General features: G+C 59.4%; 60 protein-coding genes and 4 pseudogenes (2 of these 64 only partly in view). 27 read left to right on the top strand and 37 right to left on the bottom strand.

Annotated features, from left to right (window positions below; translation table 11 throughout):
- Nucleotides 1-70, bottom strand: partial view of a hypothetical protein gene (locus tag QF043_RS08375; protein WP_307418134.1) — the beginning only. The gene continues 1265 nt to the left of window position 1, outside the view; 70 of the gene's 1335 nt are visible here — the first part of the coding sequence; its start codon is at nucleotides 68-70; its stop codon lies beyond the left edge, outside the window.
- A gap of 93 nt (nucleotides 71-163) precedes the next feature.
- Complete coding sequence (locus QF043_RS08370) at nucleotides 164-658, bottom strand: hypothetical protein (protein ID WP_236372107.1); 495 nt, start codon at nucleotides 656-658, stop codon at nucleotides 164-166.
- Nucleotides 659-913: 255 nt separating this feature from the next.
- Between QF043_RS08370 and QF043_RS08365 the strand changes: the two genes are divergently transcribed.
- On the top strand, nucleotides 914-1975 hold the full coding sequence (locus QF043_RS08365; protein WP_307418133.1) for an alpha/beta fold hydrolase: 1062 nt from the start codon (nucleotides 914-916) through the stop codon (nucleotides 1973-1975).
- Here the strand turns inward: QF043_RS08365 and QF043_RS08360 are convergent.
- From QF043_RS08360 to QF043_RS08350, 3 genes are all read right to left on the bottom strand, one after another.
- Nucleotides 1954-2115, bottom strand: coding sequence for a hypothetical protein (locus tag QF043_RS08360; protein ID WP_307418132.1), 162 nt, complete (start codon nucleotides 2113-2115; stop codon nucleotides 1954-1956). The genes QF043_RS08365 and QF043_RS08360 overlap by 22 nt on opposite strands.
- Nucleotides 2116-2182: 67 nt before the next feature.
- Complete coding sequence (gene cynS, locus QF043_RS08355; protein WP_307418131.1) at nucleotides 2183-2653, bottom strand: cyanase; 471 nt, start codon at nucleotides 2651-2653, stop codon at nucleotides 2183-2185.
- Between the two features lie 31 nt (nucleotides 2654-2684).
- Nucleotides 2685-3326 carry a carbonic anhydrase gene (locus QF043_RS08350; protein ID WP_017136973.1) on the bottom strand — a complete coding sequence of 214 codons (642 nt, stop codon included), beginning with the start codon at nucleotides 3324-3326 and terminating at the stop codon, nucleotides 2685-2687.
- A gap of 111 nt (nucleotides 3327-3437) precedes the next feature.
- Between QF043_RS08350 and cynR the strand changes: the two genes are divergently transcribed.
- Entirely contained in the window at nucleotides 3438-4334 is an 897-nt protein-coding gene (gene cynR / locus QF043_RS08345) for a transcriptional regulator CynR (protein WP_307421332.1), read from the top strand.
- Nucleotides 4335-4512: 178 nt separating this feature from the next.
- Here cynR and QF043_RS08340 read toward each other — a convergent pair whose 3' ends face one another.
- A complete protein-coding gene (locus QF043_RS08340; protein WP_307418130.1) occupies nucleotides 4513-5136 on the bottom strand; it encodes a metalloregulator ArsR/SmtB family transcription factor in 624 nt (207 codons plus the stop codon).
- Nucleotides 5137-5231: 95 nt separating this feature from the next.
- Between QF043_RS08340 and QF043_RS08335 the strand changes: the two genes are divergently transcribed.
- Nucleotides 5232-6659 (top strand): MFS transporter, encoded by a 1428-nt coding sequence (locus QF043_RS08335; protein WP_307418129.1) that lies wholly within the window; start codon nucleotides 5232-5234, stop codon nucleotides 6657-6659.
- Between the two features lie 7 nt (nucleotides 6660-6666).
- Here QF043_RS08335 and QF043_RS08330 read toward each other — a convergent pair.
- The 3 genes and pseudogenes from QF043_RS08330 to QF043_RS08320 all read right to left on the bottom strand — a co-directional run.
- Nucleotides 6667-6813: pseudogene (locus QF043_RS08330) on the bottom strand (2,4-dienoyl-CoA reductase); the annotation flags it as partial.
- Between the two features lie 82 nt (nucleotides 6814-6895).
- A complete protein-coding gene (locus tag QF043_RS08325) occupies nucleotides 6896-7930 on the bottom strand; it encodes a methionine synthase (protein WP_307418128.1) in 1035 nt (344 codons plus the stop codon).
- Nucleotides 7931-7957: 27 nt separating this feature from the next.
- Nucleotides 7958-8941, bottom strand: a complete 984-nt coding sequence (locus tag QF043_RS08320) for a DUF1852 domain-containing protein (protein WP_307418127.1) — start codon at nucleotides 8939-8941, stop codon at nucleotides 7958-7960.
- Nucleotides 8942-9384: 443 nt separating this feature from the next.
- On the opposite strand from QF043_RS08320, the gene QF043_RS08315 reads away from it, so the two are divergent.
- The 6 genes from QF043_RS08315 to QF043_RS08290 all read left to right on the top strand — a co-directional run bounded on the left by QF043_RS08315 (nucleotide 9385) and on the right by QF043_RS08290 (nucleotide 14875).
- Nucleotides 9385-9567, top strand: a complete 183-nt coding sequence (locus QF043_RS08315; protein ID WP_099487348.1) for a hypothetical protein — start codon at nucleotides 9385-9387, stop codon at nucleotides 9565-9567.
- Nucleotides 9568-9639: 72 nt separating this feature from the next.
- A complete protein-coding gene (locus QF043_RS08310; protein WP_307418126.1) occupies nucleotides 9640-10530 on the top strand; it encodes a hypothetical protein in 891 nt (296 codons plus the stop codon).
- Nucleotides 10531-10557: 27 nt separating this feature from the next.
- Nucleotides 10558-11262: a JmjC domain-containing protein gene (locus tag QF043_RS08305; protein WP_307418125.1), complete on the top strand. Its 705-nt coding sequence runs from the start codon at nucleotides 10558-10560 to the stop codon at nucleotides 11260-11262.
- Entirely contained in the window at nucleotides 11259-12614 is a 1356-nt protein-coding gene (locus tag QF043_RS08300) for an MATE family efflux transporter (RefSeq protein WP_307418124.1), read from the top strand. Before QF043_RS08305 ends, QF043_RS08300 begins: the two co-directional genes overlap by 4 nt.
- Entirely contained in the window at nucleotides 12611-13387 is a 777-nt protein-coding gene (locus tag QF043_RS08295) for a sulfotransferase (protein ID WP_307418123.1), read from the top strand. Before QF043_RS08300 ends, QF043_RS08295 begins: the two co-directional genes overlap by 4 nt.
- Nucleotides 13388-13495: 108 nt before the next feature.
- A complete protein-coding gene (locus tag QF043_RS08290; RefSeq protein WP_307418122.1) occupies nucleotides 13496-14875 on the top strand; it encodes a PLP-dependent aminotransferase family protein in 1380 nt (459 codons plus the stop codon).
- Here QF043_RS08290 and panB read toward each other — a convergent pair.
- Nucleotides 14863-15678, bottom strand: coding sequence for a 3-methyl-2-oxobutanoate hydroxymethyltransferase (gene panB, locus QF043_RS08285; protein ID WP_307418121.1), 816 nt, complete (start codon nucleotides 15676-15678; stop codon nucleotides 14863-14865). The two genes, QF043_RS08290 and panB, sit on opposite strands and share 13 nt — an antisense overlap.
- A gap of 140 nt (nucleotides 15679-15818) precedes the next feature.
- On the opposite strand from panB, the gene QF043_RS08280 reads away from it, so the two are divergent.
- Nucleotides 15819-15986, top strand: coding sequence for a DUF2986 domain-containing protein (locus tag QF043_RS08280; protein WP_065931392.1), 168 nt, complete (start codon nucleotides 15819-15821; stop codon nucleotides 15984-15986).
- Here the strand turns inward: QF043_RS08280 and QF043_RS08275 are convergent.
- The 8 genes from QF043_RS08275 to QF043_RS08240 all read right to left on the bottom strand — a co-directional run bounded on the left by QF043_RS08275 (nucleotide 15957) and on the right by QF043_RS08240 (nucleotide 23567).
- Nucleotides 15957-16940, bottom strand: a complete 984-nt coding sequence (locus tag QF043_RS08275) for a GlxA family transcriptional regulator (RefSeq protein ID WP_307418120.1) — start codon at nucleotides 16938-16940, stop codon at nucleotides 15957-15959. The genes QF043_RS08280 and QF043_RS08275 overlap by 30 nt on opposite strands.
- A gap of 4 nt (nucleotides 16941-16944) precedes the next feature.
- The gene (locus QF043_RS08270) at nucleotides 16945-17487 is read right to left on the bottom strand and encodes a cysteine hydrolase family protein (RefSeq protein ID WP_307418119.1); all 543 of its coding nucleotides are present in this window, start codon (nucleotides 17485-17487) and stop codon (nucleotides 16945-16947) included.
- Between the two features lie 114 nt (nucleotides 17488-17601).
- Complete coding sequence (locus QF043_RS08265) at nucleotides 17602-18942, bottom strand: MFS transporter (RefSeq protein ID WP_307418118.1); 1341 nt, start codon at nucleotides 18940-18942, stop codon at nucleotides 17602-17604.
- Between the two features lie 169 nt (nucleotides 18943-19111).
- Nucleotides 19112-20053: a biotin-dependent carboxyltransferase family protein gene (locus QF043_RS08260; RefSeq protein ID WP_307418117.1), complete on the bottom strand. Its 942-nt coding sequence runs from the start codon at nucleotides 20051-20053 to the stop codon at nucleotides 19112-19114.
- A complete protein-coding gene (pxpB, locus tag QF043_RS08255; RefSeq protein WP_307418116.1) occupies nucleotides 20050-20784 on the bottom strand; it encodes a 5-oxoprolinase subunit PxpB in 735 nt (244 codons plus the stop codon). The genes QF043_RS08260 and pxpB overlap by 4 nt, the downstream gene beginning before the upstream one ends.
- A 132-nt stretch (nucleotides 20785-20916) precedes the next feature.
- Nucleotides 20917-21342 (bottom strand): VOC family protein, encoded by a 426-nt coding sequence (locus tag QF043_RS08250; RefSeq protein ID WP_056861174.1) that lies wholly within the window; start codon nucleotides 21340-21342, stop codon nucleotides 20917-20919.
- A gap of 111 nt (nucleotides 21343-21453) precedes the next feature.
- Entirely contained in the window at nucleotides 21454-22329 is an 876-nt protein-coding gene (locus tag QF043_RS08245; RefSeq protein WP_307418115.1) for a LysR family transcriptional regulator, read from the bottom strand.
- A gap of 26 nt (nucleotides 22330-22355) precedes the next feature.
- Nucleotides 22356-23567, bottom strand: coding sequence for a YeeE/YedE family protein (locus QF043_RS08240; RefSeq protein ID WP_307418114.1), 1212 nt, complete (start codon nucleotides 23565-23567; stop codon nucleotides 22356-22358).
- A 237-nt stretch (nucleotides 23568-23804) separates the two neighbouring features.
- Here QF043_RS08240 and QF043_RS08235 point away from each other — a divergent pair, with 237 nt between their 5' ends.
- The 5 genes and pseudogenes from QF043_RS08235 to QF043_RS08215 all read left to right on the top strand — a co-directional run bounded on the left by QF043_RS08235 (nucleotide 23805) and on the right by QF043_RS08215 (nucleotide 28791).
- Nucleotides 23805-24353, top strand: a complete 549-nt coding sequence (locus QF043_RS08235; RefSeq protein ID WP_307418112.1) for a hypothetical protein — start codon at nucleotides 23805-23807, stop codon at nucleotides 24351-24353.
- Complete coding sequence (locus QF043_RS08230) at nucleotides 24340-25545, top strand: DUF6421 family protein (RefSeq protein WP_307418111.1); 1206 nt, start codon at nucleotides 24340-24342, stop codon at nucleotides 25543-25545. The genes QF043_RS08235 and QF043_RS08230 overlap by 14 nt, the downstream gene beginning before the upstream one ends.
- Nucleotides 25542-26489, top strand: coding sequence for a DMT family transporter (locus QF043_RS08225; protein WP_307418110.1), 948 nt, complete (start codon nucleotides 25542-25544; stop codon nucleotides 26487-26489). Before QF043_RS08230 ends, QF043_RS08225 begins: the two co-directional genes overlap by 4 nt.
- On the top strand, nucleotides 26486-27736 hold the full coding sequence (locus QF043_RS08220; protein ID WP_307418109.1) for an ATP-grasp domain-containing protein: 1251 nt from the start codon (nucleotides 26486-26488) through the stop codon (nucleotides 27734-27736). Before QF043_RS08225 ends, QF043_RS08220 begins: the two co-directional genes overlap by 4 nt.
- Before the next feature lie 33 nt (nucleotides 27737-27769).
- A pseudogene (locus tag QF043_RS08215) lies at nucleotides 27770-28791 on the top strand (branched-chain amino acid aminotransferase).
- Nucleotides 28792-28874: 83 nt separating this feature from the next.
- Here QF043_RS08215 and QF043_RS08210 read toward each other — a convergent pair.
- Both QF043_RS08210 and QF043_RS08205 read right to left on the bottom strand, forming a co-directional pair.
- Complete coding sequence (locus QF043_RS08210; protein WP_307418108.1) at nucleotides 28875-29741, bottom strand: DNA/RNA non-specific endonuclease; 867 nt, start codon at nucleotides 29739-29741, stop codon at nucleotides 28875-28877.
- Nucleotides 29742-29788: 47 nt separating this feature from the next.
- Nucleotides 29789-30412 (bottom strand): TetR/AcrR family transcriptional regulator, encoded by a 624-nt coding sequence (locus tag QF043_RS08205; RefSeq protein ID WP_307418107.1) that lies wholly within the window; start codon nucleotides 30410-30412, stop codon nucleotides 29789-29791.
- A 133-nt stretch (nucleotides 30413-30545) separates the two neighbouring features.
- On the opposite strand from QF043_RS08205, the gene QF043_RS08200 reads away from it, so the two are divergent.
- Nucleotides 30546-30986 carry a hotdog fold domain-containing protein gene (locus tag QF043_RS08200; RefSeq protein WP_305454424.1) on the top strand — a complete coding sequence of 147 codons (441 nt, stop codon included), beginning with the start codon at nucleotides 30546-30548 and terminating at the stop codon, nucleotides 30984-30986.
- Between the two features lie 3 nt (nucleotides 30987-30989).
- On the opposite strand, the gene QF043_RS08195 is transcribed toward QF043_RS08200, so the two are convergent.
- Entirely contained in the window at nucleotides 30990-32207 is a 1218-nt protein-coding gene (locus QF043_RS08195) for an MFS transporter (protein ID WP_307418106.1), read from the bottom strand.
- 121 nt (nucleotides 32208-32328) lie between these two features.
- Between QF043_RS08195 and QF043_RS08190 the strand changes: the two are divergent.
- Nucleotides 32329-32988, top strand: a pseudogene (locus QF043_RS08190) (TetR/AcrR family transcriptional regulator); the annotation flags it as partial.
- Here QF043_RS08190 and QF043_RS08185 read toward each other — a convergent pair.
- The 3 genes and pseudogenes from QF043_RS08185 to QF043_RS08175 form a co-directional block, all read right to left on the bottom strand.
- Nucleotides 32936-33861 (bottom strand): annotated as a pseudogene (locus tag QF043_RS08185) (LysR substrate-binding domain-containing protein). The pseudogenes QF043_RS08190 and QF043_RS08185 sit on opposite strands and share 53 nt — an antisense overlap.
- A gap of 108 nt (nucleotides 33862-33969) precedes the next feature.
- Nucleotides 33970-35025, bottom strand: coding sequence for a D-isomer specific 2-hydroxyacid dehydrogenase family protein (locus tag QF043_RS08180; RefSeq protein WP_307418105.1), 1056 nt, complete (start codon nucleotides 35023-35025; stop codon nucleotides 33970-33972).
- Between the two features lie 86 nt (nucleotides 35026-35111).
- Nucleotides 35112-36008, bottom strand: coding sequence for a LysR family transcriptional regulator (locus QF043_RS08175; protein WP_307418104.1), 897 nt, complete (start codon nucleotides 36006-36008; stop codon nucleotides 35112-35114).
- 122 nt (nucleotides 36009-36130) lie between these two features.
- Between QF043_RS08175 and QF043_RS08170 the strand changes: the two genes are divergently transcribed.
- From QF043_RS08170 to QF043_RS08130, 9 genes are all read left to right on the top strand, one after another.
- Nucleotides 36131-36796, top strand: a complete 666-nt coding sequence (locus tag QF043_RS08170) for an RraA family protein (protein ID WP_307418103.1) — start codon at nucleotides 36131-36133, stop codon at nucleotides 36794-36796.
- A gap of 2 nt (nucleotides 36797-36798) precedes the next feature.
- On the top strand, nucleotides 36799-38007 hold the full coding sequence (locus QF043_RS08165; RefSeq protein WP_307418102.1) for a pyridoxal phosphate-dependent aminotransferase: 1209 nt from the start codon (nucleotides 36799-36801) through the stop codon (nucleotides 38005-38007).
- Between the two features lie 94 nt (nucleotides 38008-38101).
- Entirely contained in the window at nucleotides 38102-39367 is a 1266-nt protein-coding gene (locus tag QF043_RS08160) for a cation:dicarboxylate symporter family transporter (protein WP_307418101.1), read from the top strand.
- 142 nt (nucleotides 39368-39509) lie between these two features.
- Complete coding sequence (locus tag QF043_RS08155; protein WP_307418100.1) at nucleotides 39510-39644, top strand: hypothetical protein; 135 nt, start codon at nucleotides 39510-39512, stop codon at nucleotides 39642-39644.
- A gap of 129 nt (nucleotides 39645-39773) precedes the next feature.
- The gene (locus QF043_RS08150) at nucleotides 39774-40811 is read left to right on the top strand and encodes a YafY family protein (protein ID WP_307421331.1); all 1038 of its coding nucleotides are present in this window, start codon (nucleotides 39774-39776) and stop codon (nucleotides 40809-40811) included.
- Nucleotides 40808-42340, top strand: a complete 1533-nt coding sequence (locus tag QF043_RS08145) for a hypothetical protein (RefSeq protein WP_307418099.1) — start codon at nucleotides 40808-40810, stop codon at nucleotides 42338-42340. The genes QF043_RS08150 and QF043_RS08145 overlap by 4 nt, the downstream gene beginning before the upstream one ends.
- A 34-nt stretch (nucleotides 42341-42374) precedes the next feature.
- Nucleotides 42375-42953, top strand: coding sequence for a hypothetical protein (locus QF043_RS08140; RefSeq protein ID WP_307418098.1), 579 nt, complete (start codon nucleotides 42375-42377; stop codon nucleotides 42951-42953).
- 11 nt (nucleotides 42954-42964) lie between these two features.
- The gene (locus QF043_RS08135; protein WP_307418097.1) at nucleotides 42965-43993 is read left to right on the top strand and encodes a hypothetical protein; all 1029 of its coding nucleotides are present in this window, start codon (nucleotides 42965-42967) and stop codon (nucleotides 43991-43993) included.
- Nucleotides 43994-44053: 60 nt separating this feature from the next.
- Nucleotides 44054-44341: a YkgJ family cysteine cluster protein gene (locus QF043_RS08130; RefSeq protein ID WP_307418096.1), complete on the top strand. Its 288-nt coding sequence runs from the start codon at nucleotides 44054-44056 to the stop codon at nucleotides 44339-44341.
- Between the two features lie 22 nt (nucleotides 44342-44363).
- On the opposite strand, the gene QF043_RS08125 is transcribed toward QF043_RS08130, so the two are convergent.
- The 10 genes from QF043_RS08125 to QF043_RS08080 all read right to left on the bottom strand — a co-directional run bounded on the left by QF043_RS08125 (nucleotide 44364) and on the right by QF043_RS08080 (nucleotide 54260).
- Nucleotides 44364-47198, bottom strand: coding sequence for a TonB-dependent receptor (locus QF043_RS08125; protein WP_307418095.1), 2835 nt, complete (start codon nucleotides 47196-47198; stop codon nucleotides 44364-44366).
- Nucleotides 47199-47294: 96 nt separating this feature from the next.
- A complete protein-coding gene (locus tag QF043_RS08120) occupies nucleotides 47295-48260 on the bottom strand; it encodes a FecR domain-containing protein (RefSeq protein ID WP_307418094.1) in 966 nt (321 codons plus the stop codon).
- Nucleotides 48257-48763, bottom strand: a complete 507-nt coding sequence (locus tag QF043_RS08115) for a sigma-70 family RNA polymerase sigma factor (RefSeq protein ID WP_307418093.1) — start codon at nucleotides 48761-48763, stop codon at nucleotides 48257-48259. Before QF043_RS08115 ends, QF043_RS08120 begins: the two co-directional genes overlap by 4 nt.
- Nucleotides 48764-48841: 78 nt before the next feature.
- A complete protein-coding gene (locus QF043_RS08110) occupies nucleotides 48842-50059 on the bottom strand; it encodes a hypothetical protein (protein WP_307418092.1) in 1218 nt (405 codons plus the stop codon).
- 28 nt (nucleotides 50060-50087) lie between these two features.
- Nucleotides 50088-51494 carry an ATP-grasp domain-containing protein gene (locus tag QF043_RS08105; RefSeq protein ID WP_307418091.1) on the bottom strand — a complete coding sequence of 469 codons (1407 nt, stop codon included), beginning with the start codon at nucleotides 51492-51494 and terminating at the stop codon, nucleotides 50088-50090.
- Nucleotides 51400-52257: an arylamine N-acetyltransferase gene (locus QF043_RS08100; protein ID WP_307418090.1), complete on the bottom strand. Its 858-nt coding sequence runs from the start codon at nucleotides 52255-52257 to the stop codon at nucleotides 51400-51402. The genes QF043_RS08105 and QF043_RS08100 overlap by 95 nt, the downstream gene beginning before the upstream one ends.
- The gene (locus QF043_RS08095; protein ID WP_307418089.1) at nucleotides 52247-52969 is read right to left on the bottom strand and encodes an SDR family NAD(P)-dependent oxidoreductase; all 723 of its coding nucleotides are present in this window, start codon (nucleotides 52967-52969) and stop codon (nucleotides 52247-52249) included. Before QF043_RS08095 ends, QF043_RS08100 begins: the two co-directional genes overlap by 11 nt.
- Entirely contained in the window at nucleotides 52962-53303 is a 342-nt protein-coding gene (locus QF043_RS08090) for a hypothetical protein (RefSeq protein WP_307418088.1), read from the bottom strand. Before QF043_RS08090 ends, QF043_RS08095 begins: the two co-directional genes overlap by 8 nt.
- On the bottom strand, nucleotides 53293-53841 hold the full coding sequence (locus QF043_RS08085) for a hypothetical protein (protein WP_307418087.1): 549 nt from the start codon (nucleotides 53839-53841) through the stop codon (nucleotides 53293-53295). The genes QF043_RS08090 and QF043_RS08085 overlap by 11 nt, the downstream gene beginning before the upstream one ends.
- 53 nt (nucleotides 53842-53894) lie before the next feature.
- Nucleotides 53895-54260, bottom strand: coding sequence for a hypothetical protein (locus tag QF043_RS08080; protein WP_307418086.1), 366 nt, complete (start codon nucleotides 54258-54260; stop codon nucleotides 53895-53897).
- Nucleotides 54261-54346: 86 nt separating this feature from the next.
- Here QF043_RS08080 and QF043_RS08075 point away from each other — a divergent pair, with 86 nt between their 5' ends.
- Nucleotides 54347-54493: a hypothetical protein gene (locus QF043_RS08075; RefSeq protein WP_307418085.1), complete on the top strand. Its 147-nt coding sequence runs from the start codon at nucleotides 54347-54349 to the stop codon at nucleotides 54491-54493.
- 12 nt (nucleotides 54494-54505) lie between these two features.
- Here the strand turns inward: QF043_RS08075 and QF043_RS08070 are convergent, their stop codons facing one another.
- The 3 genes in view from QF043_RS08070 to QF043_RS08060 are tightly spaced (at most 18 nt apart) and all read right to left on the bottom strand, a layout consistent with a single transcriptional unit that may run on beyond the window.
- Nucleotides 54506-54844, bottom strand: a complete 339-nt coding sequence (locus QF043_RS08070) for a hypothetical protein (RefSeq protein WP_307418084.1) — start codon at nucleotides 54842-54844, stop codon at nucleotides 54506-54508.
- 9 nt (nucleotides 54845-54853) lie between these two features.
- Nucleotides 54854-55615 carry a class I SAM-dependent methyltransferase gene (locus QF043_RS08065; protein WP_307418083.1) on the bottom strand — a complete coding sequence of 254 codons (762 nt, stop codon included), beginning with the start codon at nucleotides 55613-55615 and terminating at the stop codon, nucleotides 54854-54856.
- Between the two features lie 18 nt (nucleotides 55616-55633).
- Nucleotides 55634-56086: the 3' portion of a hypothetical protein gene (locus QF043_RS08060; RefSeq protein ID WP_307418082.1), read on the bottom strand. Its footprint extends 789 nt past the window's final position; the window shows 453 of its 1242 coding nt (coding positions 790-1242); its start codon lies beyond the right edge, outside the window — the gene reads right to left on this strand; it ends in the stop codon at nucleotides 55634-55636.

The following is a 56086-nucleotide window of genomic DNA, read 5'->3' as shown; positions in this document are numbered from 1 at the left end:
TATGAGCAGTGACGGGGTTGTCAGCCAACCGGTGGTTAAGCAACGATGTGTAAGGCGCGATATTGATCATGACTTGACCCCACATTAGACAAGCAGCGCTTGCTTTCATAGATGCAGAAGGGCGCCCGACGACAGGATGATCGCAAGGCAACCCAAACTCTCGTTAGTAGCTATAACGGTAAGTGACTGAATCGTTGCCAGCAGCATTAGCAATGCGGACTCCCGCCCCCTTAATATCATGCCTTATGACGACCTGAGCACCATTACCGAATGGCAAATCATTGAAGTCAAACATGACACCCGATGAATTCTTACTAATCTCTCGGCAATTTTCTCTAACGCTGTTATAGGGACGAAAGTAGCACAACTCAATCGACTCACCGATTGCATCTGGGTAGTAAGTAGTCGTCCATTCGATCCCCAGCAACTTTTTGGGCAATGTTGTAGTACCGGGAGGAAAGTCGACATTGAGAAGTTGGAAAAAGGCGAGTCCAAAGCCACCATCCGACAACACGACAATGACGGCGGGCTTGCTGATCTTATTGATTACTCTTTCTTGCGCGTAAGCAATACCCATCGTGGGCACCACAACAACCAATACGCCAAGCAACGCCTTACGCACACCAACACCATACGAAACCGCAAGTAACCTTTTCATCGTTATCACCCTAGAGTTAATAATCAAGTACTCAGCCTGCCGTCGGTACACTCTTTTCCCGCAGTAGGATTCACGCTTCCAACACTGCACGAATAATCAACCGACGTAAGCCAGCCACTTCCTAAAAACACTAAGGACCGCTCTGTCATACTTAAAAGTAGGAGCGCGTCAGTTACTTCCTAGTCCCGCCTGCCCTCTACTCAAACGGGGCTTTTCCCGTCATGATGCGCCACCTCATCAAGGACGATAAATACAATGAAAACCGCTCTACGCGCGCTGTTCCTGCTCTGCCTGGCCGCCCCCGCCTTCGCCGACGAAAGCTCGGTCGGCTTCAAAACCGCCACCCTGCCCGATGCGCACAACAACCGCCCACTGGAGCTGGTGGTGTGGTACCCCGCTACCACCACGGCCAAACCCGAGCTGATCGCCGACAACGCGGTCTTTATCGGCGCCCTTGCCGTGCCCGACGCAGCACCGGCTGCGGGCGAGCATCCGCTGGTGGTGCTGTCCCACGGTTACGGTGGCAACTGGGGCAAGCAGGTGTGGCTGGCCAGTGCATTGGCGCACAAAGGTTACATCGTCGCGGCGGTCAACCACCCCGGCACCACCACCAAGGACCGCAAACCGCAAGCCGCCGCGCAGCTATGGCAGCGCCCGGCCGACCTGAGCCGCGCCATCGACGCGGTGCTGGCTCAACCCAAGCAATTTGGCGCAGTGGCGAACCAACAGATTGCCGCCGTCGGCCATTCCCTCGGTGGCTGGACCGTGCTGGAAATCGCCGGCGCGCGCTTCGACCCTGACCTGTTCAGCCGCGACTGCGCCGCACACCCGAAGCTGGGCGGTTGCATCGGCTACCACGAGATGAACCCCGCCGCGACGCCCGAAGGCAAAGCCCGGCTGGCCGCGGACTTGAGCGACAAGCGCGTCACCGCCATCGTGTCTTTGGACCTGGGCCTGTCACGCGGCATGACCGACGCCAGCCTGGCGGCATTCAAGGTGCCTGCGCTGGTTATCGCAGGTGGCGTGCCAACCGAGGATATGGACCCCAACCTGGAATCCGCCAACCTGGTCAAGCGCCTGCCAAAAGCCACGACGCAGTACGTGGAAATTAGCGACGCCACGCACTTCAGCTTTATGTCGATCTGCAAACCGGGCGCAATCACGTTGATTGAGGAAAGCTCGCCGGGCGATGGCATGATTTGCCGCGATGGCGAGGGTGGTCGACCACGGGCGGTGATTCAGCAGCAGGTGGTGGGGTTGATTACGGGGTTTCTGGGCAGGCTGAGTACGCAGGATCAGAAAACTACCGACCGCTGACACGCCGACGTCGCCACAATCTTCCCGCGCTTGGGCACCATCAACCGCGCGGGCAGATCAAGAATCACATCCACCACCGATCGCGTGTCCAACAACACTAGATCCGCCTCGATGCGTACATAACGAAAGATCAAATCCATAACTGCGACCCTCAATATTGCTGCCGTGGCCCGAGCGCCTTGCAGCGCCGGGCCGTAAATCAGCTGGTCAGAACGGTTTGGTCGGCAGGTATTTGCCATCCAGGGTGATCACGGCGCGGGAGCCACCGTCCGGGTCTTCAACCTTTTTGACGTCGAGCTTGAAGTTGATCGCGCTGATGATGCCGTCGCCAAACTTCTCGTGGACCAGCGCCTTGAGCGTGGTGCCGTAGACCTGAATCATTTCGTAAAAGCGGTAGATGGTCGGGTCGGTCGGCACGCCGTTGCCGATGCTGCCGCGCACCGGGATGGTTTGCAGCAGGAGCACGGCATCCGCATCCAGGCCCAGGGTGTCGGCAACGACTTGAGCGGCGCTGGCGGGCAGTGGGTGCTGGCCGAGCAAGGCGGCGGTGACGAAGGCTTCGTGCAGGCCAGTGCCTTCGGCGATCTGGGCGAACGACAGGTCTTTGCGGGCTTTGGCCAAGAGGATGACGTCGGTCAGGGCAAGGCGAGTGGTCTGGCTGATTTGCGACTGGATCATGGGGTTATCTCCGTGGGTAAAAAGTTGGGTGTTAGTAGGAAACGGCGCGCGCGGTCGGGTTGTCGGCAAGGGCTACGAACTGGCCGGTACGGCCATCGAAGGCTTGGATGCAGCCACTTTCGATGTCGTAGACCCAACCATGCAGGGTTACGCGTTTTTCTTCGAGGGCCAGGCGCACTGAAGGGTGCGTCTGGATATTGGCCAATTGCGCGATCACGTTTTCGCGCACCATGGAGGCGACTTTGGCGTGCTGGTCGACATGCTGGCGGGCCTCGTTGACCACCCGGCCGGAGTCGGCGTAGCGCAACCAGCCGGCCACGGCGGGCATGTGGTCCAGGCATTTGCAGGTGGCAATGGCGGTCATGGCGCCGCAATCGGAATGCCCGCAGATCACGATATCGCTGACTTGCAGGGCGGCGACGGCGTATTCCACCGAGGCCGACACACCGCCCGGCTCGGGGCCATAGGACGGCACGATATTGCCGGCGTTACGGATCACGAACAGGTCGCCCGGCTCGCGCTGCGTGACCAGTTCCGGCACCAGGCGGCTGTCGGAGCAGGAGATGAACAGCGCCCGTGGGCTCTGCTGGTTGGCCAGGTCTTTGAACAGGCCGGCACGCTCGGGGAAGGCGTTACGTTGAAACTTCAGGAAACCGTCGATGATGTCTTGCATGGGTAACTCCTTTGGTTCGCGATGCGATGAAGCAAAGGTTACGCAGCCCCTTAAATAAGGTAAAAGTCTCATATATGATCAAGCACATCAGATAATCTTATGAGTACAAGCATGCTGGCGCGCCATATCCATTACTTCCTTGCTGTCGCAGAGCATCAGGGCTTTACCAAGGCGGCGACGGCCCTGCATGTCTCGCAGCCGGCGCTGTCGCAGCAAGTACGCCAGTTGGAGGAAAGCCTCGGCGCGCAGTTGTTTGACCGCTCAGGGCGCAAGACGCGTCTGACCGACGCGGGTGAGGTTTACTTGCGCTATGCGTTACGGGCGGCGCAGGAACTGCAGGAAGGCCAGCGTGCGATCCATGACGTGGGTGATTTGAGCCGTGGGACATTGAGGATTGCCGTCACGCCCACCTTCACCACCTACCTGGTGGGGCCGCTGGTGGAAGCCTTTTACCGCCGCTACCCAAACATCACCTTGAACGTGCGCGAAGTCGCCCAGGAGCAGATGGAGAACCAGTTGCTGGCCGACGAACTGGATGTGGGCATCGCCTTTGATCACGTGCACGCGCCCGACATCGACAGCTATCCCCTGCTGGTGGAAACCCTGGCGTTGGTGGTCGGCAACCAACACCCGCTGGCAGGCGAGGCAACCATCGGGTTGCAGGCGCTGAATGGCGAATCGCTGATCTTGCTCAGCAAGGCGTTCGCCACCCGCGAGCAGATCGACCGCTACTGCAACCAACACGGCATCCGCCCGCGCGTGGTGATGGAGGCCAATGTGATCGGCGCACTGATCGAGGTGGTGCGCCGGACCACACTGTCGACGCTATTACCGGCCGCGATTGCACGGGCGCATCCCGAGTTGGCCGCGATTGAACTGGGGCCGCAACGGTTGCAGCGCACGGCGGTGTTGATGCAGCGTAAAGGGGTGTACCAGAGTGCGGCGGCGCGGGCGTTTATCGAGATGGCCAAGCAAGTAGCGTCAGCACTAGGAGAAGGCGAGCGTTAGAACGCCACCGATTAAAGGTGGGAGCTGGCTTGTCGAATCGTCGCCCCGCTGCGACAGGCTGAACGGGCTGTTGTGGCGAGCGGGCTTGCCACAGGGGAAGGTGGATACCCTCAATAGGTGTGTAAACACCGATGGCTATCGCTGGCAAGCCAGCTCCCACATTTAATCGGCGGCGCGTTCAGTGAATCCGATAAGCACACCGCCGCGCGCCCAGCTGGATATGTTCCACGCGCTCGACCTTGGCACGTAACACCTGCTCGAACACCTGCAATTCTGCGCGGCAAAACCCTTGGCACGCGGTCGCCGCTGCGCAGATCGGGCAATGGTTCTCCACCAGGATCAGGGCGCCGTCCGGCTGCTCGCTGCACTGGGCCATATACCCTTCACGCGTGCGCAGTGCCGCGAGCTTTTCGACCCGCGCTTTGAGGCCACTGACGCCTTGCATCTCACGTTCATACAACGCCTGGGTCTGGCGCTCGCGCACGTCGATCAAACGCTCGATAGCCTCCTCACCAAAGGTCTCGCGCACGGTCTGCAACAGTTGCACGGTGAGTTCGGAATGAGTGTCGGGGAAGCGCGCGTGCCCCGCCGCCGTGAGCTGCCAGACCTGGGTCGGGCGCCCTACCCCACGCACTTCGGAGCGGGCCTCGACCAACCCACTGGCCGCCAGTTTCACCAACTGCTGGCGTGCCGCTTCACCGGTGGTGCCGAGGAACTCACCGGCGTCACTGGCCAATTGTGGCCCGCGGGTCTTGAGCAGGTGCAGCAAACGATCCGCCGGCGACACCGGCGAATATTCCAAGTCGTTTCTTGACAAAATAAACAGCCTCGTCGCAATATTCAAAGCAATTACTTGGCAAATTAACCCAAGCCTGCCAGCGGCACAAGGAATCGTCGATGCACACCCAAGACAGCAGCTGGAGCGAGTTGCTCCGGGGCAAGAATGCCCCCCGTTCCATCGCCCTCTCCGGCGGCATTGCGCTGTATGCCACCAACACCTATATCGCCACGACTATTCTGCCGTCGGTGGTCGCTGAAATCGGCGGTCTGGCCCTGTATGCGTGGAGCACCACCCTGTACGTGGTGGCCTCGATCCTCGGCTCAGCCCTCACCTCCAAGCTGCTGCAACGTACCGGACCACGACTGGCATACACCCTCGCCACGCTGATCTTTATGGTTGGCGTGCTGATCTGCGCCTTGGCGCCAAACATGCCGGTGATGCTGGTCGGGCGCTTGATTCAGGGATTGGGCGGCGGCATGTTGCTGGCCCTGTGTTACTCGATGATCCAACTGGTGTTCGAAGAGCGCTTATGGCCGCGGGCGATGGCGCTGGTATCGGGCATGTGGGGCGTGGCTACCTTGGTCGGCCCGGCGGTCGGTGGCGTGTTCGCCGAGATGGATGCCTGGCGTTTCGCCTTCGGCGCCATGGTACCGATAAGCCTTGCCTATATGGTGCTCACCCACCGCGCACTACCGCCACGCGACGCCACGGCGAGCACGCCGACCCGCTTGCCGGTGCCGCAACTGGTGCTGTTGGCCGCCGCCGTGCTGGCCGTGTGCGCAGGCAGCGTTTCGGCGCTGCCGAGCTGGAACCTGCTGGGCATCGCGGTGTGCGCCGTGCTGGTGTATGCGCTGATCCGCCACGAATCCAACGCGACCATACGGCTGCTGCCCAGGGACGCACTGAAGTTCAACGCCCCGCTGTGCGCGCTGTATGCAACCACTTGCCTGCTGGTGATCGGCATGAGCAGCGAGATTTTCATGCCGTATTTCCTGCAACACCTGCATGGCCAATCACCGCTGGTTGCCGGTTACATGGCGGCGCTGATGGCGGCCGGCTGGACCGTGTCGGAAATCCTCAGCTCCGGCTGGAGCGGCCGCAGCGCACAGCGCGCGATCCTCGCGGGGCCGCTGTTTATCGTTGCCGGGCTGGTGCTGTTGGCCATCACCACGCCGGTGGCCAGCCTGGGTGAATGGACGCGGCTGGCGCCGATCTGCCTGGGGCTGTTCCTGGTCGGCTTCGGCATCGGCCTGGGGTGGCCGCACCTGCTGACGCGCATCCTGCAAGTGGCATCGGAGCAGGACAAGGACACGGCCGCCGCGTCGATCACCACCTTGCAATTGTTCGCCATGGCCCTGGGCGCGGCATTGGCCGGGGTAATTTCCAACGTGGCGGGTATCAACGACGCAACCGGCAATGCCGGCATCGCCAACGCGGCACTCTGGTTGTTTGCCCTGTTTACCCTGGCGCCGGTGCTGGCCTGGGTAATGGCGTGGCGGGCGACACGGGTAAAGGTTGCGGCGGCGCAATTGACCCCGTCCTGACCACCGCCTACGCACTACGCTTGGCGATCCAGCGCCGATACTGCCGCGTGCGCAAAGCGTTGCCCAGTTGTTGCTCGATCAAGGCGCGTAACGGTGATAGGCCCCGAGCAGGCTGCTTGCGCTGGCTGAGTTTGCGCAGCTGGAGCTTGACCAGTTGCTCGACCGTCGTAGTGGGGGAGTGCCAGAGTAAATCCTGAACAGGGAGTGCAACTGGGTACACCCCTTCCAATGTTGGCTCAGCGCGCGTAGAGGAGTTCTCTTCGAACGATCTCTGCGCCTGCACTCAGCGCATTCAACTTGCCCCTTGCCACGTGGCGAGGCAAGGGCGCCATGCCACAGTTGGTGCATGGATAAAGCTTGTCGGCATCGACAAACTGAAGGGCCTTGCGCAGGGTATTGGCCACTTCCTCCGGCGTTTCAATGCTGTGGTTTGCCACATCAATGGCCCCGACCATCACTTTTTTACCGCGAATCAACTCAATCAGTTCCATGGGGACATGGGAGTTGTGACATTCCAGTGAAATGATATCGATACTGGACTTCTGTAGCTTGGGGAAGGCTTCTTCATACTGCCGCCACTCCGACCCCAGGGTCTTTTTCCAATCGGTGTTGGCCTTGATGCCATAGCCATAACAGATATGCACCGCCGTTTCGCATTTGAGGCCTTCAATGGCTCGCTCCAGGGTGGCGACGCCCCAGTCATTTACCTCATCAAAGAACACGTTAAAGGCCGGCTCATCAAACTGGATAATGTCGACGCCCGCCGCTTCCAGTTCCCGCGCTTCTTCATTGAGGATCTTGGCGAATTCCCATGCGAGTTTTTCGCGGCTTTTATAGTGGTTGTCATACAGCGTATCGATCATGGTCATGGGGCCTGGCAGCGCCCATTTGATCGGCTGGTTGGTTTGCTGGCGCAAGAACCTGGCATCTTCGACAAACACCGGCTTTTGGCGCGCAACGGCGCCCACGACCGTCGGCACGCTCGCGTCATAGCGATCACGAATCCTGACGGTTTCACGTTTCTCGAAATCCACGCCACTGAGGTGTTCAATAAACGTGGTCACGAAGTGTTGGCGAGTCTGCTCACCATCACTGACGATATCAATCCCGGTGTGTTGCTGTTCCTGCAATGCCAGGCGCAAGGCATCTTGCTTGCCCTCAACCAACTCGTCACCTTGCAACTTCCAGGGTGACCACAGCGTCTCCGGCTCGGCAAGCCAGGCGGGTTTGGGCAAGCTGCCAGCGGTTGAAGTGGGCAGTAATTTTTTCATGGTAAACAACCTTGTGCTTTAAATGAGTCAAACTGCGTAGTGGGCGGACCACTGTTCAAGAACAGCGTGATACGGCTTGATGAAATTCTCCTCAACAAACCGGCCCTGCTCTATCGCCAGCTGATTGCGCTCTTCTCGATCATAGACAATCAGGGTTAATGAATAATCCTGATGCTTCAAACTGGGTTGATAAGCTTTACCGGCAACCGAGTTCGCATTGTAAATCTCAGGCCGGTAAATTTTTTGAAAGGTGTCCATCGTGCTGATGGTGCTGATAAGTTCCAGGTTGGTGTAATCGCTGAGTAAGTCGCCAAAGAAATAAAACGCCAACGGCGCAGCACTGTTTGCCGGCATGAAATAGCGAACGCTCAAGCCCATCTTCTTAAAGTATTCATCGGTTAACGAATGCTCATCCTGCTGGTATTCAACACCCAACACAGGGTGCAGGTTCTCAGTGCGATGATAGGTCTTGGTATTCGAAACACTCAGGCAGATAACCGGTAGTTTCTTGAAATTTTGCGTGTACGCACTCGAGTTCACGAAACATTTGAACAGCTTGCCATGCAAGTCGCCAAAATTATCGGGCGTGCTGAATTCGGCTTGGCCCTTATTATGGCCGAGCAATACCACGCTAAAGTCATAGTCGCGTACATACGAAGAAAAATTATTGCCGACGATGCCGTCAAGGCGCTCATGGGTTTTACGGTCCACAATCGTCGTTTTCAACACTTCAATCAGCGGAATGGCCTGCCCATTGCCTTCAACACCGATCTGCATTTCAGCCGAAACGATCTCGAGTTCGAGCGCATACCGATCACCCTTGGCATTGTCCCAATGCGCCAAGGCATTGAAGCGGTTATTGATCATCTTCAAGGTATTGCGCAAGTTTTCCTGGCGGCGCTCGCCCCTCGCCAAATTAGCGAAATTGGTGGTGATGCGCGTGTTTTCAGAAGGGCGATAGTGCTCATCAAAACAAGTACTTTTAATCGTAAACTCAAACGCGTTGTTCATGAGAACCTGACACCTCAAAAAGTTGAGACAGACTTGAATTCACGGGTTGCCTTATAGCGCTGACGCTCAGCCCAAGTCTTTACTGTATCTACAATGAGGTGCAGTTTATGCTGACCATAGAGGGAGAGATAATGAATTGATTTCACCAACCCTTTAGCCCTGCTCATGATGAGTGCAAGGCCTCAAACACCGCACGATCGCGCGCAAAGCCATCCGGGATATGCTCCTCGCACCTTTCGACCTGCGTTTGGCCATCGAACCCGGCATTGCTGTGGTGCATCTGCTGAGTTTCGGGCCGGTACGCCCGCACAAAGATTAAGTTTTAAAGTCAATCCGGTTAAGCCTTAATTATAAAAACATGAAGTTTGTAATGCCGTATTGATTTTCGATCGTTAGCCACCTACGTTATCAATCCCGGTTTGCAGACTAATTAAGGAATGATTATGACCGCTCAATCGAAAACCGTTTCCCGCGCTAAGTTCTCTGCACTCGCTGCTAAAATCAACCGCGCTCAACCCGCTGACGCTGCTGACAGCGTCAAAGAAGTAAAAGCACTGCTGGCCACTAAAGAACTGTTCAAATCGGGCATGGTCGCCACGATGGACGGTGAACCCCGCTACATGTAAAGCCCTACGCGAAAAAACCGTTACACACGACGCACAGTCTATTTGATACTTGCAAGCCGGGCCTTTCATCGCATGTTAAAAATCCACGGTGACACATTGAATATACAGCGCAGAGGCAAATATCGCTGCGCACTGCCGTTTTCGCTCTATGCATTAGAGGCACAAACTCTTTTGCCCGCCGCCAGCCACCCTATGACCGACAGCGGGTTACTTGAAGAGCGTCGACAACATGTACAGGCCTTTCTTGCCTGTCAGGGCGCAAGTGAATTTATTTCAAGGCTGCACGCGGTGTTCATTGGCGGCTCACTGGCAAAAGGCATGGCCGATACACTCTCCGATACCGATGTATGCCTGATCGTTTCCGAGCGCCACCTGATCGGCTGCCTGGAACACCTTGGTTTACCCTATGAACATAGGCAATACGAATATCGAATCGACACCGAGTTTCCACCTGACAACAAACTGGATGTTCGCCTGATCAGCCTGGAAAGCCTTGAGAACATGATAGAAAGCTTTCAGTCGATGACTGACCTTTCAGCCAGCCATCAGGACTGTCTTGCCAACCTGCAAGAGGGTATCTATCTTCATTCAACCCCTGAAGTAGACGAGTTGATACGGCGCATAGACCTCTCTTACGAACACGCGAGCCTCATTATTTCAGACAAACTCCGGTACCTGAAAAACTACAACCTCAGCAAATACCTTATCCGCAAAGACTTCTTCACTTACTATGAAATGCTCGGGATTTTATATGCGGCTTTTTGTCATATTTTCTTTGCTGTAAACGGGCAATTATTCAGAGGCTACCGTCACCTGCAACGTTTTTCCGTGCGCTATGAGATTTATCCAAGCGCCGTTATCTCAGCATTTTCCGAATGCTTCGAGTGCGCAACACCTGCTGCCACTGACAACCTGCTTATTCAGCTTTCAGGGTTTACCCAAGCGCTTGAAGAACACCTTTAAATGCCCTCACCGAGCCGAGACATAACCGTGTTTGAAGAACTGTTTGGCATCAGCAAGCAGGTGTTGTTTCCCCACCGCTGGGAAACATCCCTCATCACCTCGAAAACCGCAGCCAAGCCCTTGGTCGGCAATCAAAGCGCTGACTACATTCTCTCCCTGCTGAGCAACCCTGTTGAGCATGAAGATTTGCTGATCATAAAGAATGGAACCTATTGCCGGCGTGACGCCTACACCTCAGGCGGCAGGTGCATCAAAGAAAATATCCGGGAGTTGATCACACAGGAAGGGTGCGCCGTTTACCTGCGCTGGCTGGAAAAATATGACAGTAACTTCACCACACTGGCCAATCGCTTGAATGCAGAATTGTCACCGTTCACCTTCAGTTTCTGCTTATTTTATGCCCCCACCGCCAGCACTCTTTTTGACGAACATTTTGACGCCCATGATGCCTTCATCATCCAGTTGGAGGGGAGCAAGAAATGGCAGCTGTGGCCGGCAATTGTTGCAGACGTCGAAGCTGTTTCATCCCCGCACTTTTATACGCCTATGGTCAGAGCGCACGTGGCGGAACATGCACCGAGCTACGAAATAACCCTGCAGGCCGGTGACGTGATGTACCTGCCTCGCTGCACGATTCATCGTGCGCTGCCCACTGACGAGCACTCAAGCCACCTCAATGTGTGGATGACGCCGCGACCGCTGCACAAATTCATATGGGGTGACGTGAAGTGAAACATGCCTTACCCGAATGGCGGCCCGTACTGAAAACCGCTCTACCGTTGGTGCTGAGCAACTGCGTGAATGCCGCGCAGAACATGTTGAGTATTTTCCTGGCCGCTACTATCAGCTTGAGTGCAGCGGCGTCTGCCGGGTACATCAATAGAATCTATTTTATTTATGGCGCCATGATCATCGCCATGAACGGCGCCGGCAGCATACGGCTCAACCGATTGAATGGCGACCATCAGCGCGCGGCGTTCGACGCCATGCTCAAACGCATGGTGCGTTTTTCGGTGCTGGGCGCGGTGGCCTGCTTTGTCATATTTTTCCTCGGGGCCCACGCCATTACCCGACTGGTAGAGCCGAATGGCGACGTCGATGCGGTACCGACCTATTTGCGTTGGATGGCGATTTCTTATATTGCCGTCACCTTGGCAAGCCCCTATTACATGGCGTTGATTGCCAAGAAGCAGGGCCACGATATTTTCCGCGCCTTGCTTGTTTCACTGAGCCTTGGCGGCGCCTTTTCAGCCGTCAGTGTCCTGTATTTCAAACTTGACCTGGCGTATGTGGGCGCCGGCTGTGCACTGGCGCAGCTCTTCTATCTGGCGCTGATGATCCGCGCTTACAAACGCCTGGTTGCATGCGCCCCCGTGACAGCGCATCACGCGCCGGGCATCCAGCCCACCTTTCAAAACAGCTTTAGCGCAGATGCGTTCAACTTGTTCATGGCAATGAGTGTTTCAACGCTGGTGGACTTCCTGATTCTGTACGTGCTGGTTGAGGATGTTCAATTCGTGGCGTTAATGAGTTTTTACTTTTCAACGACGGCGATGCTTCAAGGTGTTTCGCTGGGTTTTGCAACCGCCGCCTCGGTGTTTATCGCGCAAGCCATTAATGAAAGCAGACGCACCTATAGCGTCACGGTGACGGGTTATCTGCTCTACAGCCTGCCGCTGGCACTGTTTTGCGCGGCCGTCTGTTATGTCTACCTCTACCACACATTACAGCCAACCAGCCCGCCCTCCGGTGTCATTTTTCTAATTAGCCTGATCACACTGATCAGTTGCATCACCCTCTTCGCGCAACGGGCAGTCTTGCGTGCCAAAGGCGATACGACCTTTATCAAAAAACTGACATTTGTACTGTCCGCGCTGATCAAGCTCCCTTTAGTCTTTTACATTGCCTACGCCCAGCCGGCATCCGCTGAGCGAACCAGCCTTCTGTTCTCTGTCTTCCTGTTGTGCAGCGTGATTGGCCTTGTCGCTATCGGCTTGCGTATTTCAAAATCATTTAAAAGTGACGAGTCCCTGCCCGCTGGCCCACCCGTGGGAAGCGCTTCCTGCGAGGGCAGCCTGAAATGATCGAGATGATTTTTGTCTGTGGTTGCCCGCGTTCGGGCAATACATTGATGGGGGAGTTGCTGGGGTCACTGGCTAACGTGAATTACTGCGGGGAGTTGGGCGTATCGTATTTCTCAACCCAAGTCAGCCAGGAGGCTTTCAGGAGAACGCCGGGGCCGTATGCCGAGGCTTATCGCGCCAACCTGATGGGCAATGCGCTGGACTTCCTTGACGACATCAGGGCAGCCAACCCGCAAAAACCGATCCTGTGCGACTCCACACCGTGGAATGCACGAATACTCACGCAACTGCAGGCGTTGCACCCCACTGCACTGTTTATTTATATGTTTCGCCACTATTCAGGGGTTATCCAGAGCCTGAGGCGCTCCTGGGATCAAGGTTACGAGTGGGCGGGGCCAAACGACGACAACCGCGCGCAGCTCTGGAGCGACCTGAATAACCGCATCCTGCAATGCCAACACCCCGCTTCGATCGGCATCAGTTATGACGCGCTGTGTGCCGACCCCTTGGCGACACTGGACCACTTGAACACCCAGCTTAACCACTACGGTGTGTCCGGCTCGTTTGACAGGGCAGTTCTATCCAAAAGCCATGCTAGCAGCGTCGCGCGCCCCACACTGGCTACCGTCAATGCGCAGGCGGAACTGGTCATCAACCCCTTGCGAACACGCTGTGACGCGCCCCGCCCGGACGCGCAAGCCACGCCACTGGACCGCGCCCTTAACGCCACCTACCAACAATTATTGCGCAAGTTCCCGGCGCGAACCGGATAGCGGGCGTCTGCCCTATGGCTCGAAGGCCCCCGGCAGTTTCCGTATTCAACGGCCTTGCGTAATACTGGACCGGCCCCACCACAGGGGATTCGAACGGTTCGAGTGAGCATGAATAGCACCCAACACAGCGCTTTCGCCTATCAGACGGTCTACCGCTACCTCGTCGAGTTGATCGACGCCAGCCCGTCGCCAGGCGAACGCAAACTGCCGTCCCTGCGCCAATTGGCCGAGCGCCTTGGCGTGTCGGTGTCGACCACCAAATATGCCTACGCCTTGCTTGAGGATGAAGGGCGGATCTACGCTCGGCCCAAACAGGGCTATTTCATAAGAGCCATGATTTGCACCGCAACCTCCCCTGACACCAACCTGCTCGACCAGGTGTTTGCCTATGCCCGTCAGCCGGGAATGCTGGCCTTGAGCAGCGATGCACCGGCCATGCTGTTGTCGCTGGAAAACCCGCTGCTGATGCTCGAACGTGAACTGACTCGCCAGCACCCACGCTCCCTCGCGCCGCTTTATTTACCCTTCGGTGAGCCCGAGTTGCGCGCCGCGTTGGCTGAGCGCTACACCCAATCCGCCGACCGCTACTGGCAGGCCGACCAGGTGTATATCGGCGCGGACTTGCACAGCGTGCTGGATGCGGCACTCAATGCCCTGGACCTGTGCGGCACGGTAGCGCTGGTGGAGTCACCGTGTTCGTGGGCGATCCTGCGCCAGTTGCAGGCGGCGAAGATTCGCGTGATCGAAATGCCCCTCGACGCCCACGGGCGTTTCGACCTGGCGGCGCTGGAACGCGTGCTGATGCGTGAGCCGATTCGCCTGGCGGTGCTGTCGTCGACGGTGAATATCCCCCAGGGCGGCGTGATGCCGGCACAGGACAAGCAGCAGATCTGCGGCTGGCTGGCGGCGCGGGCTATCTGGCTGTTTGAAAACGACACCTACGGCGAGTTGTATTTCGAAGCGCAGCCGCCGCGTTATCGCGACTTCGCCGACCTGCAGAAGCTGCTGGTGTTTTCGACCTTCGATAAAGTCATCGGCTCCGAAGCGCCGTATGGCTATGTGCTGTGTCGCGGGCAGGCGCCGCAATTGCAGCGGGTGTTTCTGGAGCGTGGGTTTCGCCTGTCACCGATCCGGCAAAAGGCGATCGCCAAGCTGCTCACCTCCAAGCGTATCGACGCGCATGTGAAAGCGCTGCGGGCGCTGCTGCTGGAGCGCATGACCGGCATGAAAGCCTTGCTGGAGGAACATTGGCAGGTGATCGCGCCCCAGGGCGGCGCCAGCTTCTGGCTGCAAGCGCCGCACGCGGTGGATATGCGCCAGGTGTTTGGGCGCCTGCTGGCCCAGCGCATCGTCATCGCCCCTGGCGAGCTGTTCAGCCAGCACGGCGCCTGGCCGCAGCACCTGCGCCTGAGCTACACCCTCGACTGGAGCAAGGATATCGCCCAGGCCGTAAAGCTATTGGCGCAAGCGATCGCTCAAAGCCCGTAGCAATGCCGCGCTTCGGGGAACCGGCCATGGCGCACGTCATCGGCAAACCGCTCGCAGGCATCGCGGATCACTGCGCCTACATCTGCGTACTGTTTGACGAAGCGCGGCAGGTGCTCGCCGCCCAAACCCAGCACATCTTCGGTAACCAACACTTGACCATCGCAGGCCGGCGACGCACCAATGCCGATGGTGGGCATCTTTGAATCCAGGGTGATCTGCCGCGCGACGCCTTCGGCCACACCTTCGAGCAACAGGCTGAAGGCGCCCGCCTCCAGATTGGCGCGGGCATCCGCGGCAATCACAGCAGCAGTTTCGGCGGTAAGCCCTTGGGCCTTGAAGCCGCCCATCACGTTGACGAACTGCGGCATCAACCCCACATGGGCCATCACCGGAATGCCGCGCGCCACCAGAAACTCAACGGTGCCCGCCAACGCCACGTTGGCCTCCAGCTTCACCGCATCGCAACCGGTGCGCGCCAGTACTTGGGCGCAGTTGCGAAACGCTTGCTCATTGGATTCCTGATAGCTGCCAAACGGCATGTCGGCAATCACGCAAGCCAGGCGCGTGCTGTCGACCACGGCGCGGGTGTGGCCGATGATTTCTTCCAGCTGCATGCTCAAGGTCGAGGCCCGGCCATAGCCGACCATCGCCGTGGAATCCCCCACCAGAATGAAGTCGACCAGCGGGTCGATCAGCTTGGCAATGGCGCTGGAGTACGCGGTGAGGGAGACGATTTTCTGCTGGCCCTTCATGGCGACCAGTTGCGGGACGGTCAAGCGTTTGCTGCGGGTGTGGAGGCTCATCGGTTTTTTCCGTTTGCGCTGAATTCACGGCCCGATTATTGGTAAAACCCCAGGGCGTTCAATGCACAGATTGACGCTAAAAAGCGACCCAGGTTTTTAACCTGATATCATCCGGGCCTTCACCCAAAAGGCACCGAGACATGAACCGCCAGAAAAAACTCAAGCAGCTCTTCAAGGCCAAAGCCAAGAAGGCCAGCGCCAAACTGGCGCCCAAGAGCAAAGATAAATACATCAGCAAAGCTGACCGCGCCAAACTCGAAGCCGAGGCCGATCAAGCCTCAACCAGCGCTGCCGACACGCCCGCTTGAGGGCGTGCCCACCTCATACTTGTTCCAGATACGCCGCAGGTGCCGGGCTGACCCAAAGCCTGCGCGTTCGGCGACGGTTTCCATGTCCAGGCTCGACGCCCTGAGCAGTTCACGGGCCACGGTGATGCGCAGCGTGTGCAGGTAATCCAGCGGGCTGATGCCAACGTGTTCGTGGAACAGCCGCGCCAGGTGTCGGCTGCTGGTGCAGGCCAGGTCGGCCATGCGTGTGACGGTCCAGGCGTCACAGGGCGCCGCGGTGATGGCGTCCTGCACACGGTGCACGGCCGGGTGCAGGTGGTTGCGACCGCTGATCCAGGCTGAGAGCTGCGGGTCGGCGCCGCTGCGGCGCATGTACACCACCATGTCGCGCGCCACGTTGCAGGCCAGGCGTGGCCCGGCCAACTCGGCGAGCAGGTGCAGCATCAGGTCGATGCCCGCCGTGACACCGGCGCTGCAACTGATCGGGCCGTCCGTGACATACAGCCGGTTTTCCAGCACCCGGGCCTTGGGGGCCAGGGCCTGCAATGCCGCGCACAACGCATGGTGGGTGGTGCACTGGCGGCCATCGAGCAACCCGGCACGGGCGGCACTCAATGCCCCGGCGCACACGCACACCAAACGCTGGCCCGACGGTGCAAACACGCCTTGCAGCCATTGGGTCAAGGTGTCGCTGGCCGACTCGAACGCCTGTTGCTTCGCCTTGCTCACCTTCGAGGTGGAGCCGACCAACACCACCAGCGTGCCGGGCGCCAGGCTTGGCGGCAATGGCGCCAAGCCGGCCAGCGGCAAGCCGATGGAGGTTTGCAGCGCAGGCACCGGGCTGACGTACTGCAAGTCGAAGTCAATGGCTGCCGGGTCCTCGCTTTGCGCGGCCAGGCGCAGCACCTCGGCGGGGCCGGCCAGGTCCAGCATCAGCACATTGGGCAACAGCACGAACAGCACCGGCACGCTCACGGGTTCAACTCTCCAAGGCCTGGGCGACGGTGACGATGCGCGCAAAGCGCTCTTCCAGCACCAGCTCGGTACGCTCGCGAATCTCGGCGGCGCTGTACTCGCGGCCACTGCGTGCGTGGGTCATCGGGAAGGTCAGCGTTGCCTCGCTGACAAAATCCACCGCAAAACCGCTGTCCGACGCCTGCCGGGTGGTGGTTTCGCAGCACTGTTCGGTGCGGATGCCACTGATGATCAGCGCGCTCACACCCATCTGCGTAAGCCGTGCAGCCAAAGGCGTGCCGGCGAAAGCACTGTGAAAGCGCTTGTGAATGATCAGGTCGGGGTTGATCGACAACTCGCTCAAGGTTTTGACATTGCCCGATGCCATCGAAAAGTGCCCTTGGTCTTCAACATGGAAGACTTGTACCACCGGGATGCCCTGTTGAACACACCCATCGATCAGCGCTTGCTGTTTTTTCAGGAACTGTGGCAGGTCATTTTCGGACCAGTAATCAGAATGACGGAATGACTGCTGCACATCGATAACGATAAGGGCTTTGCGGCTCATGACGGGTCCTTGTGGCTTGCATCACAGTGGTTGATGCAAGCCATGGTAAGCACACCCGCTGATGAGCGACAGGCAGAGGCCGGACTACTTCAGGACCGATTCAGACATACCGGTTCAGCGGCGTAGATCACCCTGGGCCGTTTCCCGCAGGGTGCTCAAGGCCACCAGCGCACACACCGCCGCCCCGGCCATGAAGAACCCCGGCACCAGCAAATTGCCGGTCGAGCCGATCAACGAGGTGACGATATACGGCGTGATGCCGCCGCCTAAAATCGCGCCCAGGTTGATACTGATCGCCATGCCGGTATACCGCACGCGGGTTGGAAACTGTTCGGCGTAGGTGGGATAACCCACCGACTGAATCACCGGCATCGGCAACGTCGCGACAAAAAACGCCAGCACCGCAATCAACAGGCTGCTGTTGTTCATCAACACCATCATCGGAATCACCAGCACCGCGTAGCCGACAAAACCAATCGCCAGGGCCTTCTTGCGCCCGATGCGGTCCGACAGCCCGCCCCACAACGGCATCATCGCGGCCATGCACAGGCTGACGCCGGCAATCACCCAGTAGATCTTGGCCTTTTCAAAATGCAGGTAGGTGGTGAGGTAGATGTTCATGAACACCAGGCCGATGTAGTAGCCGGCGTTCTGCGCAAAGGCGAACACCACCACCCGCAGCACCGCCGGCATATTCTGGGTGAGCACTTCCTTGACCGGTGCAGTGGGTGGTTTTTCAGCAGCCAGGAAGGCTTTGAACTCCGGGGTTTCCTCGACGTTGTGGCGCATGATGCAAGAGAAGATCACCAGGGGAATGGCCAGGAAAAACGGAACCCGCCAGGCCCAGGCTTGCAGTTGTTCGGCATCGACCAGGCCGGTGGTGATGCCGCAGATGATCGCCGCCATCGAGCCGCCAATCGCCACGCCGACCGGCGTGAACGCGCCATAAAACCCGCGACGGCCTTTGGGCGAAGACTCGGCCAGGAACGCCGCCGCGCCGATCACTTCGCCACCGGCGAAAAAGCCCTGGGCCAGCCGGATCAGCACCAGCAGGATTGGCGCAACAATGCCCACTTGGGCCGAGGTCGGTAACAGGCCGATGGCCGCCGTCGCAGTGCCCATACCGATCACGGTACTGAGCAATACCTTGCGCCGGCCGATGCGGTCGGCCAGGCGCCCCAGTAAAATCCCGCCCAGCGGCCGGATCAGAAAGGCACTGCCGAATACGGCCAGCGTGGCCAACAACGCAGCCGCGGCGTTATCACTGGGGAAGAACAACGGCGCGATAATCGTCGCCATAAAGCCATACACACCGAATTCGTAATACTCCACCGCCGTGCCGGTGGCGGCGGCAATCGCAGCGCGCCTGGCTATTTTGGTGGCACTGGTGTCGGTGGTTTTTTCACGCGCATCAACACGCGGCGATGGCGCTGTAGTAGAAAACACTCGAGACATAAACACCTTCCACTCCGACCTTGGGTCGTTTGAGTTATTGAGGTGGACTGCGCCACCCAGAAGTAAACCCGCCGGGATACCAGGGGTTTTAATGCTCGACAGTAAGAAGGGTGAACGTTGGTTTGATCATGTAGCGCTCCTGTTTTTATTGTTGGGTGGCTACGCAGGTTTATGAGTGGGCGGCCTCCAGTTTTTTCAGTCGGCCCATACGCGCAACCAGCAGTGCCTGCGCCGTGGGCAAATCGATCAGTGAGAAGCGAATTTCATCACCCGGCATCAACTGCGCAAGTTTGGGTAGATCGACACTGGCCACCTGCGCAATGCGTGGGTAACCACCGGTGGTTTGCCGGTCGGCCATCAGCACAATCGGCTGCCCGCCCGCCGGCACTTGCACGGTGCCGAAGGTCACGCTTTCGGAGAGCAATTGCCTGGGCTGCGTCAGGTCCAGGGCGGCGCCTTCCAGCCGATAGCCCATGCGGTCCGAGGCGGCCGTCAATTGATAAGGCTCGTTGAGCAAGTCATGACGGGCCGACGCAGAAAAGTCGTGCCATTCGCGGCCGTGCAGCACGCGGATCGAGACGGCACTGGCAGACGGGTTGAGCAGCCAGCCGGCGGGAATGTTCACCCGTGGCGGATTGGCGAATGAAGAACAGATAGGGATCACATCGCCGGCTTTGAGCGCGCGCCCGCACAGCCCACCGAACCCGCCTCGGCTGTAAGTGCTGGCACTGTTCATCACCGGTTGCAGCAGGTACCCACCGCTGACGGCCAGGTAAGCCCGTACACCGTATTCGCGCTTTTCGAAGCTCAGCACCGCGCCCGGTTTTACGCAGAGGGCATGCCCTGGTTTGAGTACCACACCGTCCAGGCGAGCACCCAGGTCGGCGCCTGCCAAGGCAATCAAGGCCTTGGCCTGAAAGCACAGCACGGGGCCTTGCAGGGTGATTTCCAGGCTGGCTGCGCGGGTCGGGTTGCCCACCAGCAGGTTGGCCAGCGCGTGGGCGTCCTGGTCCATCGCACCGTTAACCGGCACGCCCCAATGCTGGAAACCGGTGCGCCCGCTGTCCTGGAATGAGGAAAACAGCCCGGGCCTGATCACTTTGATCGTCATGGCCGCACTCCGGCCAGGGCCTCAAACTCACGGGCACTGATGGGTACAAAACGCACTTGATCGCCGCCGGTTAACAGGCACGGCGGATCATTGGCCGGCGTGAACAGGCTCAAGGGCGTGCGGCCGATGATGTGCCAGCCGCCCGGTAAATCCGATGGGTAAATCACGCTCTGGCAGTTGGCCAACCCCACACTGCCCTGCTTGACCACGGTACGCGGCACCGCGCGGCGGGCCAGTTTCAACGCGGGTTGATGCATGCCGATATAAGGATGGCCCGGCGCAAAACCGACCATCAGTACATCCACCCATTGCCCGCTGTGCGCGGCAATCACTTCGCTTGGCGTCATGGCGCAGGCGTTGGCGATGTGCAACAAGTCAGGCGCGTACTCGCCCTCGTAGCACACGGGGATTTCCAACTGTTTGGTGGGGGTGTGAGGTGTGTTGTGCAGGCCCATCAGCGCGTTCTCCAGCACCTGGGCAACGGCGTCAAAGGGCGTTAAGTGCGGATACTGCAGTGCGAATGTGTAGGGGCAATAATGCACGCCAACCGTCACCAGTGCCGGGACCACGTCGGTGATACCGCACAGCTCTCCACACGCCTGCAAGTCGTGCAGCGCGGCACTGAACGCCACGGCACGGCGGTTGGCCTGCGCGCTGAACAGCGTCGCAAATACCACCACGAGGCAACTGTCGCCGCAGGCTTCGAACTGCCAACGCAGCGACGCAGGCACGGGCCTGGTCTCACAGTTAACGTCTGACATCACGGCATATCTCGCATGCGGCAGGCATGAAGATCCGCCCCGCAGGGCTTCACTGTCTTATAAACGCCGTCGCTCGGGTGGCGACGGTCGCACGGTGAGCAATTACTTGGCGAACAGCTGGCTCATGTCCTTGAACGCCTTGAACTCCAGGGCGTTGCCGCACGGGTCGAACAGGAACATGGTGGCCTGCTCGCCGACCTCACCCTTGAAGCGGATGTAGGGTTCGATCACAAACCGGGTCTCCCGCGCGCGCAGCCGGTCAGCCAGGGCTTCCCACTGGTCCCACTGCAGGATGATGCCGAAATGCGGCACCGGCACATCATGGCCGTCTACCGGGTTGGAGTGCACCGATTCCTGGGATGCAGTCTTGGGATGCTCGTGAATCACCAGTTGGTGGCCGTAGAAGTCGAAGTCGACCCATTGTGCACTGGAGCGCCCTTCCGAAAGGCCAAACACATCGCCGTAGAAGTGACGCGCGGCGGCCAGGTCGTAGACGGGAATCGCTAGATGAAAGGGAGAAAGGCTCACGGTGGCTACCTGCAGGTTCTGTTGGGTTAGAACCCGATTCTTCACCACAAAGCCCCACGGATAAAGCGGATATCCTTCGCCCTGAGCCTCAATAATTTTGATGCTCGCGCCCTACTTCGGCGCACCCAGCACTTCGATGACGCACGCCCTGAATAATTCGAAGAGCGGCAATTGGCGCTGGGTGTACTTGGTCAGCAGCACGATTTCACGGTAGAACGTGAGCTTGTCCAATCGCAAAACCCGCACGTCGCTGCCATGTTCCAGCCACAGGCCAGCCAAGGGCACCAGCGACACGCCGAGGCCACTGCGCACCATCTTGACGATGGCGTCCAGTTCGTCGAGTTCCAGCGCCTGCCGGGTCTGGATCTTGTGTTCCTTGAGAAACTGCGTGACCTGGCGCCCGCCGAACGAGCCTCGGTCGTACCGCACGAAGGGTTGCTCACGCAGGATCTGCAGCGGGTCGTCGCCCTGCACGTCCTTGGCGGTAATCAGCACAAAGGGTTCGCGGGCGATGACCTCGATATTCAGGTCTTTGGGCAGGTTGAACGGCGGGTGAATCATGATCGCCAGGTCCAGTTCACCGGCATCCACCTGACTGAGCAGGTTAAGCGAAACGCCGGGCACCAGGCTGACCTCGATAAACGGCGCACGGCGTTTAAGCGCGACCAGCGCCTGGGGCAGGAGGCCGGTTTGCACACTGCCGATGGCGCCGATGCGCAGCGAACCGTGAAAGTTGTTGGCGCTGTCGGGCGCGCCCATGCGCGAGAAAATATCGAGGATCTCCTCCGCCAGCGGCACCGCGCGCTGCCCGGCCGCATTGAGCGTGGCGGAGCGACCGGTGCGGTCGAACAGCTTGACGCCCAGGGCGTCCTCGAGGTGTTTGATCTGCGCACTCACCGCCGACTGCGTCAGCCCCACCTGCTGCCCGGCGGCGGCAAAGGTGCCACGGCGGGCGGCGCTTACAAAGGTTCTCAACTCTCTGATCATGGGCCTGCCTTATCGATCATTGGGGTTCAGCAACCGCTCAAGGCTACCTGCGGTCGTTCGCCTGCGAAGAAGAACGGGCGCAGGCGCACACCCACGCTGTTACCGATAAACGCTGCCACCAACCACACCCAGCCATGCAGGCTGCCGGAGGCGATGCCGCTGAAGTACGCGCCGATGTTGCAGCCGTAGGCCAGGCGCGAACCATAGCCCAGCATCAAGCCACCGATCACTGCGGCCAGCAGCGAGCGCGCCGGGATTTTCAGGCTTGGGGCAAAACGCCCGGCCAGGCCCGCAGCAAGCAGCGCGCCGAGGACGATGCCGATGTCCATCACGCTGGTGATGTCTTCCCACACGGGTGCTGCCAGGGCTTTGGCATTGCCCGGCATTTGCCAGAACGCCCAACTGGCCACATCCACACCCAAGCCGCTGGCCACTTTGGCGCCCCACAACGCGAACGCCGAGGTAATGCCCCATGGCCGCCCGGCCAGCGCCAGCGTCGCATAGTTAAGCAGCGCCAGGCCGATCGCACCCCACACCAACGGCCAAGGCCCGCGCAGGAAACGGCGCAGACCGATGTGCTCGCTGCTCACGCCGGGTTCAAGCTGGCCATGACGGCCCTTCTCCAAGCGCACGGTGACCAGCGCAATAAGCGCAAACACGGCCAGGCTCACAACCATGGCCGGCAACACGCCGAAGCTCTTGACGATGGACACCGCCGGGAACGCCGGCAACGCGAACCACCAATCCACATGGTGTGTGGCAATCAATGAACCGCAGATAAAAAACAACAGCGTCACCAGCATGCGCGCATTGCCGCCGCCCACGGTGAACAGCGTGCCAGACGCACAACCGCCGCCCAACTGCATGCCGATACCAAAAATAAACGCCCCGAATACCACCGACACGCCAGCCGGTGCTACCAGCCCGACCACCGGCTGCCCGAACAACGTGCCCGCTCCCAGCGCCGGGAAGAACAGCAACACCGCCACTGCCAGCATGACCATCTGTGCGCGCAAGCCGGCGCCGCGCCGATCACTGATAAATACGCGCCAGGCCGACGTGAACCCAAAAGCGGCGTGGTACAGGGTCAAGCCCAATGCGGCGCCGACCACCAGCAACAGCACCTGGCGCAAGCCGACGCTGTTTTGCAGGAATACGGCGCCGGCCACCAGGATGATAAAAGCCACCAAAGGCGCGATAGGCTTGCGCGGGGGGCTCAGGGAAAGGGAGGTGCTCATGGGCTTTCTCGGATGTGATCGGGGGGAAGATTGGCGGTGAGTATAAACCCTGACAGGGTCGGCCTTTGCAGGAATTCAGACGGCCAGGTAAGCCCGCGAAGGTGGCAAAGTTTAGTTTCGCCGGGTGTATTGCTTGAACAAAAAACCTACAGTAACCTGCGCCAAGGCAGCCACCATCGGGTGGTAAGAATGGATTCTGGCCCGCTATTCGGTGGGCTCTGACAAGGAAGTTAAAGCATGCACACGGCTATCAGTCCGACTATCTATACGCTTGGCCCCGAGGGTACCAATTGCGCCACCGCCGCGCAGTGGTGGCTTGATTCTCGTGAAGAGCGCAATAGCAACCAACGAATTGTTCTGCATGAGACGCTTGAGCAAGCCTTTGATGAGTTGTCCGGAAAACAGGACGGCTACCTACTAAGCTGCGCTGCGTATCCCGATTTGCATACGCTGATTTTTACCCGACTGGGCGATATGGAGTTGTGCGACAGCTTCATCATGCCGACCCACTCCATGGTGCTTGCCAGTCGTACCAGCGCCGACCAGATAAAGAGTGTGGCAACCCATCCCGCGCCCCAATCCCTGGTGGCCAGCCATTACCGCAAGGTGTTTGCCAACAGCAACGCCGATGCCGCCGTGCTGTGCAGCACCGGCAAGGCAGATGCATGCGTGACCACCGTGGTCGCGGCAGACCTGCATGAGCTGAACATCATTGAGGATTTCGGCCAGGTGCCGATGGCCTTTCTGGTCCATTCGCTGAAGCGAGCCGACCATGCAAAAGCCTGAGCCGCTGTCGACCCTGGTCAATATCGTCAATGAAGTGCGTGCCCGCCAGGAACTGGATGGCAGCATCAAGGCGCCGCAGATGGCCGACCAGGCCCTCATCAACCGCTTGATCGCCGAGCTCGACCGGCACGCCGCAATGATCGACGGGCTGTCTGCGTCATTGTTGACAGCGACGCTGGAAGACCTGGGCAACTGGCTGAAGAATGGCCTGGATCAACGGCCTTTGTTCGATAAGACTCTCGCCAGTTTCAACACCCCTGCGCCCGGCGACGCCTTGTTTCTACTGGCCCCCATGCGCGCGACCAACGGCCCTGACCCCGAAGGCTTCCGGCTGGAGCTGGTCTCCGGCTACCGCAGTGAAACCCCTTACCTGGCAAAGGCCGCGCAGTACACCGAGCATTACGTGGCACCGTTTCAATGCATCAAGCTGGGAGCGGCCTCGAAGGGGTTCCTGCAAGGCAATTGCATTGTGCTGTTTCCAGAGTCCCTGGCGACGGCAGCCAAGGTCGATAAACAGACCTTCGCGCTGTTCTTCTTCAGCAAGTTTCTGCGTATCTACAACGAGCAGACACTCGTCGAGGCAGACCGCTTGTTCGGGCGCCAGAGCCCGTTCCTGTTCGGCCAATTGAGCAGCCGCCAGATGTCTGAGTCAGACATGTACGACGCGCGTTGCTTGTGGGGTTATTACCACGACTATGCGCACCACACCGGGCCACGCCCATTGGACAAAAACCTGTATATAAAGCTGAATTGGTTTACCGGCCTGCTGGAAGAAACCAAGTGTGACCTGATCACGGTGCGCCTGGTGCTGGAACACCGTCCGGACTTTTGGCGTGAAATCGCCGAGTTCATCCTGCTCGAGCGCATGTTCCGCTACCCCAAAGGCTCGGACCAGCACATGACGTTCGATGCCGGCACCGGGATTTTGCTGTTCGAGATGCTGATCAATGCCAAGGCATTGGTCGAAACCGAGCACGGCCACCTCACCTTTGACAGCGAACGTCTGGGCCAGAAGCTGGTGTCGATGATCGCCGATATCGAGGCCCTCGAAACACTCGACGACGAGGCCTATCTGGCGGGTGCCAAAGCTTATGTGCAGCAGCATCTGGGCGCACCGCAAACCCCACTGGCACGCTTCAATTTCCCGGCCACGCACTACGCACGCCGCGTGCTGGCCGAGTGCCCCCAATGAATGCATTGAAGGTCCGCCTGCTGCTGTTCACCGTGGCCATTCTCGCGTTGTTCTCGATCAGTTGGCTGCTGTCGAAAAGCCTGCTCGGTAGCCTTGCGGTGATGCATGCCGTTGGGCTCAGGCTGTGGGCCACAACGGCCGCCTTATGGCTGATCGTGGCGTTCAGCAAGCGGCCGCCGCAGGCTTCCAAGCCCCTGCTCGCAAGGATGCCGGGTTTTTTCATCCTGTCGATCCTGGGGTTCTCGCTCTATTTTGTCTGCAGCTTCGGCGCCTTGAAAACGCTGAAAGCCAGCGACCTGACCATGGTCCTGGCGACGATTCCGGGCATTACCTACCTGCTGGGTCTGCTGACACGCAGCCTGGGTTTTTCCTGGCTCAAGCTGGCGGGTGTGGTGATCGTCAGTGTCGCGGCGCTGGCGTTCAATACCCACACCGGCGACGTTGGCGCAGTCAGCCCGTCAGGCATTGCGCTGGCCTTGGTCGCGGCGCTTTCCTACGCCGTTTATGGCCTGCTGTCCAAGCGTTACCTCAAGGACCTGCCACTGATCAACTCGCTGGCCTGGGTCACGCTGATCGCCGCGGCGTGCTTTGTGCCGCTGTTCATTCTCGACCCCGCGCCCTTGTTGCTCCTGAACCTTGAGGACGCGCTCAAAGTGCTGATTTTGGGGGCTGCCTGCTCGGCGCCGGTGTACGTGTTGTACCAGAAGGTCCTGGCCGAGGGCGGTGTGTTGTATGCCAATGCGATTGGCTTGCTGGCGCCGTTCGCCGTGGTCACCGGTGAGTGGTTGATCGGCTCCGGCACGACCTTGGGTGCAGTAAAAATCGTCGCGATGATTGCGGTCATGGTGGGGATCACCCTGTTATTCATGGATGCATCAGGCGCCTCGGGCTGGACGTTCAAGCGTCGCGCCCCAAACCCACCGGTTAGTGAGGAAATACAATGAAAAAGCTGGCGTTGGTTTGCCACCGCAGTGCCAAGTTGTCCTTTGTATTCGAGGCCGCAGAAGCGGCAGGTATTGAACTGGTACTGATTTACGACACGACCGAAAACGCCCCCGCGCACTTGCCGGCGGTCACATCGACCTGGCAGCTGCCGGTTTTCGACGAGCCGCAGGTGGCGCTGGAAGCGTTTGCGGCCGGCGCGCAAGAGAGAGGGATTGGCGGGGTCATGACGGTTCGCGAAGAAGCGATCATCTGGACGGCGCTGGCGGCGCAAAAAATCGGTACCCCTGGCATCGATCCCCATGTGGCGGCGCTGGCCCGCAACAAGTACCTGATGCGCCAGGCCTTTGCCGAGGCAGGCTTGAGGTCACCGGGCTTTTGCTACATTGATAACCCCCACGACCTGTCGCAAACCCGCGCCCTGGGCTTGCCCCTGGTGATCAAGCCGCTCTCCGGCTGGTCGAGTACCGGTGTGATGCTGGCCAAGACGGCCGAAGAGCTTCCCGCCCTCGTCAACGCTGTCTGGGAGGTGCAGAGCAAGGACCTGGCACGTTTCTATGACCAGGACAAAGCCGCAGGCCTGGTTGTTGAACAGTATTTGCCGGGTAAAGAATTCGTCGTGGAGTGCTTTGTCGACATCGAAGGGGTGCATGTCCTGGCCGTGGGCGACAAGGGCCAACCCGAAGGGCCCTGGTTTGAAGAAACGATCTATCGCCAGCGTCGAGATATCGACGCCCCCTTGATCATGGCCCTGTGCGAAACCGCGCGCGCCGGGGTCAAGGCGTTGGGCATTACCATGGGCGCCGCCCATGTGGAGCTGCGCCTGGATGCCAAGGAGCAAGCGTATGTGATTGAAATCGGCGCACGCATAGGGGGCTCGGGGGTCTCGCACTTTGTCGTGGAGCAGAGCACCGGCGTGTCGTTCGCCGCACTGTGCATGCAGGCGGCCCTGGGGCTGCCGACCCCGGCACTGCCCGATGTACTGCCGGCCGCCAAAGTGGCTGCAAACTACATCATTCCTCTGCGCGGCGATGGCCGTTTCAACGGTTTCAGCGGGCTGGAAAAGGTCGAGGAGCACCCAGAAACCGCACGGATCGTGACCTTTTTCGAGGCCGGACACCTTTCACCACCCCCTCCCGCGTTTGGCGGCTACCCAGGGTTCATCTTCTCGGTACATGCCTCGGATGAGGCGGCGAACGCGTACCACCAATGGCTTGATGCTGCATTGAGCATCAACTGGAACCAATAAATACCACCCGTAGCCGGGTTCGGGAGTCGTGATATGGAACATCCGCAACTGGATTGGAATAACCTGGGCTTCAGCTACAGGAAAACCGACCTTCGTTACATCGCACACTGGCGTGACGGTCAGTGGCAGGAAGGTGCGCTGACCGAAGATAACCAACTGCATATCAGCGAAGGCTCAACCGCGCTGCATTATGGCCAGCAGTGTTTTGAGGGGATGAAGGCCTACCGCTGCAAGGATGGTTCGATCAACCTGTTTCGCCCCGATCAGAATGCTGCCCGCGCATGCAGCGCAGTTGCTCGCGGCTGCTGATGCCGCCCGTCTCGACCGCGCAATTCATCGATGCCTGCAAGCAGGTGATCAAGGCCAACGAACGCTTCCTGCCGCCCTACGGAACCGGCAGCTCGCTGTATCTGCGACCTTTCGTCATCGGTGTGGGCGATAACATCGGTGTGCGTACCGCGCCGGAGTTTATCTTCTGCGTGTTTTGCATCCCGGTCGGCGCGTTGTTCAAAGGCGTGTTGCAACCGAGCAACTTCATCATTTCCGACTACGACCGCGCCGCCCCCAATGGCACGGGCGCCGCCAAGGTCGGCGGGAACTACGCGGCCAGCCTGCTACCCGGTACCGAGGCACGGCAGGCGGGTTTTGCCGACTGCATTTACCTCGACCCGCTGACCCATAAAAAAATCGAAGAAGTCGGCTCGGCCAATTTCTTTGCCATTACCCATGACAACACCTTTGTGACCCCGCGTTCACCTTCAGTATTGCCTGGCATCACCCGCGCCTCGTTGATCGAGCTTGCGCAAAGCCGTCTGGGGCTCAAGGCGGTGGAAGAAGATGTGTATATCGACAACCTCGCGGCTTACAAGGAAGCCGGTGCGTGCGGCACCGCAGCGGTTATCACACCGATCGGCGGTATCCGCTACAACGATCACCTGCATGTATTCCACAGCGAACATGAGGCTGGCCCGCTGACCCAACGTTTGTTCAATGAGCTGACGGGCATCCAGAACGGCGACGTTGAAGCGCCGGCAGGCTGGATCGAAAAAGTCTAAAGCCCTGACGCCCGCTGTGCCGACATCCCGTGGGTGTCAGTACAGCGGGCCGATCCAGCGTCAGTCAGACTGGCCGAAAGTGGTTATGTCCGACCCACCGAGCCGGTCACCGGCAAGTTGCCGAGCAACTTGAGGCCGGTGCTTTTCACAAAGGTGTCGTAGTCCATCGGCTTCTGGATACGGGTTTCGGCGTTGGGCAGCACATAGGCCCAGGCGCGTTGGGACGAGGCGTCGTACACCAGCTTGAACAGGCGCGTCGGCACCCACACCTTGTTGTCGCCGACGGTGCTGTAGCCGGCATCAAACAACGGGCCGGTGAACACAAACACATTGCCGCCGGCCCGCAGGGCGAACTTGCGCACGTCGGCCTCGACCTTGCTCCAGATCTTGCGGTTGTTGGTGGGGTCTTGCGGCACCATGTTCGACAAGGCGAAGGACTGCGCCATGGCATTTGCGCTTGGCGCATCGGCGGCCGGGGATTGATGGCCGCGGTCCACCGCCGGGTGCTGGCTGCGGTAGTCGCTCAACTCGGCGCGGGCGCCTTTGGGAATGCGCGGGTCGGGATAAAACTGGTTGGTGCGCTCTTCACCCTTGGCGTCTTTCAACTGTGCGGCATTCAAACGCTCGACCACCACCAAAGGCGTCTTGCTGGTTTGCGAGTAGAGCACCGCAAAGTGATCCGAACACAGCGCCATGGGTTTCATCGAGGCGGGTACGGTGGCCGTGTTGATCGGCTTGGCACCGGGAAACAGGTCCGCGCAGCCGTCGAAGGAGAGCTGTTTTTCTTGACGGGAATAGAGCCCAAGGGCCGCGCTTTGACTGATGGAGCTTGAGCGCGAAGTGTGTTCATGGGCGGGTGGTTTGATCAGGTCCAGCAGGCTGCGGGCCTGTGCGCCGGGCGAGAGCAGAACAAACGCCGACAGGCCAACTGCAATAATGCGTAAGTGCATGTTTTATATCTTAAAGTGAGGAGCCTAATGGACCCTCACTTTAAACTTTAGTGCGACGCCTGACGGATCGAATTCCAGGCCGCCTGCGCCAGCAACTCGCGATACTCCCAGGGGCTTTTTTTGACCTTGGCTGACAGCCAGGCACGCGAGTAGTTTTCGGCCGCGCCGATGATCAGCGAAGGAATGAGCTCGGCGGGCAGTGGGCTGAAGTACTCCTTGCGCCCTTCTGCATTCATCCAGTCTTTCAACTGATGGTTACGCCGTTTATTGCGTGCAATCAGTTCGTCCTTGAATGGGCCGTTGGACACCGCAAAGCGGCTTTGGAACACGAACCGCGCCCACTCCGGTTGTGCATGCACCCACTCAACGTAGCTGTACACCAGCGCCACGACGCCAGCCTGCGCGGTTTGCGCGTCCTGCAAGTAACGCTCGCGCAGGCTGGCCTGGTCTTCAAGTGCGGCAAAAAACAAGGCGGCCACCAGCCCCTCTTTACTGCCGAAGTGATGGTAGATGGCACCCACGCTGGTGTCGCAGCGTGCGCGAATGGTTTCGATATTGGTCGCCTCGATCCCCACCTCGTTAAAGCACGCCAGCGCTTCACGCAGGATGCTGCGCTTGAGGTCGCTGCGCCTGCCGGGGAAGGTACGCTCGATAAGGTCGATGGAGTGCATGCGAAGAGGCGCCAAATAAAAACAGTTTATAGGTTCATCGACCGCCAGAGAAAGCGTGGGTTGACGCGAATGGAATTTACAGAATATTGTTCTGTTACGGAAAATTATTCCGCAAACAAAAAAGGAATACCCAATGAGCCAAGTACTCAGCATGTTCAACAGCGCAGGCCCCGCCGCTTTCAGCAAAATGGTCTGCCAGATGGCGCCCTATTTCAGCACCATCACCCCCGAATTCGCCGAACTGAGCCCCAACCGTGCGGTGGTCAACGTGCCGTTTTGCAAGGAAATCACCAACCACCTGGCCTCTGTGCATGCCATCGCGCTGTGCAACGCGGCCGAACTGGCGGGCGGCACCATGACCGACGTGTCGATCCCGGCCGGCGCGCGCTGGATTCCCAAAGGCATGACCGTGGAATACCTGGCCAAGGCGAAATCGAATATCCGTGCCGTGGCGGATGGCAGCGCGGTTGACTGGCAAACCGCCGGCGACAAGATCGTGCCGGTGGATATTTTCGATGAGGGCGATATCAAGGTATTTACCGCCCGCATCACCATGAACGTGAAGCTCGCTTAGCGCCTAGTGCCCCGCCACCGCAGGCCCATCGGCTGACCGCCGTCCCGGTTTGAAGCCATGGGCATGCGCCGTGCAGGCAATCACCAACGCCACCAACAGCAACAGCGCCATCGCCCATGGAAATGAGGCGGCGCCCCATGTCTCCAGCAACACGCCACCGACTACACCGCTGGCCGCAATGGCGCTGTTCCACGCCACCACGTTCAGCGACAGCGCCACATCGGCGCCCTCTCCAGCGGCATCGGCCAATGCGGTTTGCAGCAGTGTCGCGGCGCCACCAAAACTCAGGCCCCACACGGCCACGCCAAGGTAGACCACCTGCGGCACGCTGCCCACAAAGCCGAACACCAGGGTTACCGCCGCAAACGTCACCAGGCTTGCCAGCACGGTCTTGCGCAACAGCGGTTCGACCAGTTTGGCCGTCAACCAGATCCCCAGCAGCGCGGCAATGCCGAACACCAGCAAGACTAAATCCACACGCTCAGCCAAGCCTGCACGCGCCACAAACGGGGCAATGTAGGTGTACAGAATGTTGTGCGCCAGCATCCAACTGATCACCACCGCCAGCACCGGTCGCACGCCGGGCGTGGTCAGCACTTGGCCCAGGGACAGACGCTGGTGCGCAGGCTGCGGCGGATAGTCCGGGACTTTCGCCAGTACCCACACGATCAGCAGCAGCGTCAGCGCCGACATCAGACCAAAGGTGGTACGCCAACCCACCAGGCCCCCCAGCCACGTGCCCAGCGGCACCCCCAGCGACAGCGCAATCGGCGTACCCACCATGGCCAGCGCCAGCGCACGGCCCTGTTGGTGCGGCGCAACCATGCGCCGGGCATAACCGGCCAGCAGGCTCCAGGCCAGCCCCGCCGCCACGCCGGCAAAGAACCGCGCCACCAGGGTTACGCCGTAATGGGAGGACAGCGCGGTGATGGAGTTAAACAGCAGAAACCCGACGATGGTCAGCAGCAACACATTGCGCCGCCGCCAGCCACGGGTGGCGATGGTCATGGGGATCACCGCCAGCACCGAACCCAGCGCGTAGGCCGTGACCATCTGCCCGGCCATCGACGGCGAAATCGCCAGGCCTTCGCTGATCAACGGCAACAGCCCGGCGGGCAGGGTTTCGGTAACGATGCAGATAAAGCCGGTCATGGCCAGGGCGAGCAAAGCGCCAATGGGCAGACGGTCGGATGACGCGGATAAGCTGAGTGAGGGTGTCACGGGAGACTCCTTGGGACGACTTAGATACTGATCGATATAAATGTTGCGTGCGCACACCGTGCGTTGTCAACGACTTATGTATCGACTAGTATTTATCTCGCTTACCCAGAGGATTCCCCACATGGCACAAATGGGCCGCCCGCGTAATTTCGACCGAGACCAGGCCGTTGAACAGGCCATGCACTTGTTCTGGCAGCATGGTTATGACGCCACCTCCCTCACCCAGCTCAAGGCCGGGCTGGGTGGCGGTATCTCCGCGCCGAGTTTTTATGCGGCATTCGGCTCCAAAGAAGCGCTGTTCGATGAGTGCGTGCAGCGTTATCTGGCCACCTATGCCCAGGTCACCGAATGCCTGTGGGACGAGGCTTTGCCACCCCGCACGGCCATCGAAACCGCGCTGCGCCAGTCGGCGCGCATGCAGTGTGAAGACGGGCACCCCAAGGGCTGCATGGTGGCGCTGGGCGTGATGAGCGCACCCAGCCCGGAAAATGCGCGGGTCGCGGAAGCCCTGACGCAATCGCGGGTGCGCACCCGGGCGGGCATTGTGGCCTGCGTTGAGCGCGGGATACGTCTTGGGCAATTGCCAGGCACCACGCAAGCGGCGTCGATGGCGACGGTGTTTGACAGTTTCTTGCAGGGCGTTTCGATCCTGGCGCGCGATAACGTGCGGTTGAAGGATATCGACGCGGCGATCAGCCAACTCCTGCTGACATGGGACATTACGGCCGCTACCGCGTCGCCCATTCGTCCCGACATGCCAGCAAAAAATCCACAAACGCCCGCACCCGATGCGGCACAAAGCGCCCATGCTGGGATACAGCAAAGTGAAGGGCCGCGAGCGCCCGCCAAACGGCTGCAGCACTTCAACCAGGCTGCCGTCGGCCAACTCAGGTTCAACAATGAATTTGTACGTTTGAAACAGCCCCGCGCCGTGTTTGGCCAGGGTTACGCCGCCCAGCACATCATGGGCAATGCTGTAACCGGCCTGCCCGGCAAACTCCTGCTCCTGGCCTTGCACCTGGAACAGCCAGGGGATGCGTCGACCGTTGCTGGGCAATTCAAATTGAATGCACTCATGCGCAGGCAAGTCGTCCAGCCCCTGCGGCGTACCGGCGCGTTTCAGGTAGGCCGGTGCGGCAACGACCACCAGCTCGGCATCTTCCAGCAGCCGCGCGATCAACGACGAATCCGGCTGGGCGCGCACGCGAATGGCCAGGTCATAGCCTTCGGCAACGAAGTCGATGTTGCGGTTGCTGATATGGATATCCACGGTGACTTGCGGGTACTGCGCACGAAACCTGGGCAGCAGCGGCAGCAAGCGGTGATGCGCGTAAGTGGTCGGCACACTGATGCGCAAGCGCCCGGACGGCACCGCCTGCGCGCCCATCATCTGTTGCTGGGCCTCCACCAGTTGCGTCAGCGCCTCGCGGCATTGCTCGAAAAATGTGCGGCCGCTGTCGGTGAGGCGAATGCTGCGCGTGGTACGCACAAACAAGCGTGCGCCCAAGCGTTGTTCCAGGCGCGAGATACTGCGGCTCACAGCGGCCGGGGTAACACCTGCGGCCTGCGCGGCCGCGGTAAAGCTCCCGGCTTCGGCGGCGAGGCAGAACAGCTCGATGCTGCCCAGCTGCAAATCTTCGAAATGGCGTTTCATGATTGATTTCGTCGGCTCACTATCCGACGTCATACTTACCAGCCTCTTGCCCTTTAATACAGCGCGCCGGGCGAGAATGAGTTATCGGCCTTCCTTGTGTCCGGTAGGTTAACGCACGATGGCGGTGGCACTGAATGCGTGGATCTTGTCGACGATCTGGCGTGATGCCGTCCGGATTGCCGTGGTGGTATTGCCGGCAATGTGCGGCGTCAATTGCGCATTGGCAATCGCGGTCAATGGCGAGTCGAAGCGGTCTTTCTCCAGGGCAAAGGTATCGATGGCCACCGCTTTGATATGCCTGGGAAACTCGCCCATGAAGGCGGCCAACTGGTGTTCGTCGACGATCCCGCCGCGCGCGGTATTGATGAGGATTGAGCCCTGGCGCATCTGCCGGAACTCGGCAGTGCCGAACAAGCCTCGAGTCTGCGGGGTGAGCGGTACGTGGATCGAGACGATGTCCGCCTCGGCCAGTAACGGTTCAAGACCCGCCCGTCGTTCAAGCCCAAGGCTGCGCGCCACCGGCTCGGTAAAGCGTTCGGACCCGGTAGCGATCACCTTGATGCCCAGCGCCGCAGCCTTGCGCGCCACCTGCCGGGCAATGCTGCCGGTGCCCACCAGCCCAAGCGTCAGTTCGGCGTATTCGCAGGCAGGTGCCAGGGTGCCTTTTGCCCAATGGCCGTTGTGCGTTTCGGCGTTGTAGTCATCCAGATCGCGCGACAGATACAGCGCCTGGGCCACGACGTATTCGGCAACAGCGGCCGCGTTGGAGCCCGGCGTATTGAGGATCGCCACACCACACTGCTCGCACGCCAGCCGGTCAATATGATTGACCCCTGCGCCAGCCTGGGCAATGGCGCGCAGTGGCGTGGCCAACGCCGGCGAGGTGGCAGCGCGGATCAGGCCGGCGCCCAAGGGGATGTTCAGGCGCGTCTTGAACACGCTGTAGCCCCCGGCCTGACTCACGGCGGCAATAAAGCCAGGCTCGTCATGGCAGTTGATCTCGGCATAGTGAATGCGCGCGCCGTAGTGCTGCCGAATGCGCTCTTTGTCCGCGAAATAATGCAGGTTGAGGGTGACGCCCAGGCCCAGTTCAAGAAAGCGATCGACTTCCTCAAACAGTAACGGCGGCCCGGGGGCATCCAGTATCAGGGTGGTAAATGCCATACCGTTGATCCTCTTGGAGGGTAGCGCCTGCCGATACCCAGGTTGCGGGATTTTGATCGTTCCCGCGCGTGGGAACGATCACACGATCACAGCAGTAACCGCGAAAAATCGCAGCACACTTGCGCCATCTGCGCCACGTCCTGGTTCAAGCCGAACTGCCGGTCGACCCGGTGCAACGCCACATACTGGATGCGCGGCAATTCGGGCTCGGTGACCAGCGCCCGTAGCGCGCCTTGCTCGATCAAGTGCGACAAGCACGCCCTGGGCAGGTAACTTACGCCAATCCCCGACAATGCCAACCCCACCTGCACCAACAAGTTGTGGCTCGACAGCGTGCGCGGCATCTGCACGTTGTGCGCGGCCAGCCAACGCTCGTAGATCAACCCGGTGCCCGACTGCGCGCCCTGGGTAAGCACGGTGTAGTTGGCCAGGGTCTCGAGGCCCACCGGGTCGGCGTCGGGGATCAGGCTGGGCGCGCAGATCCAGGCGTTTTCCACGCTTTGCAGCGCGGTGCTGTGAAAGCGTGGGTCGCTGAACACGTCGGGCACGATCACCAGATCCAGTTGGTCGCTTTCGAGCTTGCGGAACAGCTCACTGCTGAGTTCCACCGAAGGCTCGATCTGCACCTTGGGGTAAGCCTGGCGCAAGGTTTCGACCAGTGCCGGTAACCACGTCAGCGCGGTCAACTCGGTGACACCCAGGCGAAACCTGCGCACCAGCACTTGACGGGCGCTGACCCGTTCGAGCAACTGGTCGCGGCCTTTGAGCAGGTCGCGGGCATAGTCGAGCAACTCGCCGCCCTTTTCGGTCAGCCGCGCGTTGCGTTTGCTGCGGTCGAAAATCTCTACATCAAAGGTGTCTTCCAGCTCCTGGATGCGCTTGGAGATGGCCGACTGCGACATGTTCAGCTTGTTGGCCGCCGCTTCAAAACTGCCCAGTTCAGCGATCCAGTACAGCGCATCGATTTGCTTGAAGGTGATCATGGCAGCCAACTCATGATAAAAATCGATGCTATCACATCATAAAATATCGCTAAAACTGTCGGTTTATCACTCCTAAGATCCGGCCATAGCCCTTCGCTATCTGACGACTCTGGAGATTTGCCATGTCCTTGCCCGGTTCACGCATCCTTCCCAACGCCCCGATGGCCCCGGCCGAGCTGGTCGAGGCCTTTGCCCATGTGGTCACGCCGCATATCAGCGACAACCTCGGCCGCCATATCGGCGCCCGTGGGCTGACGCGTTATAACCGCAGCGGCAAGCTGGTGGGCACGGCGATCACGGTCAAGACCCGGCCCGGCGACAACCTGATGATCTACAAGGCCATGAGCATGATGCAACCCGGCCATGTGCTGGTGGTGGACGGCCAGGGCGACACCAATAACGCGGTGATCGGCGAGTTGGTCAAGCTCTACGCCCAGCAACGCGGCTGCGTGGGGTTTGTGATCGACGGCGCGATTCGTGATGTCGCAAGCTTTGAGCACACGCCCTGCTACGCCCGCGCCGTGGTGCACACCGGGCCGTACAAAACCGGGCCTGGCGAGGTGAATGTGCCGGTGTCCATCGGCGGTATGCTGATCACCCCCGGCGACTTGCTGGTGGGTGATGAAGACGGGCTGGTGGCTTTTTCCCAGGCTGACGCGGCTCAAGTGCTGCGCCGTGCCGGGCAACATGCCGAGCACGAAGAAGCGGTGAAGGCCGAAATCGCCACGGGCGCGATGCGCCAAGGCTGGATCGACAAAGTGCTGGTAAACGCCGGCTTGGCGGATTGAACATGAGCACAGCCTTTCTTTCCGAGCGTGTGCTCGGCATCGCGCCGTCGCCGAGTGTGGCCGCCAATGCCTTGGTAACTGAACTGCGCGCCCAGGGCCGCGATATCGTCAATTTCACCGTGGGCGAGCCGGACTTCGATACCCCCGCGCATATTCTCCACGCCGCCCGCCTGGCGATGGAGAGCGGCGACACCCATTACACTGCCACCACCGGCACCCTCGCGCTGCGCCAGGCCATTTGCCTCAAGCTTTCCCGCGACAACGACCTGGTCTACGGCCTGGACGAAGTGGTCGCCGGCTGCGGCGGCAAGCACATCATTTATCACGCGCTGGCCGCCACGCTGAACCGTGGCGATGAGGTCATCGTGCATACGCCGTATTGGGTGTCCTACCCGGACATGGCACGGCTCAACGACGCCACACCGGTGATCATCCCCGGCGATGAAAACCGGGGCTTCAAATTGTCGCCCGAGGCGCTGGAACAGGCGATCACCCCGCGCACCAAATGGGTGATTCTCAACAGCCCCAACAACCCCAGCGGCGCGGTGTACAGCGAAGCCGAACTGCTGGCCCTGGCCTTGGTGTTGCGTGCGCATCCCCACGTGCTGGTGATGGCCGATGAGATCTATGAGCACTTCGTGTATGGCGATGCCCGCCACGTGCCGCTGACGCGCCTGGCGCCGGACCTGAAGCCGCGCACCCTGATCATCAACGGCGCCTCCAAGGGCTACGCAATGACCGGCTGGCGTTTGGGTTTTGGCGCGGGGCCGGCGTGGTTGATCGCGGCCATCGGCAAGTTGCTGTCGCAAACCACCACCTGCCCCAGCTCGTTGAGCCAGGCCGCTGCGGTGGCGGCCTTTGCCGGTGAGCAGGCGCCCATCACCGCCATGCGCGATGAATACGTGCGCCGCCGTGCACTGATGCTGGATCGACTGGCAGGCATTCCCGGCGTGAGCGTGACCCCACCGGACGGCGCGTTCTATGTGTTCGCCAATGTCAGCGGGCTGATGGGCAAGCTCACGCCACAAGGGCAACCCCTGGAGAGCGACACGCAGTTGGTGGAGTACTTGCTGCGCGAATACGGCCTGGCCACCGTCAGCGGCGCGGCGTACGGCATGTCGCCGTATGTACGCCTGTCCTTCGCAAGCGCGCCAGACGTGATCGAAGAAGGTTGCCGCCGCCTCCAGGACGCGTGCCACGACCTGCGCTGAACCCGGCGCAACAGCCGGCGGCCAAGGGATGGCCGCTGTTTTGACTGCCTAGAACAACAACTTAAAAATCATTGATCGCAAATGAGGCATTCCCATGCACACGCCCCGCATCGCGCTGGTCTGGCAAATCATGATCGGCTTGCTCGCCGGTATCGCCATTGGTGCCCTGCTGCACCGCTTTCCTGAATCCCGGCCGTGGCTGGTGGACAACATCCTGCAACCGGCAGGCGATATTTTTATCAAGCTGATGAAGATGATCGTCGTGCCGATCGTGTTTGCCTGCATGGTGGTGGGCATTGCCGGGCACGGTGACGGCAAGGCCCTGGGCCGTATCGGGGTCAAAACCCTGAGCTATTTTTTCTGCATCACCACCCTGGCCATCATTGTCGGGCTGGTGTTGGGTAACCTGCTTAAACCGGGCGCCGGCACTGAATTGGCCAGCCTGCATGCGGCACCTATCACCCTGCCCACCAGCGGTGGCGGCGGCCACAGCCTGGGCCAGATTATCGTCGGCATCATCCCCGACAACGTGATCAACGCCATGGCCCAGGGCAGCCTGTTGTCGGTGCTGTTTTTTGCGGTGATGTTCGGCCTTGCCGTGTCGCGCTTGCCCGCCGAACGCAAAGACCCGGTGATCACGCTGATGCGTGGCCTCTCGGATGCGATGTTCAAACTGACCTCGATGATCATGGCTTACGCGCCCATCGGCGTGTTCGGCATGATCGCCGTCACCGTGGCCAACTTCGGTTTTGGTGCACTGCTGCCGTTGGCCAAACTGATCATGGTCAGCTATGTGTCCATCATGTTTTTCGTGGTGGTGGTGCTCAACCTGATTGCGCGTTTTTGCGGGATCAACCTGTTTGCCTTGATGCGGCATATCAAGGATGAACTGGTACTGGCCTTCTCCACCGCAAGCTCGGCGGCGGTGATGCCGCAGTTGATGAAAAAGCTCGAAACCTATGGGGTGCCGCCTTCGCTGGTGAGCTTTGTGGTGCCGGTGGGTTACTCGTTCAACCTCGACGGCGCCTCGCTGTTCCTCGGCATCGGCACGTTGTTTGTGGCGCAGTTGTATGGCATCGACTTGAGCCTGTCCGACCAGGCCTTGCTGGTGGTGACCATGGTGCTCACCTCCAAAGGTGCGGCCGGTGTGCCGGGGTTTATGTTTGTGATTCTCTCCGCCACCTTGGGCAGTGCCGGCTTGCCGCTGGAAGGCGTGGCGATTATCGCGGGGGTTTATCGCCTGATGGAGATGCCGACCACCGCGCTGAATGTGTTGGGCAATGCGCTGGCGCCGTTGGTGATTGCCAAGTGGGAGCAGCGCACGGAAGGACGAGCCCACTCCGCCTTGACGACAAAATGATCCACTGAACTGAACAGAAGCCACCGATAGGTGGCTTCTTTCGTTCGGCGCCCAAAAAGACTTCCACCCCTCAAAAAGCAAACGACACAGCCTGTCGCCTCGTTAACGGAGGATGCACTCAACCCAACCTGAGGAGTCCTCCATGAAAGCCCTGGCCTGTTTTGCCGTCGGTGTCGTCGTCGGTGTCATCCTGATGAAAAACAATCAGGCGTTCGAGGCGCTGCAAAAGGAACTCGATCGCGAAAAGCATCGTCATGCCGGCCCCGCCAACGCGTAAGTGAAACCCGGCGATGGCACTCTGCCCTTGGCTGGTGCAGCAGTTAGTGTTAAAAAGCCATCAATGGAATTGTCTGCAGGTCGTCAATACCTGCAACTCATCAAGGCCGATGCGAGCACTGTTACCCCCATGTCAGACCCCAAAGACCGGCTGTTCAGGCACTTGGCCCTGTTACGCCTGATACCGCGCGAGCCCCGCAGTATTTCCACTGCAGAGTTGCTGAAAAAGCTCAAGGCCGAACAATTCGACCTCGATTTGCGCACCCTCCAAAGAGACCTGACCGGCCGGCTAGGCCTCGATTTCCCTTTGCTTTGTGACGAAAGCCAACGCCCCTACCGCTGGAGCTTTCCCAAGGACACGCCACAATTCGACTTGCCGGCGCTCGACACACCCACCGCACTGGCATTTGTCCTGGCTGAAAGCCACCTGGGGAAGCTGCTGCCGCCCAGCGTATTGAACCTGCTGGCGCCGCACTTTGAGCTGGCACAACGTCAGCTTCAAAGCTTGCAACACAACACCCTGGCGCACTGGGCAAAGCGCGTGCGTGCCCTGCCCAACGGCAAGGCGCTGCAACCGGCACCGGTCAATGATGCTGTGTGGTCGGACGTCGCCACTGCGCTGCTCGAAGCGCGACAACTGGAAATCCATTACCAAAGCCGCAGCAAAGGTGACCACAAGACCTTGCGCATTCACCCGGCCGGCATCGTCTCGCGACATTCGGTGAGCTACCTGCTGGGCACAGTCGAGGGCTACACCGACGTGCGCCAGTTTGCCTTGCACCGCATCCGGCAGGCGACCTGCCTGGAAACCGCTGCCCATGAGCAACCTGGCTTCGAAATCGATCATTACCTGCAAGGCGGCGGTTTTAACAGCGCCGGCCCGGTGACGCATCACACCTTGATTGCCGACGTGGCCCCGTCAATTGCCTTGCTCCTCAAGGAAACCCCGTTGAGCGCCGAACAGACGCTGGCGCCGTTGCCTGGCAGTGACTGGCAACGCCTGCAGGCCCAAGTACCCGATGACCAGGAAACCTTCTGGTGGGTATTCGGCCTCGGCGAAAGCATCCACCTGCATCAACCCACCTGCTGGACCCAGGCCATCAGCGAAAAACTGAACAAGATGGCCGCGTTGTACACCCCTACCCATGCCTGCCAGGAGGCTCAATGAAGCCCTACGACCCCAATACCCGTCAGGACCAGACCCAAGCGGATATCGCCCAGACCGCCACCGCGCTGGCCACCAGTGAAGTGGTCAACCGCTTCGGCAGTGCCAATGCCGAATACATCAAGGGGTTCACCGGCGTCGACAATGAGGTCGGAGTCAAACTGAGCAAGGGCCTCAAGGGCATCAGCACAGAGGGCACGGGCATCAAGCATCGCGCAGGCTGGGCCGGTGAAGTGGCCAGCACCAGCCGCGACAACGCCGAGGCCATCATCAGCAAGTCCAGCGAGCGCACGATTCGCAGCGATGACTTGAAGCATTACGGCATCGCCACCGATGGCAAATACCGCGAAGCGGTCGATCGCGTAAGGGTGGATACCAAGGGCAACATCGTCTACGAGGCCCAGACCAAGCTGGAGGCCAACGGCAACCGTGTGGCCAACCAGGTCAGCCACGAGGATCACAAGTACAGCAAGTACTTCGGCAAGAAGCTCGAACTGCCAAGCGAGCAAGTGGACGACGCCCGCGCCTATTGCCGCAAACGCGCCGCGGGCTTGCGTAAGCACGCCGAAACCGCCGAGCTGGAAGGCAAGTCCGAACTCGCAGAAAAATTCCGCGAACGCGCAAACAAGTTCGACACGCTGGAGCGCGAAGACATCGTCGACCTGGGCATCACCACGGAGCAGGCCGTCGATTACGTCAAGAACCCAGCAGGCGAAACCTTCAAGGACATTGGCCGTACAAGCCACAGGGCCGGCGTCGAAGGCGCGAAGATCGGTGCAGTGGTTGGCGGGTCGATCTCGCTGCTGACCAACCTGTTCAGCGTCGCGCTGGATAAAAAACAATTGGGGGAAGCCGCGCAGGATCTGGCTATCGACACGACCAAGGCCGCCGCGCTGGGCTACGGCACTGCCTTTGTCGGCGCCGCGATCAAGGGTGGCTTGCAGCAATCGGGCAACCAGACGCTGCGCACGTTATCGAAAACCAATGCACCGGCGATGGTGGTTGATATCTGCTTGTCGTTGGGCGACTCCATCCGGCGTTACGTCAACGACGAAATCAGCGAGGCGCAGCTGCTGCATGAAGTCGGCGAAAAAGGCGCCGGCATGCTCTCCAGCGGCATGATGGCCGCGCTGGGCCAAGTGGCAATCCCCATTCCTTTCGTCGGTGCCGCAATCGGCGGGATGATCGGCTATACCTTGTCGTCGATGTTCTATCAGGTGGCGCTGGAAGCCGCCGAAGGCGTCGAACGCTCCCGCGCTTACCTGGCGCGCGTGCAGATCATCGAAGCCGCAGCCCGCGGACGGATCGCGCAAGAGCAAGCCCAACTGGACGCCTTTACCCACCGCGAATTACCCCAGTTGCAGCAAGCCACCCACCAGCTGTTTTCCACCGCAGGCATCGCCAGCAGCAACCCTGACACGATGGCCGCCGCCATCAACCAATACGCCGGTTTGCTCGGCCAGCAGCTGCAATTCCAATCCATGGACGAGTTTGATGACTTCATGGACTCCGATAGCCCGCTGACCTTGTAACCCCTCTATTGCTTGCAAAAAGGACGACACACCCATGCTGATCAAACTGCTGTCCGATACGGACAAACGCCACTTGCTGGACCTGGCAAAGCTGCTGTCGATTGCCGACAAACCGCTGCTGTGGGACGGCAAAAGCGCCGATGAATTGACCTCTGGCACCAATCTCGACGCCCTGACCATTCAGGAAGGTGAACAGGAGTGCGAACTGATCGCCGAGCTGGAGAAATCCGTCGGCGTGAGTTCGGAGCAAATGGCATTCGGCAACCTTTTTGGCCGCGCACGGGATGTGAAAGCGCGCCTCATTGAAGCACTGAAAACCTACCCGGTGCCAAAGGCCGACAAGCCCGAGACCCGCGTGCAAGCCGCAACCAGCGTGCTCAAAGAAGTACTCAAGAGCAAAACCTTCGAGCTGCCCACGGCGCCGAAAGTCATCCTGTTCGAGCTGCTGCTGGTGTCGCTGCGCGATGGCCATATCTCCAGCATCGAGTGGGCGCTGCTCAAGGAATTCCAACAGCACCATCGCCTGGAAGACTTCATTTTTGACGACCTGCTCGAGCGTGCCGAAACGCTGAACCAGGAAGTCAGTAAAACCATTTCGATCATCCTCGAGTAAGGAAACAGAGCATGCCAATTCCCCTGATCATTGGTGCTGTTGCAGCCGCCGCCGGTCTCTACGGTGCCGCCAAAGGTGTCAGTGGCGCCATTGACCACAGCAACGCCAAAGACCTTAACAACGACGCGCAAGCGTTGGTGAACACCGCCAACCAGAAGGTTGAGGATCAGCGCAAGAAAACCAACAACACCCTGGAAGATTATGGCCAGCGCAAGCTGCGCGCATTCAACGGCGTCGTGGCTGAATTCATCGAGACCTACGAGCGCCTGAAAAACGTCGAGTTGTCGCAAAGCCCTGAGCTGGACAAGCTCAACGCCGGTGACTTCAGCAGCAAGACCATGGTCGGCCTGCGCCAGGATTATCAGGCGCTCAAAGATGCTGGCCTGGGCCTGGGTGCAGGCATGGGCGGCGGCGCTGCGCTGGCCTTCGGCGCCTACAACGGCACGATGCTGCTGGCCACCGCCAGCACCGGCACGGCCATTTCGTCCCTGGGCGGCGTGGCGGCAACCAACGCCACACTGGCCTGGCTCGGCGGCGGTTCACTGGCTGCCGGTGGCTACGGCATGGCGGGCGGCATGATGGTATTGGGCGGCATCGTCGCCGGCCCTGCCCTGGCGATCTTCGGCCATGTATTGGGTAACAAGGGTGAAGAAGCCCTGAACAACGCCCGCAGCAATATGGAACAGGCCCGCACTTTACGCGATGAAGCCGAGCTGTTGGCAGGCAAGCTCACCGCGATCGAAAAAGTGACCGCCCTGGCGAACTCGACATTCTCCAAAATCAGCTCGCAACTGCGCCGAAGCGTGAGCGAAATGAAAAAGGTCATTGAGCATGAAGGCGTGGACTACCGCAGCTTCTCCAAGGAGAGCAAAGAGGTGGTGTTCGCCTCGGTGAAATTTGCCCAGTTGATCAAAGCCATGATCGACACCGCAATCCTCGACAAGGACGGCAACCTGGTACTGGCCACGAAAAAACGCATCGAAGACGTCGCTGCCGTAGCCAGCGGTCAGAAATCCAGCCTGGATGCACCCGTCGCCTAAGCAACACTGCGCCCGCGCACCGCGCGGGCGCCCTCTTACTTGCACAAGGTATTGAACCGAGTGGTTACCTTTCCCTGCACCCAATGCGGTTTGTGTTGCCAGCACGTCAACCTGGCACCTGAAACGCAGTTCCTCGACCGTGGCGATGGCACCTGTCGACACTACGACGCACTAAGCAAGGGCTGCAGCATCTACAACGAACGCCCGGCGATTTGCCGTGTGGATCAGCAATACCACGAACGTTATTCCCGCTATTACAGCTGGGACGAATATGTGCGTTTGAACCTTGAGGTCTGCGGTGTTTTACAGGCCAAGGCACAGACCATCCCGGTTCTTGCCCTGCCCTGATTACGTTCGCCGCAAAGCGCCCCTAGAACTTCGCCTGCACGCCCACCCGCACTGTACGCCCCGGCGCCGGCATGAAGCTCTGCGCCAGCGGGTCGAGGTAGTAGCGGTCGGTGACGTTCTGCAACGATACGTTCAGGCTCGCATCCTCCTGCCACTTGTAGTTGAGGAACAGGTCCACCAGCGCTACTTCGCGGTAGTTCAGTTGCGGCGTGGTGGCGCCGGTCTGCCAAGGCTTGTCGGCGGTGACGGTGGGGCCGCTGGTGTAGGTAATACGTGTGCCGAGTGTGAGGCTTTGGTCAAAGAAGCGCAGGCCGGTGGTCAGGTTACCCGCAAGTCGGGGCGGGTTCTGGGTGTTGGTGTAGGAACCCATGAAGCTGCCCGGTGTGCAATTCGGGGTGTCGGCGGTTTTCTGGTAACTGTCGCTGGTCGCGCGCAGTGTGGCGGCGAAGGCCGCATCGCAGGTTTCGGTTTTCAGGTAGTAGGTGGACGACAAGTCGGCGAACACGCGCCCGGCATCGTAGTGGGCTTGCAGTTCCAGGCCGCTGGTCTTGTAGCTGTCGGTGTTGCTGAAACGCATCTGGCCCCAGGTGCCTGGGCTTGGGTCGTAGTAGCGGGTGATGTAGTTCTTGATGGTGTTGTTGAAGTAGGCGAGCTTGATCGCCGCCGCGTCATCCTCGACCAGCAGCCCTTTGCGCAAGGTGCTGGCACCGACCTCCCAGTTGCTTGAGCGCTCGGGTTTCAAGCCCTTGCCGGGCAGGGTTTGCAGCACGCCCTGGCTGGTTTCAAACAGCGAGGGCATGCGAAACCCCTGGGTGTAGGAGGCATACACAAAGGTGTCCGGCAGCACTTCGATATTGATGCCCAGCGCCGGTGAAAATGCCCCGCCGCTGTTGCTGGCCTTGCCGGAATAGTCATAGCCGCTCACCACGTCACTGACCTGGGACGGGTAAACCGTCGAATCGATTACGCCAAAGTCGTTGTAGCGCACGCCCTCGAAAGGGAAGTTGGTGTTCTGGAACACAATGCCGTTGTTCAGGCGCGGATCGGTAGCGTTGGTGTACTCGCCGTTCTGGTCCGGGAACCACATCATGTTGCCGGAATGGTTGCCGTTGTAGACCCGCAGGTAGCGCAGGTCACGTTCCTCGCGGCGTGCGGTGGACCTGGCAATGTGGTCTTTACTGCGATAGTGGGTATAACGGCCGCCGCCCCATAAGGTCAGGCGGTCCACCGGTTTGTATTCGAGTTTGCCATTGAAGCTGTACTCCTGCCGCGAGCCTTCGCGCAGCATGCGGTTGGCGTTGATATCGTGCTGGGTGGTGGCGACGCCTTTTTGCGGGCGCAGTTCTTCGAGCTGGAACGAGCTGCCCAGGTCGAGCTTCAGATCGCCGTAGTCGGTCGCCCAGCGTGAGGTGTTGGCCAAGCCGCCGCCGATGCGCTGGTTTGCCTGGCGGCTCCAGGCGCGGTCCGAGCGATATGCCTGGGACGCAGGTGCGGCCACCGAGGTGAGCTGGCTGGTTTGGGCGTCGGTCATCCACAGGTCGGCGGTCAGGTCCACCAGCGGGTTGCCCGAGGGCAGGTAGTTGTAGCGAGCGGTGTAGGTGTCGATCCTGGTATGGCCCAGTGGGTATTGATAGATACCGCCGGTGCCGAAACGGAAGATATCCGACGGCATGATCTCGCCAATGCGCCCGTCATAACGACGATAGCCGAAGTCGAAGGTATGGCCGTCCGCCGGGCGCAGGGTGGTCTTGAGCAGGAACGATTCGGTCTTCGCCGAGGAGTTGAGCACCTCTTCGCCGGCGTTGTAGGTGGTGGCTACGCTGGTCTCTTCATCGCCCCAACGGTCGTAGGTGCGGTAGCGGTCCTGGCCTTTTTTACCGGCAAAATAATTGCCCTGATTGCGCTTGGCGTAGGCCGCCACCACGTCGAAAAACTCATGGGTGTAAGCAAACGCTGCGCTGCCGGCTTCGGCCTGCGAGCCGAACATCCCGCCGCGGCTCTGGTGCGGCTCAGCATACAGGTCCTGGGTTTTGGAGTGCGGGTCGCGGGAAGCCGGGGCGACGCCGTTGTTCCAAAAATCGCCCTTGAGGCGCAGGCCGATGTCCTGGCCGTCCTTGAGGATGTCGCCAACGCCCAGGGTGCGCATTTTTACCGTGCCGCCAATGGCGCTGGAGGTCAGGCTGGGGCCTTTGTCGATGGTGATGTCGCTGATCAAATCCGGGTCGATGTAACTGCGCTGCTGAGTACCGGCATAACCGCGATACACATCCAGCGCTTGCTGCGAGCCGTCCACCGTGACCGACACCCGGCTCTGGCCCTGGATGCCACGAATATTCACATCCAAACCGCCGCCATTGCGGCTGTCGCCCACCTGCACGCCGGGCTGGCCCTTGAGCACATCACCCACCGACACCACGCCAAAACGTTGCATGTCTTCGCCGGAGATATACACCGACGAACGCGGCGCGCGGTAGACCTCCTCTTCGTCGAGATTTTCGCCCGTCACTTTTTGCGTCGGCAGTTGCACGGCCTCTTGGCGCAGGCGCAACACATAGCCGCCATCGGCCTGGCGCTGATAGTCCAGGCCGGTGCCCGAGAGCACCTGGGCCAGGCCGTTCTCCGAGTTGAATTCGCCCTGCAGCCCCTGGCTTTTTCTGCCCGCCGTAAGCAGCGAACTGCCCGCCATGCTGATCCCGGCTTCGGCACCAAAGCGCGACAGCACCTGGTCCAGCGGCCCGGCGCTGATGCTGTACGGGCGCTCACCGACGGCCAACACCAGCTCACCGCACAATGGTTGCAGGCTGAGAAATAACACGCTGAACGTATGACGACGCAAAACACGAACGGGGGAAATCATGCAAGGCTCCTAGGGATTGAAACCCACCTGTGCCGGTGGGTAATACCTAAAGGCCAAGCCAGATCGAAAAAACTATCGCATCGGCGAAAAAAAACTTCACGCCGGCACCACCGTCACCCAATAACGGCTTCTTCGCTCGATGCGCACCGGCAAGGTCTTGGCCACCAGGGCCAGCGCGGCATCGGTGTCGTCCAGCTGGAAACTGCCGGTAATGCGCAGCGCCGCCACCGCCTCACTGCAACGCAGCAAGCCCGGGCGATAGCGCGAGAGTTCGGCCAGCAATTGATCCAGGCGCATGCGTTCGGCAGGCAGAATGCCGTGCATCCAGGCCTGGGCCAGCAACACGTCAACCGGGCTTGGACGCCCGAGTGCGTAGTCTTCAACTTTTATCTGCCAGCCGGCCTGCAAAGGCACGGGCGTAGGCTGATGCCGCGCGCTCACCTGCACCCGCCCGCGTAAAACAGTCACCAAGGTGCCCTGATGATCGTGGCGCACCAACAGGTTGGCGCCCTGGCTGTACAGCAGCGCGTTCGGGGTTTGCAGTTGCAGTGAGGCCGACCCCGCTGGCGTGTCGAGTGCCAACTCGCCCTCGACCAACTGCACGCTGCGTTGGCCTGCGCTCACGTCCAGGTTGACCGCACTGGCGGTGTTCAGCCACAGCGAACTGCCGTCCGCCAGGGCCCAGTGCCGGCGCTCGCCTGTGCGGGTGCGATAACTCGCCAGCGCTGCGCGTACCCGCGTGGAATCCGCACCTTGCCAGGCGATGCCGCCGAGCAGTCCCAGCGCCAACAGGCACTTGAGCACCTGACGACGGCGTTGAGGATCGGTCCCGGCCGCCTGCAAGGCCCGGCGTGCCGTGGCATCGGCCAGCACATTGGCGCCTGGTTGCAACAACAGCGGCAAGCTGCTGACCCGTTGCCAAGCGTACTCATGCGCGGGGTTGGCGTGACGCCATTGCTGCAAAGCCTGATGGTCACCTGCACTCATCAAGCCGGACTGCAGACGCACCAGCCAATCGATGGCACTGTCGCGCACCTGCGGGTCAACCACCACACCGCTCATTCAAACCGACTCGCATAGCAGACACTGAACGCCTTACCCATGGCGCGCTGCACCTGGGCCACCGTCAGGCTTAATTGTTTGGCGATTTGCGGATAGGTCAGCCCATCAAGCTGGGACAAGAAGAAAATCTGCCGCACCCGCCCCGACAAACCGACCAGCAGCGAATCCAGCTGCAACAGCGTTTCGATCATCAGATGCCGCTCTTGCGGCGAAGGCGCCTCGGCCACCGGGCGCGCCGCCAGTGCTTGCAGATAAGCCCGCTCGATGGCTTGGCGACGCCAACGGTTGATCAGCAAGCCATTGGCGATGGTGGCCAGAAACGCCATGGGCTGACGTAATTCACGCACGTCCTCTTGGGAGCGCAGCACGCGGACAAAGGTGTCGTGCGCGAGGTCTTCGGCATCGGCCGTATGCCCCAGCCGCCGATGCAACCAGCCTCGGAGCCAGCTGTGGTGATTGGCGTACAGCTGGGCGACGGGCGAGGGGGGGCTGTCGTGCTGCATTTCAGATCCGCATTAATGATAATGCTTCTCATCTTATGTTTTAGAGGTCGGATTGTATAGGCTTGCCACAACCGACACTTACCGCTGACGCACATCCCGCAACACCGGCTCTTTTTCACGGGCACTTCGCCAAAACTCAACGTCACGCTCTATGCCGAGCGTAGCGACACCGCGTCGCAGCGCCTCCTCCAAGCCAGCCATGCTCATCAAGGCGAGCTCAATAGCGTGACAAGCGCCGTCAGGATCAGCGAACGAGGTCAAATCGCAATTGACGCTCAAGTGGTCTGTGCCTGCATCGCCTGTGGACAGGGTCAACTGCAAAGCAAATGACTGGCCACACCGGCGCCATAGGGTCTCGCAGACATTCGAGAGGCTGAGTAAATTGCCGCAAAAATTAAAGCTCGTATCACTGCGCCCCTGCAGGATCAACGTGCCGACCCGATGTTGCGAGGTGGGCAGCAGCGTAGCGATGTCCCCCGTGTCATAACGGATGACCGGAACAATAGGCGCCTTCAAATCGCTGAGATACAACTTGCCCTGCGCGTCGACCTCGGCCAGTACCCATTTGCTCAGGAAATCATAATGACCCGGCGGGTGTGCAGGGGTTGAAACGCCCACCAGGCCCATCTCGGTATTTCCATAAAGGCCATAAAACTCGGCCTTCGGCCAAACCGTTCTTATGTAATCTTGTTTAGCGCTGGAGAACGCTTCGCCGATATAAATCACTTTTCTGATATCCAGCACTACATTGGCTTTCAACGCCATGTGAGCGGCCTGAATAATACCGCCCGGTGTCGCCAGCAAGGCGCTGACTCCCACTTCACGGCAGATCTGCAGGCACCCCTCGGGGCAGTCCTGCGCGTCCAGGCGCCCGACAGGCAAAACGGTGCAGCCAATCGGCTCCAATAATCGCGAAAGCCCCTCGTACAAGCAGCCAAATCCGCCAGGCACCAGTAAGTTGGCCACGACGTCCTGACTGGAAAACACACGCTGCCCTAAAAAGCGACGCAGCTCCACTGCGTAGGCGTCTCGCGAGACACTGGGCCAAAAATCATTGGCCACGACCAGCGGAGAGGCAGTTGTACCCGACGAACTGACCAAATAACAATGACGCAAATGGCCCTCATCACGCAGCTTCTCCACCACACCCTGAAGTGTGGACTTTGAAGATACAGGGTACAGACGGTCAAACTGTTCATAGCTCAGCGCCCGTGGGTAACCCGAGTAACCCGCCTCACGATAGTGCTCAACCATGCGGTCAAAAGACTGCGCATCAAAAAAAGAGTGATTTATCATGCAAGCCGCCTTCCCTGCAGAACCTGGCTTAAAAATAGGCGAGGTACTCGTCCTTAAGAAACCGCCAGTTCTCGGGACTCAACTGCGCCCCGTTCAGCGCTAACGCGGTCAATTGCTCAAACACCTGCACGTCTGCCCACAGAACAGCATCGTCAGCATGGGAAAAAGCTGCATTCATCGAAGACGAAAACAGGTCACTGGTTTTCTTGAAGGGCTGCCCTTCTTCGACATTCAATTGAACCCCTATCACGCTGCTGAGCTGACTGACCGCTGCCGGCAAACCCTCAGGCGTCCCACCGAAAACACCCGGTGAGGTGCTGATAACGTCACTGATAATGCCCGGCTTGATCAGCCTCGCATCAGACAGCTCAGCGGCCGGCGCGAAACTGGAAAAGTACAGTTGTTCGAGTAAGTGAGGGGCGTAGCAGTGCGCGAACAGCACCGGGGTGATGGTGCCGTGCAATCGCGCGCCCACTTCGATCATCACAGGGCCATTGGGGCTGTCCAGCAACTCCATATGGATTGCTCCGTTTTCAATCCCCATGGCTGAAGCCGCGTGTTTGGCATAGTCGACCAAGGCCCGCACGGCGGCGGAGCTCGGGTCCAGCAGGAAGGTGAATTTCTTTACGAACGGGCAGCCTTCGATACCCAGTTCATCACAGCGGATATAGCGACAGACGGACGCAACCACATAGGTACCCTGCTGCGCGACCATATCCACAACGTACTCTTTGCCGGTGACAAAGGGTTGCAGCACAAAACAGTCATTGTCCGACCATGTTGAAGAAAAGCCTCCCCAATCCGCCGCAAGAATCGCGCTCTGCAACTCAGCGCGGTTCCTGCAAAAAACCACGCCTTCACCGCCTGCCGATGACTGTGGTTTGAGCACACAGGGGTACGCCTCCCAGTGTTCCAGAACCGACTGCGCAGCGGCCTTCCCTTCCAGCACGTGTGTCGATATACACGCCAGACCCGCCTCTGCCAGCGCGCGCTGCATCGCATCTTTATGGCGACGTAACCGAGAGTAAGCGGGGTCATTGCCAGGCAACCCATGCCGCTCGCTCAAGATATCGGCGATGAATACGCCGTTCTCGCTGCCGGCGAGGATGATATCGAACGGCAGTTCATCAGGCCCCGGTACCTGTTCGGCAGAGATAAAAATCCCTTGGTAGAGTTCGGCATTGAATTCGCCTTTCTTTTTCTCGCTCAAGGTCGGCATTTTGCTGACTTTATCCATCTCCATGACGGCGTAGCAGTCAACACCCTGCTCCTTCAGGTACCCCACTAACAGATTCGCATTGGAGACCGGGTTGGTGATCAGACAGCGCTTAGTCATCGTATTAATCCCTGCTGATGCCTGGCGGTAGTTGACGAAATCTTTGCGCACAAAGAACGATGTTGAAATGCGACTTAACCAGGCGAACCAGTTCGTCAATCGTTCGAACGTTGTAGCTGGAACGACGCTTGCCCTGGACACACACCAGCGTGCCGTTTTGCAGGATATCGCCCCCTTCGGAATGAGGGCGGGCACAAATGAAATGACTGGCAAACAGGGATGTGGGGGCATGGGTGTTGTAAAAGTGAGTCACGCGAAACTCTTCATAGTTGTAGTCTGCATCACGGACAACCAGCAGGCCCTGCCAACACTCGCCGCGCAGGTACTCCACCAACCAATCACGATTGCCCAGCCGCGTGACGCGGTAGCGGTGGCATCCCTGCACTTGCGTCACCTGATCATCGCGCTCATCAAGCGAAAGCGGCCTTATGGGACCGCGCAGACCAAACCCGACATCGCATAGCCAGCGTGTTCCCTGCGCACTGACCACCAGCGCCATGTGCGTGGACAACTCACGGCATACGCCGTGCGCGAATGTCTTGGCCAAGGTGCGCTGCACCGAAAACCCAAGGCTTTCCAGGGCCTGCGCAAAAATGCCATTCATGTGCGTACAACCGCCGCCCCGTTGCCCGTATACGATTTTTTCAGCGACGAGGTTCAATGCAAAAGGCACCTCTACGTCCAGAAAACCATCTGCCATATCAAATGGAATATGGGTGACGTGCGCTTCGTGCAGACGGGCCAGGCTGGCAAGATCCGGTTGGCTTGCGTCAGGGTTGCCTACGCGCTGAAGGTACGCGCCCAACCATGGCGGGCTGTTCTGTTGCGCCGTGGGGCAAACCGCTAAGGGTTCATCCAACATTTTCGCCATTCCCCACACGCAGTAAACTGCCAGTGGTTGAAAGGCGCCGGGTTGCCAGCAGGCACACGGCCTCGGCGACTTCTTCAGCCGTCATTACCCGTCTTGCGGGAATCGACTTGAGAATCTCCCTGACCTGATCACCGGCGAAAGCCTGAAACATGTCCGTATCCACAAAGCCCGGAGAAACGCAGTTCACTCGCACATCAAAGCGCGCCAGTTCGATCGACAGGCCCATGCTCAGGCGTTCAATCGCGGCTTTGGCGCAGCCATAGGCTGTATTACCCAGCTTTATTTTTTGCGCGGCAACCGAACCGATATTAATAATATTGCCGTGGCGTGCCTTTGCCATCAGCGGGGCAAACACCTCACAAAAATTCAGCGTGCCGCCAAAATTGTTTGCCATCACTTGTTCAAACGTGGACGGCGCTTGACTCAAGAACAACCCATCGCGCGCGATACCGGCATTGTTGACCAACACTGAAGGCAAAGGATGGTCCTGAAGTTGCGCGCAGAACTGTTCAACCTGACGCCTGTCGCTACCGTCAACGCGCACCGTGATTGCACTCGGGCCGAACTCGCACGTGAGGCGATCTGCAGCGGCTTCATCCTTGAAATAGGTCGCGAAAACGGTAAATCCCTCCGCGATTAACTTGCCTGCAATCGCGCGGCCTATTCCACGCGTTCCTCCCGTTACAATAGCGGTCTTAGTCATACATGACGCTCCCTCGACAATGTACAGAACGTGAAGTCTTCAGGACAAAGCCGACCTCCTTGGCGCCCGGCCGGTCGAACCCTGAAAACTGTAAATCCAGACACTCCCCTGGTGTGATCGGCGTCATAAAGACCACTCGTTTTACACGCAGGGACGCACCCGGCAGCAGGTGCCGGCAACAACTGAGCACAAACCCCACGGTAAACGCACCTGGAACAATCGGACGCCCTGGAAAATGCTCATCAAAGATGGAAGCGACCGCGTCCACCTGGACCAACACCGAGTGGTTTTCGTCTATTGACTCCAGTGACGTGGTAAACACTTCATACCGCACGGTTTCTTTCTCCCTGAGCCAAATAGTAATCCGGGTATTTTTGAGTAAACACCACGGCGCACAAGATCGTGAAGTAAGACATCAATAAGTAAATCGGCCAGTAGTCGTTAAACATCAGGCTCAATACCGCAAGCCCAAAATTAAGACTGAACACGGCATTCCACATCAAGGTGATATGTTTATTAATGAAAAAGAACGCCGGCGTGTGCCAGACCTCCTCCGGAGCTTCTAACTTTGCATACTGCAGCGTGAAGGGCTTGCCAATACAATAAGAGCCCCACCCGGCCACTGCCAACAAAGCGTAGATCAGCGGTTTAGTGTATGACAAGCTGAAAAATCCGGGCTCAGCATACGAAATACAAGCGACCAGAACAAAGCCGCACGCAACACTCCAATCAATAACAAACTTGTGCTTCAAGCCCTTGTAGCACAGCACAATCAAGACCACTAATGACAGCAATGCCGCCTCGGTATAATTCCCCGATCGCCAGGTCAGAAAGTAAGGAAACAACAACGGAGGAATAATAAGATTGATCATGACATGCACACCCCTGAGGAGCAGAACGCAAAAGGCATCCCGGCCGATTTAATTCATGGCTGCGTGGCCATGACCGTCACCAAACAAAACACCTCATCGTATTGGGTGGGGTCGTTCGACGAGAAAACCTGCACCGTGCCGCCACGGGGCTCATGGGAGACCTGGCCAAATAAATAACGCGCCTGGCGCAGGTCTCCTGCCCTCAGGTTACGCAACGACACCGGCAAAAACCGCTCGGCCACTGACACCGCGCTGGCGCTTGCCCTCACACACCTCACCGCGAACTGGTGACACAGCTCAACGGTGACCAGACTGGCGTCGTAGCGAGCAATAAACATCTCCAGCACATCAGGATCCAGCCGAACACGGAACAGTTCCCCATGCCTTTCCAACTCAGGACACAGTTCTAGATAATTCATGAAGCCCCCCACGGCGTCTTGTCAGCCAGCTGACCGTCCTGGCACCCGGCGCCCCTCATGTCTTGTTGACACACGTGGCATCGGCAATGCCGTCTCGCGAATACCGATTCAGAATCGACAGCATCTTCCACGCGCGTCCGCACAACAGCCCGATCGTCAAACCCGACGCCACGCCGATCAAGACCACCATCGGCAGTGAACTGGCGAACACTCGATCTGTCGCCTGCTCATAACCGATGAAATATTTAATGCCGAAAAAAAAACATCGAGAGTATCAGCAGCTTTAATGAGCCCGGCACTGAAATGGAGTGCCGGGCCTCCCCTTGGGTAATACCCTGATAGTCAAACCACAACGCTGCGATTGCCCAGCCGACTACTAACCCTGCCACCCAGGTGCCCATTGAAAGCAGTGGATGCGTGGCATAGTCCATCGCCGCCAATGACCACACCACGAAGATGACCGGGCTGAGCAAGAGAGAACGACGTGTTTCAGTACTTCTAAAACAGGCCATCACGCCGTAATAGAGAAGCATGAAAAAAACGGCATACACCCACAGTGGCGTTTCACGCAATATAACAAGCATGGGTATCCCTCAATGATGAGATCGTACGGAATAAACAGCACTGCTAATCGGGCAGCCAACATGGTGAGCCACTAACGCCAAAGCGTCCTGAGCCGGCAGCCCGACGGGGCGATAGATAAACTGCTTCCAGCCTTCGGTGTCACGCAACACGATACGAAGTTGTGGCTGCCGACAGGTATCCAGAATACGTTGCACCACGCGGGACCGCGGGGAAACGGTCATGGACACCACCACGACGTCATAACTGCCGTAATCAAACTCCACGCCGTCCGCCTCGACCAGGTTCAAACGTTCAGCCGGGATATCCAAGGCGCTCAGCGCGCCTTGGAGCCCTTGCTGGGCTTTCACAATCGCGCTGTGATCACTATCAATACCCGTCACCACAAAGGAGGTTTTCTGCAGGTAAAGTAAAATACTCAGCGGCATCGCCCCCACACCAACCTGGCACATCCGCCCCTGGCTACCGTCAAGACTCTTGAGTTCACCGCTGACCATGCGTTGATAAATGCGGTAGAAAAACCGGCTGAGTGGGCTGCCTTCACTCAACAAGTTTGCCCACTGCTCGCTCAACGTCGACTCGAACAACTGCTCTATCTCAAGCACTTTTCGCTGGCAGTCTTGCATTCGACTGCGCTCGCTACTGTGCGCGGTCTCGTCCGAAAAGTTCAGCGGGTAGTTGTTCAATACAATCAATAAATCCGAATACGCTTGAAAGAGTTCACCCTGCCAACGCTGCTCTGTGGGAATGGCCAGCAATCTGTCGATACGCATTGATAGCTCTGCGCCCATTCATGCAACTCCCACACGCTGGCGCTCATCTCGCAGGGACGGTAGCTTTTGCCGGGCGTTGAACTGAAAGTGCTCGCGGCCTACAACCGACAACTCGGCAACGCCACGCCGCAAGGCTTCACTCAGTTTGGGGATCTGGCTGAGTACTGACGCAACGTGCGCCTGCAGACTTTGGCCGACCTCGCTATCGGGTAGATCCAAGGCCACTTCCACGCGGTCCCGACCCAACTCGACCGACTTGAGTGTGACCTGGCAATAGGTTGCATCCACCCCCGCTGCGGTCAGTTGCTTGCGCACAAGGTCCAATCGAATCTTGTGCCCTCCCAGACTGAACTCTTCTTCTACTCTGTCGCCGATGCTCAAGTAATAGGCCGCGTCACCCGAGATTGAAAAGAGCTCGCCGTAGTCGCCAATGCGATAGCGAATAAGCGGCACCACAGGCGCTTTGAGATC

Source organism: Pseudomonas sp. W3I7 (assembly GCF_030816095.1).
GTDB lineage: Bacteria > Pseudomonadota > Gammaproteobacteria > Pseudomonadales > Pseudomonadaceae > Aquipseudomonas > Aquipseudomonas salomonii.
Note: the sequence above shows the minus strand (reverse complement) of the source record. Positions and strands in the feature narration are given on the sequence as shown.

Coding starts and splice junctions, on each gene's coding strand:
- QF043_RS08360 (WP_307418132.1), bottom strand. CDS start 2,115: ATGGATTTGATCTTTCGTTATGTACGCATCGAGGCGGATCTAGTGTTG.
- QF043_RS08245 (WP_307418115.1), bottom strand. CDS start 22,329: ATGATCAGAGAGTTGAGAACCTTTGTAAGCGCCGCCCGCCGTGGCACC.
- QF043_RS08325 (WP_307418128.1), bottom strand. CDS start 7,930: ATGAAAAAATTACTGCCCACTTCAACCGCTGGCAGCTTGCCCAAACCC.
- QF043_RS08315 (WP_099487348.1), top strand. CDS start 9,385: ATGACCGCTCAATCGAAAACCGTTTCCCGCGCTAAGTTCTCTGCACTC.
- QF043_RS08265 (WP_307418118.1), bottom strand. CDS start 18,942: ATGTCTCGAGTGTTTTCTACTACAGCGCCATCGCCGCGTGTTGATGCG.
- QF043_RS08280 (WP_065931392.1), top strand. CDS start 15,819: ATGAACCGCCAGAAAAAACTCAAGCAGCTCTTCAAGGCCAAAGCCAAG.
- QF043_RS08200 (WP_305454424.1), top strand. CDS start 30,546: ATGAGCCAAGTACTCAGCATGTTCAACAGCGCAGGCCCCGCCGCTTTC.
- QF043_RS08080 (WP_307418086.1), bottom strand. CDS start 54,260: ATGAATTATCTAGAACTGTGTCCTGAGTTGGAAAGGCATGGGGAACTG.
- QF043_RS08165 (WP_307418102.1), top strand. CDS start 36,799: ATGAGCACAGCCTTTCTTTCCGAGCGTGTGCTCGGCATCGCGCCGTCG.
- QF043_RS08150 (WP_307421331.1), top strand. CDS start 39,774: ATGTCAGACCCCAAAGACCGGCTGTTCAGGCACTTGGCCCTGTTACGC.
- QF043_RS08135 (WP_307418097.1), top strand. CDS start 42,965: ATGCCAATTCCCCTGATCATTGGTGCTGTTGCAGCCGCCGCCGGTCTC.
- panB (WP_307418121.1), bottom strand. CDS start 15,678: ATGAGCCTCCACACCCGCAGCAAACGCTTGACCGTCCCGCAACTGGTC.
- QF043_RS08115 (WP_307418093.1), bottom strand. CDS start 48,763: ATGCAGCACGACAGCCCCCCCTCGCCCGTCGCCCAGCTGTACGCCAAT.
- QF043_RS08145 (WP_307418099.1), top strand. CDS start 40,808: ATGAAGCCCTACGACCCCAATACCCGTCAGGACCAGACCCAAGCGGAT.
- QF043_RS08350 (WP_017136973.1), bottom strand. CDS start 3,326: ATGCAAGACATCATCGACGGTTTCCTGAAGTTTCAACGTAACGCCTTC.
- QF043_RS08290 (WP_307418122.1), top strand. CDS start 13,496: ATGAATAGCACCCAACACAGCGCTTTCGCCTATCAGACGGTCTACCGC.
- QF043_RS08210 (WP_307418108.1), bottom strand. CDS start 29,741: ATGCACTTACGCATTATTGCAGTTGGCCTGTCGGCGTTTGTTCTGCTC.
- QF043_RS08100 (WP_307418090.1), bottom strand. CDS start 52,257: ATGTTGGATGAACCCTTAGCGGTTTGCCCCACGGCGCAACAGAACAGC.
- QF043_RS08310 (WP_307418126.1), top strand. CDS start 9,640: ATGTTAAAAATCCACGGTGACACATTGAATATACAGCGCAGAGGCAAA.
- QF043_RS08075 (WP_307418085.1), top strand. CDS start 54,347: ATGCCGTCTCGCGAATACCGATTCAGAATCGACAGCATCTTCCACGCG.
- QF043_RS08170 (WP_307418103.1), top strand. CDS start 36,131: ATGTCCTTGCCCGGTTCACGCATCCTTCCCAACGCCCCGATGGCCCCG.
- QF043_RS08065 (WP_307418083.1), bottom strand. CDS start 55,615: ATGCGTATCGACAGATTGCTGGCCATTCCCACAGAGCAGCGTTGGCAG.
- QF043_RS08320 (WP_307418127.1), bottom strand. CDS start 8,941: ATGAACAACGCGTTTGAGTTTACGATTAAAAGTACTTGTTTTGATGAG.
- QF043_RS08335 (WP_307418129.1), top strand. CDS start 5,232: ATGCACACCCAAGACAGCAGCTGGAGCGAGTTGCTCCGGGGCAAGAAT.
- QF043_RS08180 (WP_307418105.1), bottom strand. CDS start 35,025: ATGGCATTTACCACCCTGATACTGGATGCCCCCGGGCCGCCGTTACTG.
- QF043_RS08295 (WP_307418123.1), top strand. CDS start 12,611: ATGATCGAGATGATTTTTGTCTGTGGTTGCCCGCGTTCGGGCAATACA.
- QF043_RS08270 (WP_307418119.1), bottom strand. CDS start 17,487: ATGAGCCGCAAAGCCCTTATCGTTATCGATGTGCAGCAGTCATTCCGT.
- QF043_RS08365 (WP_307418133.1), top strand. CDS start 914: ATGAAAACCGCTCTACGCGCGCTGTTCCTGCTCTGCCTGGCCGCCCCC.
- QF043_RS08160 (WP_307418101.1), top strand. CDS start 38,102: ATGCACACGCCCCGCATCGCGCTGGTCTGGCAAATCATGATCGGCTTG.
- cynR (WP_307421332.1), top strand. CDS start 3,438: ATGCTGGCGCGCCATATCCATTACTTCCTTGCTGTCGCAGAGCATCAG.
- QF043_RS08175 (WP_307418104.1), bottom strand. CDS start 36,008: ATGATCACCTTCAAGCAAATCGATGCGCTGTACTGGATCGCTGAACTG.
- QF043_RS08370 (WP_236372107.1), bottom strand. CDS start 658: ATGAAAAGGTTACTTGCGGTTTCGTATGGTGTTGGTGTGCGTAAGGCG.
- cynS (WP_307418131.1), bottom strand. CDS start 2,653: ATGATCCAGTCGCAAATCAGCCAGACCACTCGCCTTGCCCTGACCGAC.
- QF043_RS08220 (WP_307418109.1), top strand. CDS start 26,486: ATGAAAAAGCTGGCGTTGGTTTGCCACCGCAGTGCCAAGTTGTCCTTT.
- QF043_RS08155 (WP_307418100.1), top strand. CDS start 39,510: ATGAAAGCCCTGGCCTGTTTTGCCGTCGGTGTCGTCGTCGGTGTCATC.
- QF043_RS08085 (WP_307418087.1), bottom strand. CDS start 53,841: ATGATCAATCTTATTATTCCTCCGTTGTTGTTTCCTTACTTTCTGACC.
- QF043_RS08225 (WP_307418110.1), top strand. CDS start 25,542: ATGAATGCATTGAAGGTCCGCCTGCTGCTGTTCACCGTGGCCATTCTC.
- QF043_RS08230 (WP_307418111.1), top strand. CDS start 24,340: ATGCAAAAGCCTGAGCCGCTGTCGACCCTGGTCAATATCGTCAATGAA.
- QF043_RS08070 (WP_307418084.1), bottom strand. CDS start 54,844: ATGCTTGTTATATTGCGTGAAACGCCACTGTGGGTGTATGCCGTTTTT.
- QF043_RS08240 (WP_307418114.1), bottom strand. CDS start 23,567: ATGAGCACCTCCCTTTCCCTGAGCCCCCCGCGCAAGCCTATCGCGCCT.
- QF043_RS08120 (WP_307418094.1), bottom strand. CDS start 48,260: ATGAGCGGTGTGGTGGTTGACCCGCAGGTGCGCGACAGTGCCATCGAT.
- QF043_RS08110 (WP_307418092.1), bottom strand. CDS start 50,059: ATGATAAATCACTCTTTTTTTGATGCGCAGTCTTTTGACCGCATGGTT.
- QF043_RS08140 (WP_307418098.1), top strand. CDS start 42,375: ATGCTGATCAAACTGCTGTCCGATACGGACAAACGCCACTTGCTGGAC.
- QF043_RS08125 (WP_307418095.1), bottom strand. CDS start 47,198: ATGATTTCCCCCGTTCGTGTTTTGCGTCGTCATACGTTCAGCGTGTTA.
- QF043_RS08205 (WP_307418107.1), bottom strand. CDS start 30,412: ATGCACTCCATCGACCTTATCGAGCGTACCTTCCCCGGCAGGCGCAGC.
- QF043_RS08235 (WP_307418112.1), top strand. CDS start 23,805: ATGCACACGGCTATCAGTCCGACTATCTATACGCTTGGCCCCGAGGGT.
- QF043_RS08260 (WP_307418117.1), bottom strand. CDS start 20,053: ATGACGATCAAAGTGATCAGGCCCGGGCTGTTTTCCTCATTCCAGGAC.
- QF043_RS08095 (WP_307418089.1), bottom strand. CDS start 52,969: ATGACTAAGACCGCTATTGTAACGGGAGGAACGCGTGGAATAGGCCGC.